Raw genomic sequence first — 56,637 nt, 5'->3', positions numbered from 1 at the left:
CGCAATTGACGGCGCTGCAAGGCGAAGCGCCGCTGGTGCCGGTGCAGGTCGATGGCAGTGTGGTGGCGGGGATTGTATCTGGCTGGACCGGTATCCCGCTGGGCAAAATGGTCAAGGATGAAATCAAGACTGTGTTGAACCTGCAGCGCGCGCTGGCGGAACGCGTGCTGGGACAGCCGCATGCGCTGGCGGCCATTGCTCAGCGGGTGCGCACGGCCCGCGCCGCGCTGGATGACCCGAACAAGCCGAAAGGTGTGTTCCTGTTCGTGGGCCCGTCCGGGGTCGGCAAGACGGAAACCGCGCTGGCGCTGGCGGACGCGCTGTATGGCGGCGAACGCAAGCTCATTACCATCAACATGAGCGAATACCAGGAAGCCCACAGCGTGTCTGGCCTGAAAGGTTCGCCGCCCGGCTACGTCGGTTATGGCGAAGGGGGCGTGCTGACGGAAGCCGTGCGGCGCAATCCGTACAGCGTGGTCTTGCTGGATGAAGTGGAAAAGGCGCACCCGGATGTGCTGGAAATGTTCTTCCAGGTGTTCGACAAGGGCGTGATGGACGATGCGGAAGGGCGGGAAATCGATTTCCGCAATACGATCATTATCCTCACGTCGAACGTGGCGTCAGGTGCGCTGATGCAGGCTTGCCTGAACAAGGCGGTGGATGAATTGCCGTCGGTGGAGGAGCTGGAAGCGCTGGTGCGTCCGCACTTGATGAAGCAATTCAAGCCGGCTTTCCTGGGGCGCCTGAAGACCGTGCCGTTTTACCCGATTCCGGATGACGTGTTGGTGGAGATCATTGCATTGAAACTGGGACGCATTGGCCAGCGTATCGCAGCGAACCACAAGGCGGAATTCACCTGGGATAACGCGCTGGTGGAAGCGGTGCTGGCGCGCTGCACGGAAGTGGATTCGGGTGCGCGCAATGTGGATCATATCCTCAATGGCACGCTGTTGCCGGAGATTGGGGAAGCGGTGCTGGCGAAGATGGCCGAAGGTGTGGCCATCGCCAAGGTCAAAGTGGGGGCGGACAAGCAGGGGCGGTTCAAGTACACGATCCGCTAACGTGTGACAGGGCCTACGCGCCGCGTTGACGCACGCATGGCGGATTTATCCGTGCTACTTTTCGCGGTTGCGGCCCTCTCGCATCAACTCGATATAACGCCTTGCGCCCAACCCCAGCGGGCGCTCGCGCGACCACACCATATCGACCCACAACCGCAGCTTGTTGCTGATGTTATCGAAATCGATTTCCACCAGCGTACCGGCTGCCATCAAAGGCTGCACCAGCGCGCGGGGCAGGTAGGCCCAGCCCAGTCCGGCCTGCACCAGACTTAGCGTCGCCTGCTGGCTGTCCGTGCGCCACACCTGGCGCGAAATCACGTAGCGGGGATCGCGGCTGCCATCGCGGCTGGCGACGACGATTTGCCGCATATCGAGCAAATCTTCCAGCCGCAGCACACCGGCCGCCGCTTGCGGATGTCCTGCGGCCAGCGCCACCACCAGCAATTCACTGGCGACTTCTTCAAACGCTTCCCGCTCATCGACGCGTTCGCGCTCATACACGAGCGCCAGATGCACATCGCCCGCATGCAGCATGCGCAGCGCATCGGCTTGCGGGACCGTCAGCACGTCCACTTCCAGCGCCGGATATTCGTCAGCCAGCACAGCCAGCGGCGCGCTCCATGGCGCCGCCATCAAGTCCGGTGCGATGGCGATGGTCAGCCGCCGCTCCAGCCCTGCATGCAGCGCCAGGGCATGGGCATCGAGTTGCCGCAACTGGCTGGCCAACTGGCGGGCGCGCGGCTCCAGTGAGCGGGCCGCATTGGTGGGGCGGGGTTCGCGCCCGATCCGGTCGAACAGCGGCAAATCCAGTTCCGCTTCCAGCTGCGCGATGGCCATGCTGACAGCGGACGGCACTTTGCCCAGCGCGCGGGCGGCGGCGGAAAACGAACCGTGGTCCAGCACGGCAAGAAAAACTGCAACGTTATCGCTGGTAAAAGCCATGATGTGTCAAATATTTTGAAAGAATCTTACTTTTTATATCAGATAAACACATATATAGTCCAGCCATTCCCACTCACCGAGGAGATTGGCAATGCAAGGACCACTGCGTAGAGTCGTATATGTGACGACGTTTGAATTGATTGCGATAGGCTGCACGACGGCGGGATTAACGCTGTTTTCCGATCATGACGCCGGCCACGCCAGTATCGCAGCCGTGGCGTCATCGACGATTGCCGTGCTGTGGAACCTGGCTTACAACACGCTGTTCGAAGCGTGGGAGTCGCGGCAAATCAAACGGGGGCGCAGTGTCGCGCGCCGCGTGGCGCACGCGGTGGGATTTGAAACGGGCATGCTGGCCATGCTGGTGCCGCTGTTTGCGTGGTGGATGGACATCACGCTGTGGCATGCCTTCCTGCTGGACTTTGGACTGGTGCTGTTTTTCCTGGCCTATACCTTCGCGTTCAGCTGGGCGTTTGATGCGGTGTTTGGTTTGCCCGCCTCTGCACAGGGATAGGCATGGTGGCATATATTCAGACGTAATGCCCCGATACCTCCTTAATTTTCCGGGCGGCCTTTCACACCCAGCAATTCTTCAATGTGCTCCATCGATGCCGGATCCTTGATCACGGAACGCAGCCAGGTATGCAAGTCCTGGTCCGCTGCATCGGCAGCCTTGTCGGCGAAATACGAAACAGGGCTGTGCGGCTCGGTCTTGCGGAAAAATTGCGCCACCGTGCGCAGCAGCGCAACGGCTTGCGTGCGGTTGGCAATCACGCCGGGCGGCGGCGCGGCAACCGGCTGGTCCCAGCCGCCTATGCTTCCCACAGCCAGCGCGCCGGCGCCCGCCGCACCGGCGAACCCTGCCAGACCGTTAAAGCCCGGCAGGGCGCCGGCGGGCATGCCATCCGCAGGCAAGCCCGTACCATCCGCGCCGGCCACGGCTTGCGCCGCACTGGGCGGCAGCACATGGATCAGGGCCTGCAGCGCTTCACGGGCCGGCGTGAAGCTGGGGCTGTCGGCGCCCAGCCTCGCATCGGCAGCCTGTTCAAAGGCGGCCAGCGCGTCCATGCAGGCGGCAGCATCGGCCGCCAGCGCTTCGCGAAACGCTGGTGAACTGTTGCGTTTCGCAGCTTCCATTTCCGCGAGTTTCGGCCCATCCGCAGGCGCGGTTCCACTGGCGGCCAGTTTGCGCGCCGCTTCAAAATCCGCCATCGAGTACGCGCTGCCCCGGCCTTCCGTCAGCGGAATCGCCCGCAGCAGCGCAGGCGTGCGGCCCAGTATCCAAGCGAGGTTGCCGATCCGTAGTTCGTGGTCGCCATCCGCTTCCGGGAACAGGCCGTCATCCCAATACTGCTCGCACAAGCCTGCCAGTACGCGCCAGCCTTCCGCCAGCCCGCGCAAATGGTATTGATACGCTGCCGCTTCGGCCAGCCATACGGCCAGGCGCAAATCCTTGCTGCGCGTTTCCAGCAGCAGCGCGCAGCGCTCGACAACGAAGCCCCAGTCGGCTTCTTTTAATTCCGTGACCCATTCGCCCTGGTCCAGCGATGGATCGTCGAATTTGCGCGCATGGGCAATGGCGTCCAGTTCAGGAGAAAACGCGAGGTCGTCACCGCCGGGCCGGTCGCCGCTGACGGGTTTCAATATCTGAGTTGCGGAAAACATAAGGTTCCTTATTGGCTTAGGCGGAATTCAATGCGGCGGTTGCGCGCGCGGCCTTCTGCGGTATCGTTGCCGGCTACCGGACGGTCCGGTCCCTGGCCGCTGGTGGACAGCAAGCTGCCATCGATGCCATGGCTGGCCAGATACGCTTTCACAGCATCGGCGCGGGCCTGGCTCAAGCCGAGGTTGGTGGCGCGCAGGCCCAGGCTGTCCGTGTGGCCGATGATGTCGACCTTGCGGCCCTTGAGCTTTTGCAGCGCGGCTGCCATTTCATCAAGAATCGCGCGGCCTGCCGGTGTCAGCGTGGCCTGGCCGCTTTCAAATTCAACGATGCGGTTGGCCAGCGCATTGTCGAGGATGCGCTGTTCGCCGGCCGAGACGCGCAGCGCATTGTTGACCGTGTACGTGGGATTAAGGGTGGAGGCTACATTACCGGCCATCTTTTGGCGCAACCCTTCATTGGCCACCTCGCCCCGCAATGTGACGGTGGTGCCATCGATTTTCAGCTGGCCACGGCTGATCTGCTTCAAGTCCGGCGTAATCAGCTTTTGCACGTAGGCGTTCCAATTGGCGGGCGCCACCACCTGGTCGACCGTGATCTGGTCGACCACCTTATCGGCGCCATACACTTCGCGCAGCTTGCCCAGCACGGCGGCTTTCGATGCTTCATCCGGCAGCGTGCCGCTGGCCAGCACCTGGCCTGGCTGGGGGGCGGAAGCCGGCGCCTGCGCATATACAGCCTGCGCCAGCAGCGCGGACAATAGAAGGGGAATGACTTTGCGCATGGTTCAAGTTCCTATGTACGCCGCGTGCAGCATGGCGAGCGCGGACTTGAGGGATAAATTCGGTTGCGACAGGTACGTAGACGTTTTCTTGCCCGCATAGTCGGAATGGACTTGCTCGTCCACCCAGTCCAGCTGGTCGAACGCGATATGGTGTTCCTGTCCCACTTGCGGATCCATGATGGCTTGCAGCGTCTGGGCGGACGCGCCGGAGAAACCCAGCACCAGAACGGGCTGCTGCGCCATGTGCGTGACAAACAGCGCCAGTTCGAAATCCGCCCGTGCGAGGAACGGCGTAATCACATGCATCCAGTACGCGGCCACGAGGCTGCGGTACATCGGGTCATGCGGCAGCGGCAGCAGCAGGCTTTTTTCCAGGCGGCTGGAGCTGCTGGCCAATACCGGCTGCAGCAGCATGCCCAGCGCCAGCAGCAACTGGCGCACGGTGCCCTGGAAACCGGCTTGCGCCAGCATGGCTTCCAGCGAGCCGACCGTCTGCATGTCCATGAAGTCGCTGAACGCGGCGTCATAGGCGGCAGGGCGCAAATCCAGTTCCACCACCTGGGCCGATGCCGCCTGCAGCGCGCCGGTCGGTTCGGCCGCGCGCACCACGTTCTCGGCCAGGAACTCAAGCCGCGTCCACAGGCGGCTCAGCACCAGCGGCGCATTCGGCACGAAGCCGGCCGGTTCCGGCGCTTCCATGCTGCTGGCCATCAGGAACGGGAAGCGGCGGCTGGACTGGTCGCTGCTGGCCACGATATGGCCGCCAATGGCATGGCGGCGGCGCGGGCCGACAAAGGCGAAGTGCAGCGGCGCCAGCGAGTCATAACTGTGCCTCCAACGGGCGTCCGTGCTGAGCAAATCCATCGCGCGCGCCAGCCAGTCATCCAGCACTTTCAACAGCGCGGGATTATCGCTGGCCTTCACAAAGTCGCCACGGCCCGGCACTTTGCCGAAATAGCCAATGCTGGCGGGAGTCATGCCACGGCTCATTGCTTCACCTCCGCCACTGCCACGTTAGCTGCTGCACCAGTGTTGGCGGGCGCCACGACCGTATCTGGCAAGCGCAGGCGCTTGAAGCCCGATGCCTGCTGCGGCACGGGCGCCGGCGGGGGCGGCGGCGCGGCTTCCACTTTCAGGTTGGCCGTCACCGTGACGCCATTGTTATTCCATGCCAGTTCAAACATGCCATCCTTGCGTTTGCGGTTCGCTGCATCGACCATTTGCTTCAAGCCAAAGTGGCCAGGTTCGTTCAGCAGCACGACCGTACGGCCTTCCGGCGTTATGGCGGTAATACGCGCGCCGGGAATGCCCTGCGGATTCGGCCACACCATCTTGACCCACGGCTGCGGCTGGCCTTTCCAGCGCAGCGCCTGGCCATCGATTTCAATCGTGAATTCCGACGCACCGGTCGCGCCCAGCGCCTGCAATTCAAAACGGGTTTGCGCTTCGCCGCCGCTGGCTGCCGCCGCATTGGCGACACCGGCTGCGCTCAGCGGCGCGACCCATGCGGGGAAGCTCGATGCCACGGCCGGCGCCAGGTTGATGCCCATATTGGCCCACGTGCGGCTGCTCAGCGTATCGCCCCGGCGCACTACCAGCGGTCCCACGGTCGCGTCAAAGAATTTCGCAATGGCGCCGGACGGACCAAAGATTTCACCGATTTCCGCATTGGTGGCTTCCTGCTTGGATTCCGTGGCAAACGGATATTTCAGCGCGAGGCTGCGGCGGAACGGTTCCAGCACCTGTGCACTCCACACTTTATTGATTTCCTCCTCGGTTGGACGAACGATGACGGCAAACGTCTGCATCAGCGGGCGCACCAGCAACGGGCGCAGCGCCTCTTTTTGCGTGTCGCTCATCCCCACCAGCATTTGTTCATCGACGTAGCGCAGCGCTTCGGCCAGTTCGGAGCCGCTGCCATCGAGCGTTTGCTGCATCAACTGCTTGGAACCGGGGCCCGCGTCGCCCTGGTTGCTGATCTGGTTGATGCGGCCGCGCAGCTTGGCCAAATGTTCCATATAGCCGCGCATCAGCGACGCATCCTTGTCCTTGGCCACCACGAGTTTCGCGACACCGGCAAATTCGCGGCCCACAGGACCCAGCGGCAGCGCCTGTGGCTGCGCGGAACTGGACGGTGAAGGCAGCGAGATATTCACTTGCGATGGCGTCTGGCGCAAGATGGTTTCGCGGAACCATGCCGCCACGCCGCGCTGCGCCTGCTGCACACCCGCATCGATCAGCGACGGGTTATCCCACGACGTTTGCTGGTACACGGCGGCGATGACTTTGTTCAATGGCGAAATCTGCGGATCGCCCAGGCGGTTCATGGCGGCAGCCGCTTGCTGGAAGCCGTCGAGGTCGCGGATTGTCACGCCCTGCATGAACTTTTGCCACTCTTTCGCGTAATCGTTTTTATACAGTTCCACCAGCGACTTCTGGATTTGTTCCGGGCTGCCTTCCAAGGTCAAATCATCTTTCGACGACGTCTTCAATACCCAGTCGGCGCTTTGCATGGCGCCGTTGGCGGCTTCGCGGAATGCATCCTTGACGTAGCCTTCCCACGCTTCGCGGGTAAAGCTGCCCGGCACGGCGTAGCTGCCCAGCAGCAGGTCCTTGTCCTGGTCGCCCACGATGCGGGCCACCGTCATCGACGGGAAACGGGTCGCGGCGCGGGCTTTGACGTCCGCGTAGACGCGTTCGCGCGCCGGCAAGCCGCGGATCACGCTGCGCAGCTTGTCGCGGCTCTGGTCAACCAGCGCCAGTTTGTTGTCGATGGTGGGCCATGACGTATCGTTGACTTGCGACAGGTAGAACGAAATCATGCGCTCGGCGCTGCGGATCATTTGTTCGCGCGGCATGGCGCCACGGTTGGCGTCCAGCCATGCGCGCCAGTAGCGCGTCAGCTGGTCATTCAAATGGCCGGCTTCCGCGCGGGTGCGGTCGCCCAGCATCAGGTAAGTTTTCAGTGCGTTGTACGCGTCTTCCGCGCTGGCGGGCGACGCATCCTTGAAGGGCTGGGCGGCAGCCGGTGTTGCCGGTGCCGCCTTGTTAGCGGCTACCGGCTGCATGTCCGTGCTGTTGGCCTCCGTGAGAAACCCTTCCAGCGCCTGCGCGACCGGTGTCAGCATCACGGCGCGCACGCCGCTGAAATATTCTTCGCGCAGTTTGCGGTCCAGCGCCTGGCCCTGGTACAGGCCCAGGCTCAAGGATAGCGGGCGGCTTTTCTTGTAATTGTCCAGCTGTTCTATCCGGTCTTGCAGTACTTCCAGCGCTTGCAGGCGCGATTGCAGATCAATGCGCTTATCCTGCAGGCGCGCCGCCTGCTGCAAGTCCGCTTCCACATTGGCCACCAGTTGGCGGTTGCTCATGTATGACCAGCTCCAGCCGCCCAGCGCCAGGCCGGCAATCGCCATCGCGGCGAAGAACGCCGCATAGCGCATGCGGGTGCGGGCCGGGCTCGCGTATTGCGCCACCAGTTGCTTGTCCGCGAAGATCACCTGGCGGAACAGGTTCAACAGGAAGTAGCCTTGCTGCTGATGCCGGGCTTCGTGGCCAGGCGATTGCAGGTTCAAGTCAAAGCGCTGCGCCACGCGCTGCGACGACGCCGACACGGTTTCACCTTCCTGCAGTGCGCTGGTGAAGTAAAAGCCCCGGAACACGGGCTTGAACTGGAACGGATTTTCTTCAAACAAGGTAGCGACGAAGGTGCGCAGCGGGCCTTTGATGGAAGCGAATTCCAGCGGGAACGTGAAGACGCCGGGCGGCATGCGTTCGCGCCATTGCAGCGCCATGCTGGCGCGGCTCATGTCTTTCAAGCCTTCGTGCAATTCGTCGAAACGCGTGTCGAACAAGTCCAGCAATTGCGCGCTGGTGGCTTGCTGGTTGTAGGGCAGGGTGGCGCCCCACACGCGGTCGCGCTCACCGAGTTCGCAATCCTGGAAGAATTCATTGAAGCCATTGATCAAGTCGGCCTTGGTGAACACGATGTACACGGGGGCATGCACGGCCAGGCGTTCCGTGACTTCCTGCACGCGCTGGCGCAAATTTTTAGCAAGGTTGACGGCAAATTCCGGGCGGTTGCCTGCCAGTTCCGCCACGCTGACGGCAATGATGACGCCATTGATGGGCGCCTTGCTGCGGTGCTTCTTCAATAAGTCGAGGAAGCCGAACCATTCGGCGCGGTCTTCATCGGCCACCGCATAGCGGCCTGCCGTATCGAGCAAGATGCCGTCCGTCGTGAAGAACCAGTCGCAATTGCGGGTGCCGCCCACGCCTTGCACGACTTTGCTGTCGGCCAGCGGGAATTGCAGGCCGGAGCTGGCAATCGCCGTGCTTTTGCCGGCTGCCGGATTGCCGATCACCATATACCACGGCAATTCGTACAGCGCATCGTTGCCGGAATACTGGCCCAGCTTGGACTGGCGGATGGTGGTAATGGCGCCAAGCATGCGCTGGCGCAGCGCATCGGTTTCCTGCTTTTGCAATGCATCGGCGCGTGGCGCGGCCTGCTTTTCCAGCATGTCGCCCAGGCTGCGCGACGCGCGCAAGCGGCGCATGCGCTGGCCCAGCCAGAATGCGGCTGCCACGGCAAACAGCGTGCCAAAGATGGTCCACGGCAGCCATGCTGGCCAGCGCAGCAGCGCCGCGCCGGCTAGCAAGACGGCGGCCAGCGCGATCCAGCCGGCCAGCAGCAAGCCATTGCGTAAAGTAAGTTGGGACCGGAGTGTAGCGATAGTCATGGGTCAGCTTCCTGGTGTTGCAGACGCTGCCGGGGCAATCAGCACCGCGCAGCGTTGTTGGGGATCTTCATTGGTCAGGCACAGCACGGGTTGATTGCGCGCCTGGGTTTCATGTACGGCGTACGCCAGCGCTGCCATCGCGCCGGCATGGCCCGCATGGCCGGTGGCAGTGCCCAAGGTGGCAATGTCTTGCGTGGGATCGAGTTCGGGCAGCAGCGCGTGCGCGGCGCCCATCACTTCCATCACGCGCTCGCTGCTGTGGCCCGTGTCGGCCACGATGCGCGCAGGCGCCGTCTGGCAAGACGATTGCGCCAGCTGGGTCAATATGTTGCGGCCGGCGCTGCCGGCGTGGATGGCTGCCAGTTGCGGCGCCGGCGCGGACAGTGCATCCATCCGGGCGGCATGCTCACTGGACGCCAGCAGCAGTCCGGCCGCGCCTTCGCCGGGCATCAAGCCTTGCGGCTGCTTTGCAGTGAACAGCACGTTCCGTTCGCTCCACCGGTTTACCGTGTGGCTGCCCACGTTCGATGCGCAGGCCAGCAACAGCGTGAAGCACGGCAGGCCGCTGCCGTGCAACATGGCCAGCAGGGTGGCAGGCGTTGATTCCGGATAGATGGTCACTGCGCTGCGCTGGCGCGGCCAGCCTATGCCGGCAAGCTGCTGTTGCAGCCATTGGCCGGCTGCTTCGCGCCACGGCGTGGGCCAATCGGCGGGCAGCAGCAGTGCCAGTTGCAGCATGGGGACGGTTTGCGCGGCGGAACCTTTGTTCGCCAGCGCTTCATGGCTGGCTGCCGTGACGGCCAGATCGCGCATCACGGGTGTCGCCAGCGCCAGTGCGCGCCAGTATTCAGGCCGTGCCGCCATGGGCGGCAGCGATTCGTCTTCGCGCCACTGGCGGATGGATTCTTCCATGGCTGCTTCGTCGATATAGGCGGCACGGGCGCACATGACGGGGAAGCCGTCGTCGTCTTCCAATGCCGGATCGAGTTCCGCGCGGGCCGTGTTCGCTGCCAGGGCTCGTTCCAGCTCCGCTGCGGATTCGCCGTGCGGTACGCATAGCGCGGCGGCAGCAATGTGCAGTGCCGCTGTGGTGGCAATGGGGGCAGCAACGGCGGTGGTATCGGCGGGTGTTGGGTTGTCCTGCACGGGTCCAGCGGGCGCCGCGGCGCTGCGTGCCTGCCACAAGGCGGCGCCTTTGGCCAGCACCCAGAATGCCAGCAGCAAGGCGACCGGCAGCGCAATCAGGTACGTCGCCAGCTCGCCAGTGGCCGGCATGCGGTTGGTGCTGCGCCAGTACCACACGGCGCCGAACCAGCTGGCGCCAAACGCCAATACCGACTGCAATAATCCTTTCAACCAGAGCTGCATGGATCAAACCTGGTCCACGGTGGTTTGCTGGGAAGCGATCAGGGTGGCGCCGCAGCTGGTCTTGTCGCCATGGCGTGCGGCGGGCTTGCCGTCGACGATCATGGTGGCGTCGCCGGTGGCGATGGTGACCGTGCCGTGCTTGGAGCAACTGGCCTTGTCGCCCACGCGGGCAATGCCCTTGCCGCCGGTGGTGCTGTGCGGCGACGCTTCCGTCACGGCGCCGCCGTGCGACAGCTTGTCGCCCAAGGTAATGAATGGCCCTGCCATGTTTGCTCTCCTGAGATTTTCCGTTGCTTAGCGTTTCATCGTGCCGGCCACACGCAATTCTGCATGGCCGTAATCGCGCATCTTCCAGTTGCCGCCCCACGTGAGGCCCAGCGACGCCGCCACTTCGCCATACAGCTGGTAGCCGCGCATGGCCCATGGGTCCTGTTCACTGATGACCAGCTTGCCGTCGCGGATGAACGCGCAATCTGCGGCAAGGCCGTACTGGTGCCAGCTTTGGAAGGCGGCCGCATTGGTGACGCCGGCGCCCAGCGCCGCCAGCGCATCTTGCCGCTGCGGGCTGCGGTAGCCTTCCAGCAGCGCCATGTCATAGCCATGGCGTTCCTTCATGATGCGGAACGCCAGCAGCAGGCGCTGGGCGAAATCCTTGTCCAGTAGCGCCCAGTCGCGGCTGGCGCTGGCTGTCATCGGGCGCACCAGTTCCACTTCGGCAGCCGTGAAGACCAGTGGCGGCAGCGGCGGTGGCGGCGCCAGCTGTTCGCCTTCCAGCAGGGCCGCCACCTGCGGGTTGACTTCCCGCGTCGATGTTTCATAGTCGCGCAGCGTGAGCCGGTTCCCTGCAAACAGTGCGACCACCAGGGGGAAGCACAGCAGCACCAGGCCACCCGCGCACAGCAGCGCGTGGCTGCGGACGAAGTGTGCGGCGTCCTGCCATTGCGCCAGGCCGGCGTTGCGGCCCTGTGCCGCGGTGCGCTGCACGCCGGTGGCGAAGGCCGACCAGCGGTTGCGGCAACGTGCGCCCGTCTTGTGCAGGGCGCCCTGCAGCAATCCCGCCACCATCGCGCGTCCCGACGGGAACAGGGCCAGCCATGCGGCCAGGCATGCGAGCAGGAAGTACATCGCCACCACCAACAAAACCACTACACCCTCCGCAAGCCTGTCAAAAGTTATTCAAAAAACATTGCCTGGAGTATATATTGCTGTCCTGATAAGGCCGCGCACGATTGAACAGGAGCATCGTTATTTGCCTGTTTCAGGTAAAGTCGCGAAAATTATCAAGGAGTCAATCTTGCAAAACGACGAACCACAGCGGCCTGCGCCTGCGCGGCCCAGCCTGTTGGCTGCCGGGCCTGAAGCCAGTGAGACTAAATCCATCCTCAGCGAACTCGATAGTGCGGGCGGAAGGGCATCGGCGCCGCGCGTGCGCACGCGGCCTGGCCGCAAAGGGCTGGTGGCGGGCGCCGTGCTGGTATTGGCTGCAATGGGCGGAACTGCAGCGCTGGTGATGGGGGATGTGAACAGTACCGCGCAATTGGCGGGCGTGGCCAAGGGCGTGGAGGGCGATGCCGCTCCGGACAGCCATGCTGCGCAGGTTGCCGTGGTCTCCGGTGGCGATGAGAATGCCGCGGCTTACGTGCGGCAACTGGCGGCGCCAGCGGCGGGGCAGCCACAGGCGGCGGAAGCTGCGCCTTCCACGCCAGCCGAGCCGCCGCTAGCGGCAGCAGCGGTGGCGGCGCCTGCGGTGGCGCTGGCTTCCGCGCTGGCCGCGCCATCGCAGGATAAACCTTCCACGGCGGCGACGATCGTCGATGCGGAACCGGCTGCGGCGGACACCAAGCCGGCCGCCAAACCCGTGCATAAAGCGGTGGCCAGGGAGCGCAAAGCCGTGCCGGCGAAGGTAAAAGAACGTCATGCGCGCATTGCCAAAGCCAAGGCGCCTGCCGAGAAAATCGCGAAAGAAAAACCGCACAAGAAAGCGCTTCAGCCGCTGCCGGCATCGTCGGACAATGATGTGGAATTGCTGGCCGCGCTGGTCGCCCATACGCGGCCGCAGCAGGCTGCGCGCACGGCTCCGTGCGCTCAAGGGGACGACAAGGCGTCAGGCGGTTGCTCTGGCGGGCAAAAGCGGTAACGGAACAATCTTCTCATTGCAACATGTCTTTAGCTTCTTTGCAGGCCCTGCCGGGCCAGGTTCTTGCCGCGCTGGCGGCCTATTCCAGCCAGTCCCGTTTATATGCGCTGGCCTTTGGCGACGGCGGCGAAGTCGAGGCGCTGCTGGTGGAAGCGTTTACGGCGGATGATGCGCTGCAGGGACTGGGGCGGCGCGACGTGATCGTGCTGTCGGCCAGCGCGCAGATCGACGTGGCGGCGCTGGTGGGCAAACCCGCCACGCTGCAAATCAGCCTCGCCGATGGTACGCGCTGCGCCTTCACGGGCGACGTTAGCGCCGTGGCGCAGCTGGGCAGCAACGGCGGGCTGGCGCGCTACCGGCTAACGTTGACGCATTGGCTGTGGCGCCTCGGCCAGGTGCGCAACAGCCGCGTATGGCAAGACAAGAGCGTGCAAGACATCGTTGACGACGTGTTTGGCGCCTACGCACCGCTGGCGCGCTGGCGCTGGAGCGAAGAAACTGCGCAATGTATGGCCGGCGGCGCGCCGCGCAGTTACTGCTGCCAGTACCGGGAAAGCGACCTGGCGTTCGTCGGGCGGCTGCTGGCCGAAGAAGGGCTGGCGTGGCGCGTTGAAGAAGATGGCGATGGCGCGCAACTGGTTTTGTTTGCCGACAGTACCCAGCGCTGCGCGGTGCCGGACGACCCATCGAGCCCGGCGCGTTTCCATGGCGCGCGGGCCGGAGAACAGGACGACACGGTGCAGGCGCTGCACGCGGGGCGGGCCGCACGCGTTGCGCTGACCAGTTTGCTCAGCTATGACTACAAGGCGGGGCGCGTGGTGGCGGCCGGCGCGGTATCGGACGCGGCGGGCAATGGCATGCTGGCGGCGCTGGAGCATTTCGATGCGCCGGGCCCTTACCACTATGCGAACAATGCCCAGGCCCAGCGTTATGCGGATTTGCAGATGCAGGGCCGCGAAGCGCGCAGCCAGTGGTGGCGCGGGCGCTCGACCTTGCGTACCTTGCGCGCCGGTGTAAGGCTGGCGATCGACGGCGCGCCGCTGGCGCAGGATAGTGAAGCCGCATTCACCGTGGTGCGGGTGCGCAGTGTCGGCATCAATAATTTGCCGCAGCCGGCCAGCGCCGCGCTGGCGGAATTGTTTGGCCCGATCCCGGAATTGCTGCAGGATTACTCGCCGCCTGAAGCGGATGCCGACTTCGCGCTGGCGGTGGCGCAGGCGCGCACCAGCGGCTATGCGAACCTGTTCGAGGCGGCGCCATCGAGCTTGCCATGGCGGCCCCAATGGCAGGACAGCGATGGACGCCACCACCACAAGCCCACGGCAAACGGCAGCCAGAGCGCCATCGTGGTGGGCGCCGATGGCGCGGAATCGCCGCAAGGCGCCGATGAATTGTATTGCGACCGGCTGGGACGGGTGCGTATCCGCTTCCACTGGCAAGACGGCGGCAATGCCACGTGCTGGGTGCGCGTCGCGCAGCGCGCCGCGGGCGGCGGCATGGGCAGCCAGTTCTTGCCGCGCATCGGGCAGGAAGTGCTGGTGCAATTCCTGGAAAACGACATCGACCGCCCCGTCATCGTTGGCGCTCTGTATAACGGCCAGGGCGAAGGCGGCGTAGCGCCGACGCCGGGAGGGCAAGCGGCACAGGACGCGGCATCGCCATTTGACCGGGCGCGCGACCATGCGGTATCCGGCCAGGGCAACGTGGCGGGCGGAAACAGCCCCGTATGGCACGGCGCGTCGGGTGACAGCGCGGGCCACCGCAATGGCGCGGCGCAGTGGGGCATCCGCAGCAAGGAATTCGGCGGCAGCGGCTACAACCAGCTGTTGTTTGACGACACGGACCAGCAGGGCCGTGTGCAGCTGAAAACCACACATGCGGCGACGGAACTGAACCTGGGCCATTTGATCCACAGCGCCGATAATTACCGTGGCAGCCTGCGCGGGCAGGGCGCGGAATTGCGCACCGATGCCTACGGCGCAGTGCGCGCCGGAGCGGGCTTGCTGGTGACCAGCTATGGCATCAGCCACAGCGCCGCCGCGCGCGAACCGGCCGGCGACAATACTGCCGGTATCGCATTGATGAAGCAGGCCGTGGCGATTGCCCAGTCGTTCAGCGGCGCTGCCACGTCCCACGCGACAGTGGCGCTGTCCAGCCATGCAGGCGCCGCCAAGGCATCGTCCAGCAGGCTCGATGACAATGCCGCGCCGCTGCCTGCGCTGTTGACGGCGCTCTCGGGCATGGTCAGCGATAGCGGAACCGATGCGGCGCTGGCCGATGCGGCGGACAAGCAGACGGCGCCTGCGGACGGCAAGCTGCCGCACTTGACGGATCCCGTCATTGCCATTGCCGCCCGGGGCGGCCTGGGCGTCGTGGCCGGCCAGGACGTGCAGCTCGCCAATGGCGAAACAGTCACCCTGATGAGCGGGGCGGATACGCAATGGCAGTCCGGCGGCAAGCTGCGCGTGCACAGCCGCCAGGCCATCGGCATGCTGGGCGGCGCCGTGGCGGCGGGCGACGGCGGTATCGGCTTGCAGGCAATTGCCGCGCAAGGCGACGTGGATGTACAGGCGCAAGCCGGCACGCTGGCGATCCAGTCGCGCGACGATTTGCAAGTGGTCAGCGCCAATGCCCATGTGGACTGGGCTGCCGCCAGGCGCATCACCTTGGCCACGGCGGGCGGCGCCAGCATCACGATTGAAGGCGGCAATATCACTGTGCAGGCGCCGGGGAAAATCACGATCCAGGCCGGGAAAAAGAGTTTTGACGGACCGGCGCAAAACGATTATCCGCTGCCGGAACTGCCGAACAGCATTTGCCTGGAATGCCTGAAGAAGTCGCTGGCAGCGGCGCCGGCGTTTACTGCGATTGGATGACGATGTGGATCGATGAATTTGCCGCAGGCTGGCTGGCGCAGCTCGACGACGCGGCCCATGCGCTCGATGACGGATGGGCGCTGTATCTGCTACTCGATGGCGTGTTTGCGCCGGGACTGCATAGGCGGTTCAGCGCCGCGCTGGGCGATGAATCGGTCGCGCTGCTGTTTGAAACGCTGCCTGGCTGCAGCGACCCGGTGCGCGATGCGTCGCCGTTTGTCGTGCGTTACGCGGCGGGTTCGCGGACCATGGACGGCTTGCTGGCGCAGTGCAGCGGGCGGCCGATGGTCAGTGCGCTGGAAACGCGCGAACCGTTGAATGCGTTGGCGGCGCGGCTGGCGGCGTGGTGCGTGGTCGAGAACGATGGCCAGCGGTTTAATTTCCGCTTTGCGGATACGCGCCGCCTGCCCGGGATCGTCCGGGCGCTGGATGCGCGCCAACTGGGCGAACTGGCCGGGCCGGCGCGGCGCTGGCATTACGTGGGGCGTAGCGGGCAATGGCAGGCATTGGCCTTGCCGGGTGACGGACATCCGGTGCAGGAGCGCCCGCAACGCTTGAGCGACCGGCAGTTCGGCGCCATGGTGGACGATAGCGCCGCCGATGAAATGCTGGTGCGGCTGGCGGATCGCGGTGTGCGGCACGAGGGGGCGCCGTCGGTGGCGCATGCGCTGGTGTCGCAGGCGCTGGCCGCGGCCGATGTGGCGCAGCTGGATGCTCGGCTGCGTGTGGACTGGTGCGTGGAGTGCGTGCGGCGTGGCGTGCGGGCGGATGAGGTGCGGATAATGGCTGCGCTGGAAACGTGGCGTATTGCCGCGGCGTGACAGGCATGAAGATGGCTCGAGAGCATGAACGTAAAGGATGGATATAAGTGAGAACAGTATTAATAGTCGGCGTGATGCTTGGATTGCTGGTTGGCTCGGCGCATGCTGGTTTGGGCAAATCAACGGTGCCCGTCAGCGTGCACGGTGTGAACTACAGCAATGAGGAATTCAGCTATACGGTTGAGGACCCGACTGACGCCAAGAACAAGGCCGGCGGCGAAACCATCAATCGCTTTGGCGCTGGCGGGACGATGTGCTGCTATGACTTGCCGAAGCAATGGAAGCCTGGCATGCAAGTTAAGGTGAACTCGACGCACTGGCTGCCCAAACAAGCTGACGGAAAAATACCAGAAGTGAAGCAGAGCTTTTTGGTTGAGATGCCGCCGTACGTGGACGGCAAACCAGGCGAGTTATGGATTCTGCGGCAGGTTGACGGCAGTGTGAAGGTGGTGTCAAGCGATTACCAACCGGATCATGAGAAATGGCCGGGGGAAGTGAAGGGGTGGCCTGTGCCATCCAATGCCTATGTTCAGGAACGCCAGCGCCTGTATTTATCACTTGCGGAATCAGATGTGACGTCTAGTAAGGCGCTATTGGTTGAGTTAGAAAAAGATCCTGTGTTGGCTACAGAGGAAGCCTGGAAAATCAGAAGCAAATATAGTCCTAAAGATTTGGCAGGCTTTGTCAATGCTTCGGATCCTAAATTTAAGGAATGGCTTAGGGATCGATATCAGCGCTCGCTACGTTTGAGCGAGGAAAGAGTCAAACGGCTAAAGGAGAGCATGCAATGAGCACGCGACTTATTGAGCAGATATCTCCGTCCTTCCGTAGTGCGGCAGATAACGATCAGTTTTTTACGTTCAGGGAGCGCGAACAGTTCAAGGAGAGGCTTGAAATCGAACACCCCCCCCTCGGCATCCCCGGCCAATCCTGCACCACCAACCTGTTCTTCGGTTTCTTCTTCGACGGCACCAAGAACAACTACGTGCAGGCCGAAACCGGCAAGAACCACTCCAACGTGGCGCGGCTGTACGACTGCTTCCCGGGACTGAGTGTAAAAGGCGTGCTGCCGGATTCCACCGAGTGGACCTACAACCCCGACCGCTATACGCATTTCTTCCGCACGTATATTCCCGGTGTCGCGTCGCCGTTCAAGGAAGTGGGCGACAGTGGCGAGGGCGTGACCCTGACCATGGGCGCCAGTACGGGCCGTGGCGGCCAGGCGCGCATTGCATGGGGGCTGCTGCAGGCGATTAACAACGTGCACCGCTATTTCATGAAGCGCCCGCTGGTCGATTCCACAGAGGCGCACACGCTGGCCAACCGCATGGATTTGAGCAAATGGCACCGGCGCCAGATGCCGCTGGACCGGCGCGGCGCCGCGCACGGGCCGAACGAGGCGCAGAACGAAATGACGCAGCAATTGCTGATGGGGGTATTGAAGCGGCTGCACAAGGCCGTGGCCCAGCATTGGCCTGGCGCCGATGGCAAACCCGCGAAATGCGACCCGGCCATCGTCAAAACCATTTATGTCTCAACGTTTGGCTTTTCGCGCGGCGCGACGCAGGCGCGGGCGTTTGCCAACTGGCTGATCTCGCTGTGCAAACTCGATGCGCAGATGTGCGGCAAGTCTGGCATGACGTTGGGCGGCTTTCCCGTGGAATTTGATTTCCTTGGCATTTATGACACGGTGGCGTCGGTCGGTGCGGGCAACAGTTTTGGCAACACGTTCTGGGGCCGCATCTTTGATGGCCACGGCGCGTGGGCCGACGCGGAAGAAAACTTGCGCATTCCGCCGGAAATCAAGCGCTGCGTGCACTTGGCGGCAGCACATGAAATCCGGCGCAGCTTCCCGCTGGATTCGGTATCGGTCAACGGCATGCTGCCGCCGAATTGCGAAGAAGTCGTGGTGCCGGGTGTGCACTCGGACGTGGGCTGCGGCTACAGTCCCACCGAACAAGGGCGCGGCGTCGATCCGGATGGCGCGGACATGCTGCCGCGTATCCCGCTGATTTATATGTACCGCGAAGCGCGCCTGTCCGGCGTGCCGTTGAAACTGGAGCTGGCTGGTGCGGCTGTGCAAAAGCGGTTCGCCATCACGCCGCAAGTGATCGAGTCCATCAACGCCTACCTGGCGCTGTGCAAGCACACGACCGGCACGCTGACGGAAATCATGCGCGAACAGACCAAGCTGCGCATCCAGTACCACCGCGGGCGCCGGGTGTCCGGCAAGACCAGTATCGATACGTCCGCCAGCTTTGGCCGCGCGACGAACTTCGACAAGAATGACTTGCACAGCGCGTACGTTGAGCTGGAGGAGGAAATCCAGGCATTTGAAACGTGGCGCAAGACGCGCAAGGTCGATGGCGTCCCCGTCAGCCAGCATCCGGGCTTTGACAATGAAAAGGAAAACGAGTGGCATGAAATCGCCGGCTGGTGGGATACCGAACCGCCGTTGCCGGAAGCGGGCTTGCGCTTCTTTGACGAATACGTCCATGATTCGCGCGCATGGTTCAAGTTGTCTCTGAGTGATCCGGACAGCGAAGAAGGCACGCTGGAAATGCTGGAAAAATGGGCCGTGAAACAGGAGCGGTTTGAAAAGACGCCGCAAGATCCTGACGCGCCCACCAGCAGCCCGTTAAACGATGAACAAATTGCTGCCGCCGCTGCGTACCGCAAGACCAAGGCCATCCCGCGCATGCGCACGGAAGGGCGGGAAAGCTGGAAGATTGCCGGGTATCTGCGCTACCGGAAAGTGTATGCGGGGGCGGACCGTCATTTGATTTCGAACCGTGGTCCGGCGGCGAACGAAGATAACGTGCAGGTGGCCTCGGCTGGGCGGACAAACAGCGGCGGCGCTGCGGGCTGACTTCAGTTGGCTGTGGGAGGATTGGCCCAGGCGGCAATGCGCTGCGCCACTTCCGGGCTGGCGTTTAACACCAGTTGCCGGCATTTGGCGCTGCCCTCGAACGCCACCAGATAGACGGGCTGCCCGGAGACGGCGCAAAAAGTCAGGTTGCTGCGTGTATCCCAAAACCAGCCGGAATAGTAGCCGAACAGCGCGGTGCCATTTTTTTTCGTCGACAGGCGCGCCGCATCCATCGATGGCAGTTCACGCACCGTGGCCGACGTGACGGCCGCGCGCTCCAGTTTCAGCGTGTACATGCTGTGTTTGACGACCAGCGTATCCGGGGTGATGTCGATGGCATGGCGCAGGGCGGAAAGGGACAGGATGGCCGTCATCATGACAACCAGCAGTGCCACGACGCCCACCGCGATCCACATATCCGCCTGCGTCTGTCCCGGCTTGGGCGGCGCCCAGCAAACCAGTGCAACAGTCAACACGACAGGGGCAAACAAAACCAGCGCCATATAAGCGAGTTGGCGGCGGGACGTCGGGAGTTTGGTCATGGCGATCCTCAGTTTATTGCTGATATGGCATCATCATACCAATTTCGATATCGTTAATGTGAAAAATTGAATTGGATTGATATGCAACTTTCTCCTACCATTGGCCGAAGGACCAAAACCAACTATGGAGACAAGCATGCATCCAACCCGCAGGACTATCCTGGCTGGCGCCGTACTGGCACTCGCTTCCGCCACCCTCCCTCACGCCATGGCCGCCAAGCCGCTGGTGATTGGTTTTTCCCAGGTCGGCGCTGAAAGCGAATGGCGCACGGCCAACACTGCCTCCATCAAGGATACCGCTAAAAAAGAAGGCGTGACCTTGAAGTTTGCCGATGCCCAGCAGCGCCAGGAAAACCAGGTCAAGGCCATCCGCTCGTTCATCGCGCAAAAAGTTGACTTGATCGCGTTTTCCCCCGTCGTGGAATCGGGCTGGGATACCGTGCTGCGTGAAGCGAAAGCCGCAAAGATCCCCGTGATCCTGACGGACCGCTCCGTCAACGTCAGCGATCCATCGCTGTACGCGACCCTGATTGGTTCCGATTTCGTGGAAGAAGGCCGCAAGGCGGGCCGCTGGCTGCTCGATTATGCGAAGAAAAACGGCGACAAGCCGCTGAACATCGTGGAGTTGCAAGGCACCGTGGGTTCCGCGCCGGCGATTGACCGCAAGGCGGGCTTTGAAGAAGTCATCAAGGGCAACCCGAAACTGAGAGTGGTGCGCACGCAGACTGGCGACTTTACCCGTGCCAAGGGCAAGGAGGTTATGGAAGCGTTCCTCAAATCGCTGGGCAAATCCATCAATGTGCTGTACGCGCACAATGACGACATGGCGATCGGCGCCATCCAGGCCATCGAAGAAGCGGGCCTGAAACCGGGCAAGGACATCATCATCGTATCCATTGATGGCGTCAAAGGCGCATTCCAGGCCATGATGGCCGGGAAGCTGAACGTCACCGTGGAGTGCAGCCCGCTGCTGGGTCCACAGCTGATCGATGCTGCGCGCAAGGTGGTGGCGGGCCAGCCGGTGGAGAAGCGCATCATCGTCAACGAGGGTGTCTTCCCGGCCGAAGTCGCGGCCAAGGAACTGCCTAATCGCAAATACTGAGCGCAAATACTAAGCAGGTATCCCTGTGGCAGACACCAAGCAGCCGGTCCTGGAACTGACCGGCATTCACAAAGAGTTCCCGGGCGTGAAAGCGCTCACCGATGCGGGCTTGCGCCTGTATCCCGGCGAAGTCCATACGCTGATGGGGCAGAATGGCGCCGGTAAATCCACGCTGATCAAGGTGCTGACCGGTGTGTACACGCCGGAGCAGGGCGAGATTTTGCTGGAGGGCCGTCCAATCGCGCCCCGTTCCACGCTGGAAGCGCAAGACCTGGGCATCAGCACCGTGTACCAGGAAGTCAACCTGTGCCCGAACTTGTCGGTCGCGGAAAACATTTTCATCGGCCGCTATCCGCGCCGCTTTGGCGCCATCCAGTGGAAGAAAATGCGGGAAGATGCGTCGCGCATGCTGCAGCAGCTGCATGTCGAGATTGACGTGTCGCAGCCGCTGTCGCGCTATCCGCTGGCGATCCAGCAAATGGTGGCGATTTCCCGCGCGCTGAATGTGCAGGCCAAAGTCTTGATCCTCGACGAACCCACGTCCAGCCTCGATGAAGCGGAAGTGCAGCTGCTGTTTTCCGTGCTGCGCAAGCTGCGCGAACAGGGCATGGCGATCTTGTTCGTCACGCACTTCCTGGACCAGACGTACGCGATTTCCGACCGCATCACCGTGATGCGCAATGGCCAGCTGGAGGGCGAGTACCGGTGCAGCGAACTGTCGCGCCTTGCGCTGGTCAACAAAATGATCGGCGCGGCGGACAATGCGGCCCCCCTGCGAACCGAGGCCGATGGCAGCGTGGCAGCGGCGGCTGCCGTGCCGGCCGATGCTCCTACGCTGCTGGAAACCCGTGAGCTAGGCCGCCGCGGCGCACTGGCGCCGACCACGCTGGCGATCCGCAAAGGCGAAGTGCTGGGCCTGTGCGGCTTGCTGGGTTCGGGCCGTACGGAACTGGCGCGCCTGCTGTTCGGCGCGGACAAGGCGGACAGCGGCTCCATCCACATCGATGGCCGCGATACGGGTTCCGTGTTTGCCAATCCGCGCGATGCGATCCAGGCCGGTATCGGCCTCTGCTCGGAAGACCGCAAGCTGGAAGGGGCGATCCTGTCGCTGTCGGTGCGGGAAAACCTGATCCTGGCCATGCAGGCGCGGGCCGGCATGTGGCGCGCGATCCCGATGCAACGCCAGCAGGAATTGGCGCACGATTACGTGCGCTGGCTGGGCATCAAGACTGCCGGCATTGAAACGCCGATCGGCACGCTGTCCGGCGGCAACCAGCAAAAGGTGCTGCTGGCGCGCTGGCTGGCGACGCAGCCGAAGCTGATGATCCTCGATGAACCGACGCGCGGCATCGATATCCGCGCCAAAGAAGAAATCATGGATTACGTGACGTCGCTATGCAAGGATGGCATGTCGGTGCTGTTTATTTCATCGGAATTGCCGGAAGTGGTGCGCACCAGCGACCGCATGGTCATCATGCGCGACCGCAAGGCGTGCGGCGAATACCGCCGTGGCGAACTCAATGACAGCACGGTGCTGCAGGCGATTGCGGGGGAGGCCGTATGAGCGCCCCCCAAAACAGCGGCGTAACCGGCATGGCTGCCGCCACCACTACCGTCATTCCCGCGCAGGCGGGAATCCATACTGAGCGTCCGGCGCCGCAAACGGCGGTTCGCCACGGAATGTCAATGCAACATTTACTCAAGCATCCCTTAATCAAACCTGCCGCCGCCTTGCTGGCGCTGCTGCTGATCGACCTGATTTTCATTCCCGGCTTTTTCCGCCTGGAGTGGAAAGAAGGGCACTTGTACGGTTCCGTGATCGACATCATCAACCGTGCAGCGCCGCTGATGCTGGCCGCGCTGGGCATGACCCTGGTGATTGCCACGCGCGGCATCGACATTTCCGTCGGCGCCGTAGTGGCCTTGTCCGGCACGGTGGCGGCCATGCTGATAGGCGGCGACATGGCGCCGGCCAATACGCTGACGTACGCGCTGTCGGCCGCCATGGGCGCCGCGCTGCTGTGCGGCGTGTGGAATGGCTTGCTGGTGTCCAGCCTGGGTTTGCAGCCGATTGTCGCGACCCTGATCCTGATGGTGGCGGGCCGCGGCCTCGCGCAATTGCTGACGGATGGCCAGATCATCACCGTGTATTACCAGCCATACTTCTTCCTCGGCGGCGGATACCTGGCGGGGCTGCCATTTTCACTGTTTGTCGTGGCGGCCGTTGCCGGTGCGCTGGCTTTCCTGATGAAGAAGACGGCGCTGGGCCTGTTCATCCAGGCGGTCGGCATCAATCCGGTCGCCGCGCGCCTGGCTGGTTTGAAAACCGCCACCTTGACCTTGTTTGTCTACGTGTTTTGCTCGGCTTGCGCCGGCGTCGCGGGCCTGATGATCAGCTCCAATATCAAGAGCGCGGACGCCAACAATGCGGGATTGCTGCTGGAACTCGATGCCATCCTTGCGGTGACCCTGGGCGGGACGTCGCTGGCCGGCGGAAAATTCAGCCTGGCGGGCAGCATCCTCGGGGCGCTGATTATCCAGACGCTGACCTATACGATTTATTCGCTGGGCGTTCCGCCTGAAGTCAACATGGTCGTGAAATCCATCGTGGTATTCCTGGTGTGCCTGTCGCAGTCCGCCGAATTCAAACAAATGATCACGCGGAGGGGCGTATGAGCGCGACAAGGTTGATGGCGGCGCCATCGTTCACGCCGCTGGTAACGGTGGGTTTGCTGGTGCTGCTGTTTGGCGCCGGCGCCGCAGCCTATCCGGGCTTCCTGTCGCTGCAGGTGGGGTTGAATCTGCTGATCGATAACGCCTTCCTGCTGGTGCTGGCGATCGGCATGAGCTTCGTGATCCTGTCCGGCGGCATTGATTTGTCGGTGGGCTCCGTGCTGGCGCTGACCACGATGATCAGTGCCGCGCTGCTGCGCGCAGGGTATCCGCCATTGCCGGTCATTATTGCCGTGCTGGCGCTGGGCGCTCTGTTTGGCGCGGCGCAGGGGGCACTGATCCACTACTTCAAGCTGCAGGCGTTCATCGTGACGCTGGCCGGCATGTTCCTGGCCCGTGGCCTGTGCTACCTGATCAGCATTGAATCCATCACCATCGATAACCCGCTGTTTGTCGCCATGTCGCAAACGCAGTTGCCTTTCTTTGGCGGCTTCCTGTCGCCGGGCGCCGTGATTGCGCTGGCGCTGCTGGCCATCGCCATCTACGTGTGCCACTGCACGCCATTTGGCCGCGCCGTGTATGCGATTGGCGGCAATGAACAGTCGGCGCACATGATGGGACTGGATGTGGGCCGTACCCGCATCGCGATTTATGCGCTGTCCGGTTTTTGTGCAGCGCTGGGCGGTGTGCTGTTTGCGTTTTATATGTTGTCGGGCTATGGCTTGCATGCGCAGGGCACGGAACTCGATGCAATTGCTGCAGTAGTCATTGGCGGCACCTTGCTGGCTGGCGGCTATGGCTATGTGGCGGGCGCGCTGTCCGGTGTGCTGATCCTTGGCGTGATCCAGACCCTGATCGCGTTTGACGGCACGCTCAGTTCGTGGTGGACCAAGATCGTCATTGGCGGCTTGCTGTTCATCTTTTGCGTGGTGCAGCGCCTGCTGTCGTTCAACCCAAAAAATAGTTAAATCGAGGAGACTCCATGCTAAAAAAGTCCGCGCTGGCTACCGCAGTAGCCGGCCTGGCGCTGTGCGCCCCTGCAACGGCGGGCAACCCGCTGTTTTCCGATATCTTCACGGCCGACCCGGCAGCGCTGGTGGACAACAACCGCGTGTATTTATACGTCGGCCACGACGAAGCGAAACCTGAAGACAAGGATTACGTGCTGAAGGAGTGGCGTGTCTATTCGTCGTGCGACATGAAGAACTGGAAGGCGCATGGCGCGCCGTTGAACGTGCAGACTTTCGCCTGGGCCAAGGCCGATGCGTGGGCTGCGGACATCACTAAGCGCAATGGCAAGTATTACTTCTATGCGACGGTCGAGCACAAGGACAAGCCGGGCAAGGCAATTGGCGTGGCCGTGTCGGACAGCCCAACGGGCCCATTCAAGGATGCGCGCGGCAGCGCCATCATTACCAATGACATGACCAAAGAGACCGATATCGCGTGGGACGACATCGATCCGGCCGTGTTCACCGACAAGAATGGCCAGGCGTACCTGTACTGGGGCAACCAGGTGCTGAAGTACGTGAAACTCAAACCCAACATGATCGAGTTTGAAGGCCCGATCCGCACGGTAGCGGTACCGCACTTCACGGAAGCGTCATACCTGCACCGCCGTGGGAACACATATTATTTATCGTGGTCGCGCCATTTCCCGGAAGAGACGGTATACTCCACCGGCCCGAGCGCAACCGGTCCCTGGACATACCGCGGCCTGATCATGGAAAAGAACGCGAACGTGAATACCATTCACCATGCGATTGTGGACTTCAATGGCAAGTCATACATCTTCTACCATAACGCCAAGTTGCCCGGCGGTGCGGAATTCCGCCGCTCCGTCGCGGTCGAAGAACTGCATTACAACGCGGATGGCACGATCCGCTTTGTTCCGCAGACTGACGAAGGTCCGGCGGGGAATCCCGCGCCTGGCTGTCAAGGGTGATATCGGCATTGCCGATATTGTGCAGGTTTGATATCGGTAATGATATGATCGCTGAATGGATACCCTGAACCCGAACTGGTTCCTGCGCGCCAGGCTCAAAACCCGCCAGCTGCTGTTATTGATCGCGCTGGACGAACACCGCAATATCCACCGTGCCGCGGAAGCGCTGCATATGACGCAGCCCGCGGCATCCAAGCAAGTCAAGGATCTCGAGGAAATGCTGGACGTGCGGCTGTTTGACCGGCTGCCGCGCGGTATGGAACCGACCATTTATGGCGAGACCATGATCCGCCATGCGCGCATGGCGCTCACCAGCCTGTCGCTGGCGCACGATGACGTGCTGGCGCTGAAGGCCGGCCTGGTCGGCCAGGTGGAAGTGGGCGTCATCATGACGCCGGCCATGGCGTTGCTGCCGCAAGCCATCGCCAAAGTCAAACAGCAGGCGCCGCTGCTGCGCATCGGCGTGCACGTGCAGCCGTCGAATGTGCTGATGGGGATGCTCCAGCACGGCAACCTGGATTTCATGATTGGCCGCATTCTTGAAAAAGAAGGTTCGGAAGGGCTGATCTATGAAGAATTGACGGAAGAACCGGCATGCGCCGTGGCCCGTCCTGCGCACCCGCTGCAGGAGCGCAAGGATTTGAAGCTGTCCGACATCTCCGGCCAGCCATGGATTTTGCCGCCGCCTGGCTCCATCATGCGCCACCGTTTCGACATGATGTTCCGCCGCGCCAGCCTGGAACCGCCTAGCAATGTGGTCGACACCACGGACATGCTGGTGGTGACGCCGCTGCTGCACCAGACTGATTCGCTGCACGTGATGCCGCTGGAAGTGGCGCGCTATTACGAATCGCTGAATATCCTGCGCATCCTGCCGATCGAGCTGCCATTCAAGATGGACGCTTTTGGCTTGATCCGCCAGCAGGACCACTTATTGTCGCCCGGCGCCGACTTGCTTTTGCGCGCCGTCCGTAACGCCGCCAAAGAAATTTACTAGTCTCCCCGCCCATCTATGCCCATTGTTTACTCCAGTTTGAACCACGCGATGCGCGTGCCGCTTGCCGCGGAAATCCACTCGCGTCCTTTCATGAAGCTCGAAGCGCCGGAGCTGATTTCCCATTTCGCGATTTACCGCAATCCTGACCTGGGTGCGGGCGCGCCCAGCGGCCATATCCACCACAAGACGCTCAATGCGCTGTGCGCGCATTTCGGCGTGTCGGCGCCGGCCAATGACGCCAAATACTTTTATCACGACTTTGGCAAGTTCCGCCTGAAGTGGGAATGCCATACGGAGTTTTCCACGTACACGTTTGCGCTGCGCCCCGATCTGGAATACACGACGGAGGAAGCGTTCGAGCATATGCCGGTGACGCACTTGCCGCAGGAATGGCTGCTGTCGTTGAAGGGCCGTGTCATGGTGGCGGCGCACGTGGCGCTGGAAAAGGGCGGTGCGGAAGTCGAATCGCTGCAGCGCATCTTTGAAGGCAATACGATGGCGGGCAGCCAGGTCATGCAGGGCGGCGAATTGTATAGCGACTTCGCGATCCAGTCGGACGGCTTTTCCCGTTTTGTCATCCGCGACGTCGGCATGCGCGCGCAGCAGGCGGGCCGCCTCGTGCAGCGTGTGCTGGAAATTGAAACGTACCGCATGTTTGCTTTGCTCGGCTTGCCGCAGGCGCAGCAAGCCGCACCGGCATTGAATGCCATCGAAGGCGAACTGGTGACGCTGGCGGCCGATATGGTGCAGACCGATGCCGCGCAAATTGAAGACGGCATGGGTGACGGCGTGGTTGAGCAAAAGCTGCTGGGTGAAATTACCCGCCTGGCGGCGCGCATAGAAAAGCTGTCGCTGGAAACCAGCTATCGCTTCTCGGCGTCGAAAGCGTACTTCCGCCTGGTGCATGCGCGTATCGATGAATTGCGCGAAATCCGGATCGAAGGGATTCCGAATGTGGCGGAATTCATGGACCGCCGTTTGACCCCTGCGATGAATACCTGCGAGGCCGTCGCGGCGCGGCAGGAAGCGCTGGCGCGGCGGGTGGCCAACACCAATGACTTGCTGCGCACCCGTGTGGGCATCATCCAGGAACAGCAAAACCGCAAGATTTTGCAATCGATGAACCGCCGCGCCGCGCAGCAATTGCGGCTGCAGCAGGCGGTGGAAGGCTTGTCAGTGGCGGCAATCTCGTACTACGTGGTCGGCTTGATCGGGTATTCGACCAAGGCGGTCAAGGCGGCGGGCATTATCGGCAATCCGGATGTGGTGATTGGATTGGCGGTGCCGGTGGTGCTGGGCGCCGTGTGGCTGTCGCTGCGGAATATGCATAAGCGCTTGCATACGGCGTAATATCTTCGCGGTTATTGAGAAGTATGCCGCTGCGTGCGGCATAATGCCGCCCTTGTGCACTCTTGCCGCTTCTCATATGACTGTTTCTTCCGACGCTTTCTCCGACGCCGAGCGCGCTGGCCTGTATCGAGCCATCCGCGAACGGCGCGATGTCCGTTCCCAATTCCTGCCCGCCCCCGTGCCGCCGGACGTGCTGGCGCGCCTGCTGCAGGCGGCGCATCACGCGCCATCGGTCGGCTTCATGCAGCCATGGGATTTCATTGTCATCGACAGCGTGGACGTGCGGCGGCAGGTGCATGCGATCTTCCAGCGGGAAAATCAGAAAGCACTGGACAACTATGAAGGCGACCAGGCTTCGCTGTACAAGCGCCTGAAGCTGGAAGGCATCCTGGAAAGCCCGCTGAACCTGTGCATCACGTGTGACCGCAGCCGTGGCGGCCCGCATGTATTGGGCCGCAACTCCATCATGGAAATGGATTTGTTCAGCGTGTGCCTGGCTGTGCAAAACCTGTGGCTGGCCGCGCGGGCCGAAGGGATCGGTGTGGGCTGGGTCAGTATTCTCGATCAGCAAGAGCTGGCGGCCACCCTGCAATTGCCGGAACACGTATATCCGGTGGCCTACCTGTGCATAGGCTATGTCAGCGAATTCCTCAGCAAGCCGGAACTGGAAGCCAAGGGCTGGCGTTCGCGCTTGCCACTGCCGCAGCTGGTGCATGGCAATGGCTGGGGGCTGGCGCTGGACAATGAGGCGCTTTTGGAAGCATTGGGAAGCGCTGTCTGACGTAATCGAGTCAGCGCGCCTGCCGGGTACGCCCTCAGGCTCCGGCTTCCTGTCTTCTCCCGCAGTTGGGGCAAACCTGTTTTCGCCGGGATGGCGATCCCTGTCTTGCCTGGCTGAACAGTATCAGCGCCTTCCCAATTCCCACCTGTTGTAGCGCGTAAAAAAATTTTCATGAACTAGTTGAATGTTCATTTTTTTACAGCTACAGTCAACGTCGCTGAATATTTATTTTCAGCGTGTAAAAATCTGAAAAGTTATTTACATTCCCTGGCTGGCCGGCATTCCGCTCGGCCGCGTCCCGCCGCACCCACGTTTCGCCCGAAGTCTTGCACATAAACGCACTGCACCCGCAGTCATAACAAATTGGAGATGACATGACGAGAAATTCGAAGTTGAAGGGGCTCCTGTTCGCAGGCGCCGCCCTGACGTGCCAGTGGTCCTTTGCGGCCTGCCTCACTGTCGAGACAGAGCCGAATAACACCGACACGCAAGCCAACACCGGGCTGTGTTCAGGCATGGCCGTCAGTGGCGCCATTTCGAGTTCTACCGATTACGACTGGTACAAGCTCGACGTGTCGGGCCCCGGGGCCATCGACATCAGCCTGACGCATGACGCCGGTATCGACCTGGACTGGTATCTGTACAAGGACACCGGTTCCTACGTTGCCTACCGCTCCACCACCAGCAATCCTGAAACCGGCAGCTACACGGCCACTGCGGCCGGCACGTATTACATTCGCGTCAAAAGCTATTCCGGCTCGGGGCGTTACACGCTGACCGCGACGTTCCCGCAAGGCGCCACACCGCCGGGCGGCGCCACGACGCCATGTACATTCCCGAACGGCGTCAACCTCGGCAAGACCGGCAATGCGACGCCGAAAGCCACCACCACCACTGGCGGTGTGGTGCTGATGGGCGGTGGTCCGGACGTGGACGAAGCCATCAAATGGATGAATGCGAAATCCGGCGGCGGCGACTTCGTCGTACTGCGTTCGACTGGCACCAATGCCTACAACGACTACATCTATGGGCTGGGCGGCGTCAATTCCGTGCAGACCTTGCTGATCACCAGCAAAGCGCAAGCCAATGACGCTTGCGTCGTGCAGACCATCAAGGCAGCCGGCGCCGTGTTCCTGGCAGGCGGCAACCAGGCTGACTACATTAATTATTTCAAGGGGCAGGGCGTGGGCGACGCGCTGAATTACCTGATCAATACCAAAAAGGCGCCGGTGGGCGGTACCAGCGCCGGCATGGCGATCCAAGGCCAGTATTACCATCCGGGCGGGGCGCCCGACGATACCACCGTGCTGCAAAAGCCGACGTCGGTGGCGATCGGCAACGCCTTCCTGTCAAATTCGCTGCTGAGCAATGTCGTCACCGACACGCACTTCGCGCAGCGCAACCGGCAGCCGCGCCTGACGTCGTTCATGGCCAGCAGCATTTATAACTTCACCGCGCCATGGTCCGGTATCCGCGGCATTTCCGCCGATGAAGGCACGGCAGCGGCCATCGACAGCGCGGGCGCCGCGCGCATTTATGGCGCCGGCAACGTCAACTTCGTGTCGGCCACGGGTGCGCCGGAAACCCTGGCGCCGAATACGCCGCTGACGTGGTACCTGAACCAGCAGGCATTGCGCGTCTACCAGGTGCCGGGCACCGCCACCGGCGCCAACACGTTTAACCTGGGCACCTGGACCGGCGCCGGCGGCAGCACGCATTACTGGTATTCCAGCAACGGCAGCTTTACGATGAACTGAACCACGGCCATCAATTTCACATCCAAAGGAAAACACTATGCAGAAATTCTCTAAGGCCGTGCTGGCGGCGCTGGTCATGGCAATGGGCGCCAGTGCCGGCGCGCAGGCTGCGGCAACCCAGGAATACGTGTATACGCCGGCCGCCGGCGTTCACGAAGTCAAATACTTCCACGCCTGCTATGACACCACTGACCCGGGTCCCCGCACCAAGGTCAACGTGGTTATGAAAGGGCTGGCCACGGGCGACGTGCGCATCGCGGCCCGCACGGTGGAAGCGGGCCAGCCGTCGACAGAAATGATTACTTTCCGGCTGAAGAACCTCGACGCCAGCCTGAGCGTGCAATTCCGCAGCAACGACGGCCCGCACTGCCAGCAGGGCGTGCAAAGCATCACATTCACTGACGCGGTGTTACGGGGCCGGGGCGAACTGAACGCGCTGCGCTAAGCGTTTTCATGCCGGGCGGGCGCTATGCACGTCCCCGCCCGGCAATGCGCATACGATCATTCCATTCAACGGAACAGTGAATTGCCGGGTGCAGTCATTCCCATATTTTCGGCAATAAAGCACACTGACGTCATTGCCCAACCACTTAAAGGAAATGACCGATGAAACTGTACTTCCACCCACTGTCCGGCCACGTACACCGCGCCCGCCTGTTCCTGTCGCTGCTGGGCTTGCAGCATGAGCTGGTGCAAGTGGATTTGCTCAAGGGCGAGCATAAGGCGCCTGAATTCCTGCGCTTGAACAGCTTTGGCCAATTGCCTGTGCTGGATGACAACGGCGTGATTGTTCCGGATTCGAATGCGATCCTGGTGTATCTCGCGCGCCGTGAAGGCCGTACCGACTGGCTGCCGCAAGGCGCGGTGGCGGAAGCGCGCGTGCAGCGCTGGCTGTCCGTGGCTGCTGGTGAAATCGCGTTCGGACCGGCAGCGGCGCGCGTCGTGCAACTGTTTGGCCGCGATGTCGACACCACGGAGATGATCGCCCGCGCGCACCGCATCCTGGCGCTGATCGATGGCGAACTGGCTGCCCGCCACTGGATCGCCGGCCTGGATACGGACAAGCCGACCATTGCCGATATCGCCCTGTACAGCTATATCGCCCGCGCGCCGGAAGGCAACGTGGACCTGTCCGAATACGGCAATGTGCGTGCGTGGCTGGCGCGGGTTGAAGCCTTGCCGGGCTTTGTGCCGATGGCTGTGACGCCAGTCGGCCTGGCTGCGTAAGGAGGCTGTCATGAACGGGACAGCCAGCAGCACTGCGCGCGAAAGCCGGGCCGGCGCCGAGCCACAATGCATGGTGGCGCCTGCGGGTGTCCCGGTTCAATCAGTACAGGATGCAGAACCGCCGTCGCCATGGCATGCGGGCGAAGTCGCCATGCAGCGCCTGGAAGGCGTGGCGGAACGGATGGACAGCGTAGGGCGCAAGGTGGTGCGGCCGTTTATGCCGGACCAGCACCGCGAGTTCTTTGCCCAGTTGCCGTTTGCCGTGCTGGGCGCGGTCGATCCGCAAGGCGATGTGTGGGCCACGTTGCGCAGCGGGACGCCAGGCTTCCTGCATTCGCCCGGCCCGCGTGTGCTCGATGCGCAATTGCCCCGCGTGCCGGACGATCCCGCCGATGCGGGCATGCAGGATGGCAGCGAGATCGCCTTGCTGGGCATAGAACTGCACACGCGCCGGCGCAACCGCATGAACGGCGTGTTGCGGCGCGGTCCGCAAGCGTCGGCACATATCGACGTCGTGCAATCGTTTGGCAATTGCCCGCAATACATCCAGCTGCGTGATTTTCAATTAACGAACACGCCAGCCGATGAACCGCAATGGCTGCCATCGCTGGATGGCGCAGCCGGGCAACTGATTGCCGCTGCCGACTCGTTTTATGTGGCGTCGTATGCCGACTTGCCGGATGGACACAGGCAAGTTGACGTGTCGCACCGGGGCGGGCTGACCGGGTTTGTACGGGTTGGCGAGGATGGAACGCTGACGGTGCCGGAATTCGCTGGCAACCTGTTTTTCAATACGCTGGGCAATTTCACCGTGAATCCGAAAGCTGGATTGGTCTTCGTGGATTTCGAAGGCGGACACTTGCTGCAAATGACGGGGACCGTGCGCATATTGGAACGCTTGCCAGGCAGCGCGGTGCAAGGGGCGCAGCGTTACTGGCAATTCACGCCGCGCCGTATCGTCTGGCGGCGCAATGCGCTGGGGATACGGTGGCAGCGGCAGGAACAGGGGATATCGCCGGCGGCGCTGCGCACGGGTACGTGGAGCCGCTGACAGTTAATTCGGCTTTTGTTCCGCCAGCGAAGCCAGCGCTTCCAGCAATACCCTGGCCCGGAACGGCTTGACAATGACCCGCGCGACTTGCCGCTCCTTCAGCTGCGTCAGCTGCTCGCCCGTGCAATTGCCTGCCATGACGGCGATCGGTATTTGAGGCGGTGAGGCGGAATCGCCGCCGCGCACCTGGTCCAGCAGCGCCAGGTCATGCGCGGCGCCGTCGTCGTCGATAGCAATGATGGCGCCGTCAAAAGGCCGCTGGCGCAGGATTTGCCGTGCCAGCGCCATGCTGGCGGCTTCGTGGATGTGCGCCAGTCCCAATGAGCGCGCCGTCAGCGCCACGGTCCGGCGCAGCATGGCTTGCGGCTCCACCAGCAGCACATTTTTATCCTGTGGCTTGCGCTCGGCCATCGGTTTTTCCTTTCGGCGACTGCAATTCCTGCATCACGAGACCGCGCAAGGTCGACAGGATCGCCATTTCTATATCGTCCAGCTGGCGCGGCTTGGTATCGATGATGCACAGCGTGCCCAGCGCATAGCCCTGCGGCGTGATCAGCGGTGCGCCGGCATAAAAGCGGATATTCGGATCGCCCGTCACCAGCGGGTTGTCGGCAAACCGGACGTCGGCTGCCGCATCGGGAATCACCATGATTTCGCCACGCATGATGGCGTGGCCGCAAAACGACACGTCGCGGCCGGTTTCGCACGCCGTCAAGCCCACATTGGATTTAAACCATTGCCGCTCGCTGTCTATCAGGGAAATCAGCGCGATCGGCACGTCGAATTCCGCCACCGCGAATTCAACGATGCGGTCGAAGCGTTCTTCGCGCGGCGTGTCAAGAATCAGCAGCGCATACAGGGCGGCGAGGCGTTCGGCTTCATTGTCCGGGGTGGGGGCGGCAATCATGGCAGGGCGGAACGGTGGCGATGTGGCCACTGTAGCAGGAAAGCGAGGCGAATTGAAGTTACAAAATTGCGGCCCCGTTCACGTTGGACTTCTGGCAATATTCCCGCTTCAACAAGATCAATTCGCAATGACGAGGGCTGGTATGCAAAAGGCGGGACTGGGGACGTGGATCAAACGCATTGTGCTGGGGGGGCTGCTGCTGGTTGCCCTGGCGGCGCTGGCAATCTGGTTCTTCCTGCGCGGCAGCCTGGCGCAGCTGGACGGCCGGCGCAATGTGCCGGGATTGTCGGCCGACGTCACGGTAGCCCGCGATGGCCAGGGCGTTCCCACGATTACCGGTAAAAACCGCCTTGATATCGCGTATGCCACCGGCTTCGTGCATGCGCAAGAACGCTACTTCCAGATGGATTTGCTGCGCCGTTCAGCGGCCGGTGAATTATCGGAATTATTTGGCCCGAAAGCGCTGCCGCTGGACAGGGACCACCGCCTGCACCGTTTCCGCGCCCGCGCCCAGCAAGCGGTTGACGCCATGCCTGCCGCTGAAAGAGCGCTGCTGGACCGCTATGTCGCGGGTGTCAATGACGGCTTGAACAACCTGGGCGCCCGTCCGTTTGAATATGGGCTGGTGGGCATGGCGCCCAAGCCTTGGGCCGCGGCCGATTCACTGCTGGTCGGCTGGGCCATGTTCTTTGATTTGCAGGGGGCGCAGGAAGCGCGCGAACTGGCGCGCGGCTGGGTCAGGGAGAACACGACGGCGGAACAATTGGCCGTACTGTTGCCGGAATCGACCAGATGGGATGCGCCGCTGGATGCGGACGACATCCCGCCTGCCAATGCGCCATTCCCGGCACAGGCGCCTGCATGGTGGGGCAAGGCTGGCGCTGCCGACTCGAAGCGGCTGGCGCTCCGTGGCGCGCAGCCGGCCGGCGAACTGTATGGCGTGGCGCAAGCCGGCAGCGGCGAGGCGGCTGGACTGGTGGGCAGCAATAACTGGGCCGTGGCGGGCAGCCGCAGCCAGGATGGCGGCGCCATCGTGTCCGACGACATGCACCTGGGCTTGCAACTGCCGCACATCTGGTACCGCGCCGTATTGATGGTGCCGCACCATGGCGAATCGCGCCGCGTGGTGGGCGTGACGTTGCCGGGCACGCCGATGATGATCGTGGGCAGCAATGGCCATGTGGCGTGGGGCTATACCAACAGCTATGGCGATTACCTGGACCTGGTGGCGCTGCAGACGGACGCTTCGCGCCCGGGCGAAGTGCGCACGCCGGGCGGCTGGGAAAAGGCCGTGGTCCATGACGAACCGATCCTCGTGAAAGGTGCGCCTGCGGACCCGTTCAAGGTCACGGAAACGTCGCTGGGCCCCGTGCGTGAAATCGGCAAGGGCCCGGATGTGCGCCGCTATGCGCTGCACTGGGTGGCGCACGCGCCGGGCGCCGTGAATTTCAACGCGATGCGGCTGGAGGGCGCAGACACGCTGGATGAAGCGCTGTCCATTGCCAACACCATGGGTATCCCCGCGCAAAACTTTGTCGCGGGGGATAACAAAGGCAATATTGGCTGGACCATTGCGGGCGCGCTGCCGAAACGCGCGCAGCCCGGCATCGCATCGACCTTCCCGCTGGTGGCGGACACCGCACAGGCAGGCTGGCAGGGCATGCTGGCGCCAGCCGGCTACCCGCAAGTGCGCAATCCGGCCAATGGCCAGCTCAGCACCGCCAACAGCCGCCAGTTGCAGGGCGCTGGCGCGCAATTGCTGGGCGATGGCGGGTTTGACCTGGGAGCGCGTACCCGCCACGTGCGCGACAGCGTGGCGGCGCTGGGCGCCAAAACGGATGAGCAGGGCGTCTACAGCGTGGCGCTGGATGACCGCGCCATCTTCATGGGCACGTGGCGCGACCGCGCGCTGGCGGTGCTCGACGCGCAAGCCGTTGCCGGCCATCCCGCGCGCCAGGAAGCCCGCGCGCTGCTGGAAAAGAGCTGGAGCGGCCGGGCCAGCGTGGATTCCGTCGGCTACCGGATTGCCCGCACCTTCATGTGGTCGCTGTATGAAAACCTGTATGGCGGCGCCAATGTGGAACTGGCCAAGCTCAATGAAAAATCCGATATGGTGGCGGCATCGACCCGCTGGCCTGCCGTCGTGGCGCGCCTGCTGGACGAACAGCCGGCAGGCTGGCTGCCGCAGCAATATGCAAGCTGGCAAGCGCTGCAATTGGCGGCGCTGGACCGCGCCGTGGCGGAATTGACCAAGGATGGCAAGAAGCTGGCCGACGCCACGTGGGGCGCGCGCAACCAGCAAAACATCGTGCACCCGATTGCCAATGCCGTACCGGCGCTGCGCCCTTGGCTGTCGGCGCCAGCCGATCCGATGCCGGGCGATTCCAACATGCCGCGCGTGGCTGCGCCGAAATTCGGCCAGTCGGAGCGCATGGTGGTGTCGCCGGGCCATGAAGAACGGGCGATTTTCAACATGCCGGGCGGCCAGAGCGGGCATCCGCTGTCGCCTTATTTCCTGGCAGGCCACGCCGACTGGGTGGCAGGAAAAACCACGCCATTGTTGCCGGGCGAAACCAAACACCTGCTTACTTTTGTCAAATAGCGGTGCATAATGACGAAATACTAAGCAGTGGATGCCGGCCTGCATGTCCGGCGCCCGTTGATTAAGATTGCCGGAGGGTAGCCGTCATGATCAATGATTTCGCCAGCGCGTCGAAGGCGTGCATGGAATTCCTCCATGCACGGCTGGGTTTCCAACTGTGGATGGTGACGCGGACTGAAGGGGATGACTGGATAGTGCTGTCAGCCGACGACCACGGCTACGGCGTCAAGCCTGGCCAGGTGTTCCGCTGGAGCGACTCGTTTTGCTACCGCATGATGCTGGGACAGGGCCCGCATATGGCGCCCGATGTGCGGCGGGTGGAAGCATACGCCAGTGCGCCCATTGCCCGGCAACAGGATATCGGCGCGTACGTCGGCTTGCCGCTGATGCGCGCGGATGGCTCGCTGTTCGGCACACTGTGCGCCATCGACCCCCGCCCGCAGCCGGTCGACATCGTCAAGGAACTGCCGATGCTGCAATTGATGGTGGAAATGCTGAACGGCCTGCTGAATGCGGAACTGGCTGCCGCCGATGCGCGCCGCCGCGCTGAACGGGCAGAACTGGAAGCCACCCGCGACGAATTGACGGGGCTGTACAACCGGCGCGGCTGGAGCATGCTGTTGTCGCGCGAAGAAGAACGCTGCGCCCGGTATGGCCATCCGGCCTGCGTCGTGTCGATCGACCTCGATGAACTCAAACTCACCAATGATACGCAGGGCCATGGCGCGGGCGACGCGCTGCTGGTGCGTGCCGCCCAGGTATTGACGTCGCTGACGCGCAGTTCCGACGTCATTGCCCGGCTGGGCGGCGATGAATTTGCCATGCTGCTGGTGGAATGCGATTACTACGATGCGCAAATACTGTTGCAGCGCATGCAGGCGAAAATGGCGCTGCATGATGTGAAGGCTTCGACGGGCATGGCGATGCGCAAGCCGGGCTACGATTTGCACGAAGCATTTGCGCTGGCTGACGCGGAAATGTACCGCGCCAAGCGCTCGCGCAAGTTGCTCAATTAAGCCGCGGCCTGGGTTGCCGCTGGCACGGCCTGGACTGGCCGTGCCGCGCGTCCCAGTCCAAACAGGGGGCGCAGCAGCGGTATCCGCCGCACTACTTCAAAGATGCCGAAACTGGCGGACAAGGTCATGACGATCAGCAGCACGGCTTCCAGCACGGGACCGTGGTGGGCCGGCTTGATGAGCTGGGAAAACACGATGATCAGGGTCTGGTGCAGGATATAGACGGGGAACACGGCTTCCGTCAGGTAGCGCCGCTTCGCGCTGTCGAATTGCAGGTGGCGGTGGCCGAAGCCGCACACGGCCAGGATGGCGCTCCACTGCACCAGCGCATACAGCACGCGCTGCGCATCCTGCCACAACCCAATCTGGCCCGGCGGCATCTGGTCGGTAATGGCGTAATAAGACATCAGGAACGCCCAGCCGCCCAGCGCCGTGCCCAGCGCGCCAAAGCGGATGTTTTCCATGCGCTGCCACAGCGCGCCATGGAACGCCACCATCGCGCCCAGCATGAAGATGGGGAAATACGTGGCATGGTTGTGCCAGTCCCACACCAGGTTATTCGTATGGGGAAATTTGTTCAGCAGCGCCAGGCGGCCGATGGCCAGGATGGCGACCGGCAATACCACCAATTTCCAACCGGACATAGCGTTGGCAACGGACGTCCCCAGCTGTTGCCAGCGTGGCCGTCCCAGTACGGCGGCCAGCGCGGCCAGCAACAGGCAATACACCCACAGGTAAGGCAAGAACCACAGGTGGTTCCAGGTCGGCAAGGTCAGGCAATCGGTACCCCGGCAAAAACCGTGATACGCGTTGACGTATAGCTTCATAAAGTCCAGGTAGCTGCCCTGGTAGGCGACTTTTTCCACCACTTCGAAGTACGGCTGCGGCGGCACGATGACAAGCATGCCGAACACCAGTGGCACCAGCAGGCGCACACTGCGCTGGCGGGCAAACGCGCCTGCGCCGGCTTTGTTCAGCAGGAACGCGGCCGCCACGCCGGACACGAGGAATAGCAGCGACATGCGCCATGGCGACGACAGCATCATGAAAGCCTCGATGGTGTCGCTGGCGTGCGGGCTTTTCACGTGCCAGTCCCAGTTCACGTAATACATGCCCGTGTGATACAGCACCAGCAGGAAAAAGGCGGCGATGCGGATCCAGTCCAGGAAATACAGGCGTTGCTGTGAAGAGTGCATGGTGGTTATCCAGTTCAGGGTTGCAATACCGGCAGCGTAGCGGGCCGGGCGGGCTGCCGCGAGCGGAATGGGGCGAAGCGGGGGCGGGCAGGGGCGAGCCGGGGAATGGCGATGCCGGCAGGCACGCTAGCGCCACCGTCCGCCTGCATTGCTTACCATCGTCGCGTGCCCATTTCACAAAGGAGGACAATATGGCTCAGCAATCAGCCCAGGCGGCGCTGCGTGGCAAACGGGTGGCCGTGCTGATGACGGACGGTGTCGAACAGGTGGAATACACGAGTCCCCGCGAATTCCTGGAACAGCATGGCGTGCAAGTCACGCTGGTGTCGCCCAAGCCGAAAGGCGACGAAGTGCAGGGGTTCAACCACTTCGAGCCGGGTGACAAATTCCAGGTGGAACTCGACGTGCGCGACGCGCGTCCGGTGGAGTTCGATGCGCTGCTGTTGCCGGGTGGTGTCGCGAACCCCGACCAATTGCGGCTGAACATGGAAGCGATTACGTTCATCCGCGAATTCGCGCGGGAAAACAAGCCGATCGCCGCCATTTGCCACGGCCCGTGGACGCTGATCGATGCCGGTATTGCCAAAGACAAGCAATTGACCAGCTGGCCCAGCTTGCAGGAAGACTTGCGCAATGCGGGGGCGCACTGGCGTGACCAGGAGGTGGTGGTCGATGGCAAGCTGGTGACCAGCCGCAAACCCGACGATTTACCGGCGTTTAATGAAGCCTTGCTGGCGGAATTGCAGGGCGGGGCGCGGCATTAAGCAGTAATAGGCGGTTTTAAGGGGCCGTAGCGGCAAGCAGCGCTGGTCCGTGCCGCATCCGGTGCGCGGTCGCCAGGGTGCTCAGCCGGCAAGGGCTGCCATGACGGCCGCGCGGTGCTGGCGGCTGAGAGGCGCGCGCATGCCGCCGGCCAGGATTAATTCGCCGTCCCCCTTGTCATCGACTGCCATGCTTTCCACCGCCGCAATGCGCACGGCGGCGCGGCGGTGGCAGCGGATAAATGCGGAGCCCAGGCTGTCCAGCAGCGCGGACAAGGTTTGCCGCAGCAGCGGGCTGCCGGACGCCGTGTGCAGCGCCACGTAATTGTCCGCCGTCTCCAGCCACCGGATGTCGTCGGTCCGGACGATGCGGGTGACGCCCCGTTCCGTGACCAGCAATTGCCTGACGGGCTGTCCCGCCAGCGCGGGCGCCTGCTGCGCGCTGCGCGCGGACAGGCGCTCACGGACCCGCTGCACGGCGCGCTGCAAGCGTTCTGCGTCGTAGGGCTTCAGCAGGTAATCGACCGCGCACGCATCGAAGGCGCGCACGGCATATTCATCGAAGGCCGTGACAAACACCACCAGCGGTGCGGGTGAGGGCAGCGAAGCGGCCACGTCGAAGCCGCCCACTTCCGGCATCTGGATATCGAGGAACAGCACGTCCGGCGCGAAGGCGACGGCCAACTGCAATGCTTCCACGCCGTCGCGGGCTTCTTCGATGGCGGTGATGTCCGTTTCCTGCACCAGCAGGCGGCGCAGCTTGTCCCGTGCGGGACGTTCGTCGTCAACGATCAGCACACGCATGGCAATCGCATCTCTGCCCGCACGCCGGCGGGCTCCAGTTGCAGCAGTTTTAACGTAGCGGCGTCGCCATGCAGTGCGGACAGGCGCGCTCGCAGGTTGCGCAAGCCAACGCCGCTGCCGGACGCTTGCGCGTGAGCCCCCTGGCCGGCCGGTTCTGCGCCGTGCGCCGCCGGCGCATGCCGTGCGTCCGCACCCAGCCGGCCGCAATTGTCTTCGATGCGCAGCACCAGTTCGCCTTCATCGCGCAGCGCGGCAACCGTGATGCAGACTGGCTGCCGCAGCTTTTCCACCGTGTGCTTGAACACATTTTCCAGCAATGGCTGCATGCTCATGGGCGGCACTTGGCATGCCAGCACGGCGTCATCGACGTGCCACGCGATTTGCACGCGGTCGGCAAAGCGCTCGGCCATCAATTGCGCATAGCCCCGCAACAGCTTGAGTTCTTCCGCCAGCGGCGCCTGCTGGCGGTCGCCGTGGTCCAGCGATGCACGCAGCATGTCGGACAGGCGCACCAGCAGCATGTCGGCGCGGTCCGCATCGGAATGGATCAGCGACGAGATCGTGTTCAGTGCATTGAACAGGAAATGCGGCTGCATTTGCTGCGTCAGTTGCTGCAATTGCGCCTGGCGCAGCAGGGTTGCTGCCTGTTCGGCGCGGATTTTTTCTTCCATCAGCGCGCGGTAAGACAGCAAGCCAAACTGGATCACGACGAAAATCCCGAAGAAGATGGAAATCTTGATGTCTTCATACAGGAAGGTTTCCGGCCAGCCCGCATGTTGATACGTGTCGCCCGCCAGCGCATAGACGCCGTGACGGATGGAAAAGGCGATCGGCACGAACAGCGTCCAGTACGCCAGCGCCCACGGCAGCTGGCGCGCGAACCAGCGCAGTGGCTGGCCAAGCAAATGGTCGTAACGCCGTGTGTAGCGGCGCTGCAAGACCAGCAGCGTGGTGGCGGTCAGTGCGGACGAGCCTTCCCACAGCACGGGCTTCCATAAGCCGGACTCGCCATCGCGCACCATGTCGAATACGGCCGTGATGATCATCAGCGCCCAGAACAGCACCCAGGCGGCCGTCACGGTGTAGGTGGTGCGGCGGCTGTTCATGCCGGTCAGCGGAAACGGGCTTCAGACAAGTCGACTTCGCGCACCAGCTTGCGGGAAATCTCGTCTGAAATGTGGCCGTGGCGGGCCAGGTTGTAAATGGCTTTGCGCTCGGCGGCCAGCGCCGCCATCCGCAATTCTTTTTCCGCATTGTCCATCTTGCGGTAGCGGCGGCCTTCATCGTGTTCCGCATATTCGACCAGCCGGTGTTTGTACAGTGCGATGACGCGCGATGCTGCTTGCGGATACACGTCGGGTTCGAGGCTGGTGGACATCAGGTCGATCTGCGCCCGTTCAATGGCGGCAATGGCGGCATTGGCCGCCACTTCGCGGGCGCGGTCTTCTTCCTGCTGTTCGTGCGGCTCTTCGGGGAAATCCATGCCGTTCAGCAGCCGGGGCAGGCCGATGCTGGCCACTGCCAGTGAAATCAGGATCACGGCGCTGGCCAGGAAGATCGTCAAATCGCGAGCCGGGAATTCCTGGCCATTGTCCAGCACCAGCGGCAGCGTCATGACGCCGGCCAGTGTGATGGCGCCCCGCACGCCGGCCAGCGACGTGGCCAGCAGCAGGCGCCAGTGCGGGCGTTCGGCGGCTTCCCCTGCGCGGCTTTTCTTATACAGCGTCAGGCGTAGCGTTGCCCACACCCAGATGAAGCGCAGCGCCATCAAGCCCAAGCTGATGGCAAACGCATACAGCACCAGCCACCAGGAATTCACGTGGCCGACGTCTTCCAGCGATGCTTTGGCGCCTTTCAAAATGTGCGGCAACTGTTCGCCCAACAGCACGAACATGACGCCGTTCAGCGAAAACTGCACGGTATCCCACACGGCGGAGCGCTGGATGCGGGTGGCGGCGTGCGCGTGGCCGCTCAATTCCACGTAGCTCATGGCGACACCGGCTGCGACGGCAGCCAGGATGCCGGAAGCGTGCACGTGTTCCGCCGCCAGGTAGGCGCCAAACGGCATCAGCAAGTTGACGAGGATGGGGGATCCGGGCGGTTCGCCAAAATGGCGCGTCAGCCAGCGCTGGGTCCACGTGATGGCGGCCGTAACGGTGACGCCCATGGAAATGCCGCCCACCACCAGCCACACGAATGTCAGCGTGGCGGAGGTCAGCGAAAATTTGCCGGTCACTGCGGCCAGCACGGCAAAGCGGAAGCATACGAGGCCGCTGGCATCGTTCAGCAACGATTCGCCTTCGAGGATGTGCATCAGGCGCTTGGGGATGGGCGTGCGGGACGCGATGGCGGACACGGCAATCGGGTCCGTGGGCGACACGATGGCGGCCAGCGCAAACGCAACAGCCAGCGGCATGGCGGGGATCAGCAAATGAATCAGCAAGCCGGCGCCGATTACGGTGAAGATGACGAGGCCAAACGCCAGTTCCAGAATCACGGCCTTGTCGCGTAACAGCCCGGTTTTGGGGATGCGCCAGCCATCGAGGAACAGCAGCGGAGGCAGGAACAGCAGGAAAAAGAATTCAGGATCGAGCGCAATGCCGTGCGTTGACAGGGCGGCAATCAGGAAGCCCAGGCCGATCTGCACCAGCGGCAGCGGTACGCCGACAGGCAGCAGGCGGACCAGGTAAGCGCTGGCCACCACGGCCAGCAGCATGGCCAAGACTGTTTCAATTGCATCCATTCTGAATTCGTTGTATTCGCTGTATTCGTTGTTTAAAGGCAAGCTTGCATTATAAAGGCAGCAAGCTTGCTTCGCCGCCAAACCATGTGGGTCACTTGCATTTGAATTGCGTTTGCTTCATAATGCGGCCTCCCAAGCGGGAGTAGCTCAGTTGGTAGAGCGCAACCTTGCCAAGGTTGAGGTCGAGAGTTCGAGACTCTTCTCCCGCTCCAGAATTTCACAAAAGGCAGCCTTTGCGGCTGCCTTTTTGCTATTCAGTCACGCCGGTGTTGTGCGGGCGCTTCTCATCCATGGTGCCCGGGGGCAAAATGTTCCGTTACTTGTGGCAATCTCGTTATACTGGAGCCCAGCCGGTATCAGTACATCAGAAGCCCCGACGGAGAAAATGACCCATGAATTCAGTTCAACAAGAAATTGACGAACGCAGTAATTTAACCAATTCCAACAAGTTTGAACTGTTGCTGTTCCGCCTGGGCTGCGACGCCAATGGCGAACATTCGGAGCTATACGGCATTAACGTCTTCAAGATCCGTGAAATTGTCGCCATGCCGGAAGTCACGGCGGTGGCGGGCTCGCAGCCGCACATGCTGGGTGTGGTCAACTTGCGCGGCCAGATCATTTCCGTGATGGATTTGCCATCGATTGTCGGCGTGACGCCGAAGACGGGCTTGAACATCATGCTGGTGACGGAATTTGCCCGCACCACGCAAGCGTTTGCCGTAGAGTCCGTGGATGAAATCGTACGGCTGGACTGGGGCCAGGTGTTGTCGGCCGAGGGCAGCAATGCCGGCGGCATGGTGACGTCGATTGCCCGCCTGGATGGCGATGTCAACAACACCCGCCTGGCGCAGGTGCTGGACGTGGAAACCATCTTGCGCAAGATGATTCCTTCCGAAGGCAAGGATGTGGATCCGGAGACCATTGGTCCGAAACTGTTGCTGAAGCCGGGCACGATTATTTTGGCGGCGGATGACTCGGTGGTGGCGCGCAGCCTGATCGAGCAGGGCTTGAATGCGATGGGCGCGCCGTACGTGATGACCAAGTCTGGCAAGGAAGCGTGGGACAAGCTGCAGCACATTGCCGATGGCTGCAAGGCGGAGGGGATCAGCATCGATGACCGCGTGGCGATGATCCTGACCGACCTGGAAATGCCGGAGATGGATGGCTTCACCTTGACCCGCCTGGTGAAGCAGGATGCGCGCTTTGCGAAGATCCCGGTGGTGATTCACTCGTCGCTGTCCGGCAAAACCAATGAAGACCACGTGCGCGGCGTAGGCGCGGATGCCTACGTGGCGAAATTCGTTGCGGAAGACTTGGCGGAGACTATCCGTAAAGTGCTGCACAAATAAAGTCGTTACATCTCAGTAAAAAAGGCGGCAGGGCGCAAGCCCGCCGCCTTTTTTTACCCCCCGTGGGGTCAGACGTGCATTGATGCATTCCGCCGCTGGGGTCAGACGTGCGTTCGTGCATCCATTTTTGCCATAAGCCCTGCCAGTTCAGGCGTTATGCAAAATTGCATAAGCCGCAGCTCTGGTTGAGTCCGTCAGCATTTCGAGCAAAAAGTGCTGGCTCTCAGGGTGAAAAGTCTGCATCAATGCACGTCTGACCCCACCGGGGAAACGCATGAATGCACGTCTGACCCCATTGTGATGTAATTTATGCATGGTTTTTACGGGCGGGCTATGATGGGGGCTGTTGTTCAACCCTGAGAGGAGATGGCCGTGGCAGCGAAGAAGATCCTGTTATTGACCGGCGACTTTGCCGAGGATTACGAGACGATGGTGCCGTTCCAGGCACTGCTGATGGTGGGGCATACCGTGCATGCCGTGTGCCCGGGCAAGAAGAGTGGCGACAAGGTCAAGACTGCCATTCATGATTTCGAAGGCGACCAGACGTACACGGAAAAGCCGGGCCACCAGTTTGCACTGAATGCAGATTTCGACCAGGTCAGCGTGAACGCCTACGATGCGCTGGTAGTCGCCGGCGGCCGCGCGCCGGAATACTTGCGGCTCAATGGCAAAGTCATTGAACTGGTGCAGGGCTTTGCGCAGGCAGGCAAGCCGATTGCCGCGATCTGCCATGGCGCCCAGTTGCTGGCTGCCGCCGACGTCATCCGCGGCAAAAAAATCTCCGCCTATCCCGCGTGCGCTCCGGAAGTCAAGATGGCCGGCGCCGACTATGCCGATATCGCCATCGATGGCGCCATCACGGATGGCCAGTTCGTCACGGCGCCCGCCTGGCCCGCGCATCCGCAATGGCTGGCCCAGCTGCTGCAAAAGCTGGGCACGGAAATCAAGCTGTGAACGACAAATTCAGCGCATGGAAGCGCAGGTGGTCTTCCATGTACGTTGAAATGAAATAGTAGCCGTGGTCATAGCCCGCATGCCGCCGCAATTGCAGCGGCTGCGCGGCAGCCCGGCACGCTTCTTCAAAGGCTTCCGGGTGCAATTGCCCGGCCAGGAATTTGTCGCTTAATCCCTGGTCGATCAAGATCCCGTGCGGGAACGGCGTCTGCATCGCCGCCATCAGTGCTGACGCATCATGCTTCAGCCATGCACTTTCATCCGTACCCAGGTAGCCGGTGAACGCCTTGCGTCCCCACGGGCAGCGCGCCGGCGCGGCAATCGGTGCAAACGCAGAAACAGAGCGGAATAAATCCGGCCGTTTCAATGCAATCGTCAGCGCACCATGGCCGCCCATCGAGTGCCCAAAGATGCCAACCCGCTCGCCATCGACCGGTAGCGCTTGCACCACCAGTTCCCGCAATTCCAGGATATGGCTGTACATGCGGTAGTGCGTGTTCCACGGCGCTTGCACCGCGTCGATATAAAACCCCGCACCCACGCCGAAATCCCACGCATCCGTTTCTCCGGCCACGCCGGCGCCGCGCGGGCTGGTATCCGGCGCAATCAGCACGACACCCAGTTCCGCGGCCAGCCGCTGCGCGCCCGCTTTGATAACAAAGGTCTCCTCAGTGCACGTCAAGCCCGCCAGGTAAAACAGCGCCGGCAGCCGCGCGCCGTCCGCATGCGGCGGGAGGTACGCGGCAAAGCGCATCGGCAAGCCAATGGCCGCGCTGGCGGTCTGGTAAAAGCGCTGGACACCGCCAAAACACGCGTGTTCGCCAAGCAGCTGAAGCATGATGTTCCCTTCATGTTGAATGCAGTTGGCAGCGATTGTACTGGCTTACGCGTTTCAACGGTGCGACACGATTGCCTTCGATCACCTACAGTTCAGTCAAATTTTTGCAAGGAGCGAACATGCCGGATATCCTGGTCTTGTCCGCCGAGCTTGCATGGCCGTTTGCTATCGCGCTGGCCTGGCTTGCCGGCGAAATCATCCACCGCTGGATTAACGTCCCCCGTATCAGTGTCTATGGCGTCGTCGGATTCGCCGTCGCACAAGCGTTCCCCGACCTGTACGTCAGCGACAGCTCCAGCCCGGTCACGTTGCTGGCCAACGTGGCATTCGGCCTGATCTTGTTCGAGTTCGGCTACCGTATCAACCTGCACTGGCTGCGCATCAATCCGTGGATTGCCCTGACAGGCATCGCGGAATCCGCCGCCACTTTTGCCGTGGTCTATGCCATCGGCCATGCCGCCGGCATGCCGCCGCTGACGTGCGCCTTGCTGGCGTCGCTGGCCATGTCCACGTCGCCTGCCGGCGTCCTGCGCGTCATCAACGAGCAAAACAGCGCCGGCCAGGTGACGGAACGGGTGCTGCACCTGGTCGCCATCAATTGCGTGCTGGCCGTGTTTGTCTTCAAGGTCGTGGTGGGCGTGTGGGTGTTCCGCACGTCGGGCAGCCTGGCGCAAGCCGTGTCGCACAGCGCCTTTGAATTGCTGGCGTCCGCCGCCATGGGCGCCGTGTTTGGCGTCATCGTGCCGGCCATCCTGCGCCAACTGGGGCAAGTGGGCCGCGAAGGATCCGTCGCGTTTGCACTGGCCGTCGTGTCGCTGGTGGCGATTGCCCATGCAGCAAACCTGTCGCCCGTGCTGGCCACGCTGACGTTTGGCCTGATGGCGCGGCACCGCCGCGTCGTCATCACGCGCACCGAGCGCAATTTCGGCGCCATCGGCGAATTGCTGACCGTGCTGCTGTTCGTGTTTGCCGTTACCACGCTGGACTGGGAACGGGTCGTCACCGGCGCGGCACTGGCGCTGGCGCTGCTGGCCGCGCGCTTTATCGTGAAGATCGCGTCGGTGGCCGTGTTTGCGCATCCCGGCGGCGTGTCGTGGCGCAAAGGCGCGCTGACGGGCGTGGCGCTGGCGCCGATGTCCGTGTTCGTCATCCTGCTGCTGGAACAGACCAAATACATGGGCATCGTGCTGGTCGATGAACTGGCCGCGCTGGCCGCCATGACCTTGTTCATGGAAGTGCTGGGCCCCGTCATCACGCAATATGCGCTGGTGTGGGCCAGGGAAGTTTCCAGCAAAGACTAGGAGAGCCACCATGCCACTCGAACCTTTTACGCTGTCCAAGCCGCTGACCATGGGCGTCGAACTGGAATTGCAATTGATCGGCAATTCGGATTTCGACCTCACGGCCTCCAGCCCGGACCTGCTGCACCTGCTGTCCCGCAAGCCCTTCCCCGGCAATGTGACGCCGGAAATCACGGAGAGCATGATTGAAATTAACTCGGACGTGCACACGAACTTCACGGAACTGGCCGCGCAACTGCGGCTGATCCGCGATACGCTGGTGCAGGCGTGCGAACAGCTCAACATCGGCATTTGCGGCGGCGGCACGCACCCGTTCCAGCGCTGGTCGGAGCGGCGTATTTTCAGCAAGCCGCGTTTCCGCGAGGTGTCCGCGCTGTATGGCTACCTGGCCAAGCAATTCACGATTTTCGGCCAGCACGTGCACATCGGCTGCGGCAATGGCGACGATGCACTGTTCCTGCTGCATTCGCTGTCGCGCTACGTGCCGCACTTCATTGCGCTGTCCGCGTCATCGCCGTTCGTGCAGGGCAACGACACGCTGTTCAATTCGGCCCGGCTGAATTCCGTGTTTGCCTTCCCCATGAGCGGGCGCGCACCATTCCTGCTGTCGTGGGATGAATTCGAGCACAGTTATTTCTCGAAGATGGAGCACACGGGCGTCATCAAGAGCATGAAAGACTTTTATTGGGACATCCGCCCCAAGCCCGAATACGGCACCATTGAATTGCGCGTGTGCGATACGCCGCTGACGGTGGAGCGGGCCGCCGCGCTGGCGTGCTACCTGCAGGCGCTGTGCCGCTACCTGCTGGAGCGCCACGAACCGATGCCGGCCGAAGACGATTACCTGGTCTACAACTACAACCGCTTCCAGGCGTGCCGCTTCGGCCTCGATGGCGCCATCGTGCACCCGAAGACATATGAAAACCTGTCGCTGCGTGAAGATATCCTGACGACGCTGCGCAAGATGGCGCCCCATGCGGAAGCGCTGGGCGGCATGGCGGGGCTCGATCATTTGACTGCTGTTACGCACATGGGCAGCGATGCGCACTGGCTGCGCGACCAGTACGCGGCCACCGGCAGCGTGGAAGGCGTGGTGGACGCGGCCATCCGCCGCTTCAGGGATTAAACTAAAACCGGGTTTCCCGTGCCACCCGCAGGAAGCTGTCGAGGATAGGCGTGCAATCGAGCAGTTCCACGCCGCCCGCCCGGTGGAATTCCGGGTGCCACTGCAAACCCATGACAAACGGCGCTTTCGTGTAGCGGATGGCTTCCACCATATTGTCCGGATACGAGCGCGCTTCCACCGTCATGTCGCGCCCCAGGTCCTTGACGGCCTGGTGGTGGATGGAATTGACCAGCGCCTGGCCCGACGGCGCTTTCAGCATGCGCGCCAGCGACGACCCTTCGGGAAAACTGATCTGGTGGCGGTGGCGGTCGTAATCATCGTGCACGTGCGCCATCGCATCCGGCACGTCGGTGGCGATATCCTGGTACAGCGTGCCGCCAAACGCCACGTTCAATAACTGGCACCCGCGGCAGATGCCCAGCACCGGCTTGCCCGCATGGACAAATTCACGCAGCAATTCCAGTTCATAGCGGTCGCGTGCGGGATCGCCGCTCCATTCCGGGCGGGTCGGCGTTTCCGCATAGCTTTGCGGCGACACGTCTGCGCCCCCTTGCAGCACCAGGCCATCCAGATGTTCCGCATAATCGCTGAGCCGGATATTCGACGGGTGGATCAACCCTTCCGTATTGACGGTGGGGACCATGAAGACCAGCACGTCGCGCGTCATGACCCAGTGCGCAATCGACTCTTCCAGGTATTGCAGGTTCTTGCTGCGCAAGCCCTTGGCGCCGGCCTCCGGGTGAAAAATGCGCGCGGAAATGCCGATACGCAGCGGCCTTTGCATCACCTTGCTGGCCAGCGAGGCGGCAACCCGGCGGTAGCGCGCGGCGATCACGCGGCCCCACAGGCTGAAGATGGTTTCACCGGGATCCAGATAGCGGGGATTGCCGTGGCGGTCGCGCTGGCGGCGGTCCGTGCGGCGTTTTTCCTCATCAGTCATGCGTGCTCCTGCAATGCTTCAATTGGGAGCGTTGTAGCATAGCGGGCAGTTTCCGGTCGCCCCGGTGACGTCTGGAAAGTTCAAGCCAGGCCGAAATACTGTTCATGCAGTTCAGGCAAACGGACGTCCTTTGCCCGCTGCGACAGCACGACTTTCCCGCTCTGCATCAGGTGCACGTGGTCGGCAATGGCCACGGCCCGTTCCGTATGCTGTTCCACCAGCACGATGGTTAGCCCTTCCTGCCGCAACCGGGCAAGGACGCCGAACAATTCATCAACGACCACTGGCGCCAGGCCCAGCGAAGGTTCGTCGACCAGCAGCACTTTCGGATCCGCCATCAAGCCCCGCGCCAGCACCAGCATTTGCGCTTCGCCGCCGGACAGGGAACCGGCCAGCTGCCGGCGCCGCTCGCGCAATTTCGGGAACATCGCATACGCGGCCTCCAGCCGGCGTGCCGCATATGCACGCTGGGCGCTGGGAAAGGCGCCAATCAGTAAATTATCTTCCACGGTCATGCCGTCAAACAGCATGCGCCCTTCCGGAATCAGCGCCACCCCCATTTGCGCCAGCTGCCACACCGGTACGCGATCGAGGCGCTGCGCCCCCAGCGTAACGCTGCCGCCATTCAGCGGCAGCAAGCCCATGATGGCGCGCAGCAGCGTAGTCTTGCCGGCGCCATTGGGACCGATGATGGCTGTCAGTTCGCCCGGCGCGGCAGCCAGCGACACGTCCCACAGCACGTTGATGGCGCCGTAGCCGGCGCGTACTTGCGTCACCTGCAGCGCATCAGCCATGGACAGCGTTCCCCGTATAGCACGCAATGACGGCCGGTTCGCGCAGCACCAGATCGGGCGGCCCTTGCGCAATCAGGCGGCCCGAATCGAGCACGGCAACGCGCGGACACAGCGTGCGGATGGCGGCAATATCATGCTCGATGACGATGATGGCGACACCGAAGTGCTGGTGCAAGCCTTGCAGCATCGTGATGAAACGCAGGCGTCCCGCCGTCTCCAGGCCAGCCAGCACTTCATCGAGCAGCAGCAGGCGGGGATTGGTGGCCAATGCTTTCGCCACTTCGAGCGCCTTCAATTCGGCCAGCGGCAGGCTGGAAGCGGCGTCCTGGTCCGCTTTGGCAGCCAGGCCCGTGATGCGCAGGATGGCGTCGAGCCGCGCGTCATTGCGTTCGCCCGCGCCATAGTGCTGCGCCACGACCAGGTTTTCCCGCACCGTCAAGCCGTGCAGCGGTTGCGGCGCCTGGAACGTGCGGCCTATGCCGAGGCGTGCGCGCTGGTGCATGGGCATGTGCGTCATGTCTTGCCCTTGCAGCCGCACTTTGCCATCGGCCGTGCGCACCAGGCCGGAGATCGCATTGAACAGCGTGGTCTTGCCGGCGCCGTTCGGACCGATCAAGCCCAGTATTTCGCCTTTGTGGATGGATAAGGTCACGCCTTCCAGCGCGGCCAGGCCGCCGAAGCGCACGCGCACGCGGTCCAGTTCAAGCATGGGTATCCCCCTGGCTGGATGGGCGCAGGCGGCGCAGCATCTTATCGGCCAGCGGCAGCAAGCCGCCGGGGCTGGCCAGTATCATGGCCACCAGCAGCACGCCCAGCAAGAACTGGTGGCCGGTCGGCAGCCATTCCTTGAACAGCAGCTGGTCCGCCAGCGACACGGCCAATGCGCCGATGACGGGACCGGCCAAGGTGCGGTAGCCGCCGAAGATGGCCGCCACGATGGGCAGCGTGACCCACGTGGCGCCAAACGCATAATCCGGCTCCAGGAAGCCGATATAGTGCACATTGAACGCGCCGGCGGCGCCCGCCATCGCGGCGGACACCAGCAGCATCATGCCCTTCAACAGTGTGCTGTTCACGCCAAGTACGCGCGTGGCGTCTTCGCTGGCATGCATGGCGCGCAAAGCCAGGCCGGCATGGCTGGCGCGGATGAACTGGTAGACCAGGGCAAACGCCAGCACCAGCAGGCCGGCCAGCAGGCACGCGGAGGCTTTGGCATCGAGTCCCGGCAGCACGGGCAGCGGTGGAATGCCGGACAGCCCGGCGGCGCCCCGCGTGACGGATGTCCATTCCGTCGCAATGATCTTGAATATATGTGCATAAGCGAGGATGGCCAGTGCAAAGTAGGGGCCGCGCAAGCGCAGCGCCGGCAGCATCGCCAGCGCGCTGATGGCCGCGCCCAGCGCGCCCAGCACAATGCCTGCGGGGACAGGAACGCCGAGGCGCAGCGTGCACAGCGCCGACACGTAGGCGCCCGCCCCGGCAAAGGCCGCGTGTCCGAAACTCACCATGCCGCCCAGGTTGCCCAGCAGCGCCCACGCCAGCGCAACGCCGCCCGTCACCAGTGCAGCGATGGTAATGCTCATGACATAAGGGTTGCCGCCCCATGCCAGCACCACGGCGGCCAACAGCAGCAGCGCGGCGGCAGTTCCCTTGTGTGCGCGTAGTGCGTGCAGCCGGTTCATCCGCGCCTCCGCGCCGTGCCAAACAAGCCATTCGGCAAGACGAACAGCACCAGCAGGAACAGCACCATGCCCGTCAATTCCTGCAGCGCGGAACTGGCCAGCGTGACGGTCAGCGCTTCGCAGATGCCCAGCAAGACAGCGGCGGCCAGCACGCCGGGGATCGAACCCAGCCCCGCCAGCACGGTAATGATGAAAGCCTTGACCGTCAGCGCACTGCCATACGCAGGCTGGATCACGCCATAGCAATACAGCGCCACGCCGGCGAACGCCGCCAGTGCGCCTGCCAGCACGAACGACAGCAATTCCGTGCGCCCAGGTGCAATGCCCATCAACATGGCGGCATCGCGGTTGGCCGCCACGGCGCGCAGCGCGCGGCCGTGCCAGCTGCGCGACAGCCACCACCACAACAGCGCCAGCAGCAACAGGCTGGCGGCAAACGACAGCGCTTCGCTGTGCATGCTGTACAGGGGGCCCAGCACCAGCGCATCCTGCAGCCAGGCCGACGCGGTGCTATGCACGTCCGCCTTCCACAGCAGCAGGAAGCCGTTGGCCAGCATGACGGAAAAGCCGAACGTCAGCAGCAGGGAATTGATTTCGCGGTCGGCGCGGATGCGCGATACGGTCCAGTGCATGCCGGCAGCCGTCATGCAGGTGGCGGGCAGCGCCAGCGCGATGGCGGCCAGCGGGTGCCAGCCCAGCGCCGATTCCGCCGTATAAGCCACGTAAGCGGCCATCAGCACCAGTTCACCGTGCGCCAGGTTGATCACTTTCATGGCGCCGAACACCAGCGCCAGCCCCAGCGCGATCAACGCATACGAGCCGCCCTGCAGCAAGCCGGAATACAGCGCCTGAAGGAGCAGTTCAAGCATGGGCCGCCACTACCACGGCACGCCGGGATAGACTTTGGCGCCGGTCGCGTGCTGTTTGGGCCACACAATGACGACTTTCTTGTCCTGGTGCTGGCCCATGCGGTGCACGAAATGCGGGTTGTCGCCGTTGGCGGCAAATTGCACGCGGCCGATCAAGGTTTCGCGGTCGGTCTTGCGCAATTCATCGGCAATGCCGCCTTTGGCCAGCGTGCCTTTGTCGGCAGCGCGGGCAATGGCTTCGAACAGCAGCATGCCCTGCACGTAGCCGAACTGGCCCAGGTAATCCGGTTCCTTGTGGTACAGGTGGCGGTAGGCGTCGGAAAATGCCTTGCCATCGGCCGTGTCAAACGTGGCAGGGAAGGGCAGCAGCGCCGTGCCATACACGTACGGCATCAGGTCGGGAAACTCCGCCGCCATTTTCGGCGTGGCCAGCGACCATACGCCCACCATGGCCTTCACTTGTGGCTTGAGCACGCGGGCCGCGCGCAAGATGCCGACGTAATCATTTTCATAGCCCGCCATCAGGATCACGTCGGGCCGGTCTTGCAGGCGGATCTTGTTGATGATGGGTTTAAAGTCGGTCATGGCGGGGTCGAATGAATGCACTTCCGCAGTGACGCCGGAAGCCTTCAGCGCCTTTTGCACGGCCATGGCGAGATCCGTGGTGGCGTCCTTGGTCGAATACACGATGGACACGGATTTGGCGCCCATGTCGCCGATCAGCCCCAGCACGGCGCGCTCATAGCCGGCCGTATTATTGATGCGGAAAAAATTCTTGCGCCCTGCGCTGACCAGGCTGTCATCGACGCCGCCGGACGTCATGTACACGAGGTTCAAGCGGTTGGCCGCTTCCGCGGCCGGCGCGATATTGTTGGAGCCATAGCCGCCCGTGACGGCGACGACGCCCTGGCTGGCGAGTTTTTCCACGGCAGCGATGGCTTTGGCTGGCGTGGATTCATCATCCATGCTGACCAGCCGGATTTTGTGTTTGCTACTGGTTTTGTTGAACACTTCAGCCGCCACATTGACGCCTTCATGCATGCCGTTGCCTACGCGGGCCAGCGCGCCCGTCAGCGGCAATTCCGCGCCGACGAGGAATTCAGCAGACAGGGCAGGGAATGACGCGAAGCTGCTGGCGGCCAGCAGGCAAGAGAACAGGGTACGATGCAGTACGTGACGCTTGATCATGGGTTCCTTTTTAATTTTCCCGGCCCAGGTTGCAATTGATTTGCCGTACCAGCCGCACCAGCCGGGGACCGAGGTCTTCCTCCAGCCGCTCGCGCGGCAGCAGGTAAGACGGCCCGCCGCAATTGAACGACATGATTTGTTCGCCGCCGATGCCCGCCACCGGCACGCCGACCGCATGCACGTCGCCCTGCCATTCGCCGGCTGACATGCAAAAGCCCCGTTCCTGGTAATCGCGCTGCGCCTGTTCGACACCGGCCCGCACCAGCGGCCAGCTGTTCGGGTCGCGCTGGCGCACGCTGTCGAGTATGTGGTTGCGTTCCGCTTCCGGCAGCACGCACAGCAGCGCCTTGCCCATGGCGGTGGTGGCCAGTGGAATGCGCGCGCCCACGTCGAGCCGCAGCGTAATGTGCGAGCTGCTGCGGCATGTTTCCACGTACACCATCGACAGGCGGTCGCGCGTGCCCAGCGAGACGGTCGCTTGCGCGTGCTCCGCCAATTCCTGCATCAGCGGCCGGGCCATCGTGCGCATGTCCAGCGACGACAGCATGCGGTAGCCCAGCGCCAGCACGCCCGCACCCAGCTGGTATTTGCCATCGGAGTAGTTCAGGTAGCCAAGGCGGGTCAGCGTATACGTGAGGCGCGTGATCGTGGGTTTGGGCAAGCCGGTACGGCGCGCCAGGTCGGCATTGCTGAGGGAAAGGTCGGCCGGGCCAAAACAGCGCAGCAATTCCAGCCCGCGCGCCAGTGCATTGACAAACTGGCGGTCTTTGCCGTCGTCCTCGATCACCTGGACATCTTCCTGCATGGCGCGCCTCCCGGAGTTGTCGAGGGAAGTTTGACGATTTGCTTACTTTCTGTCAATGATCGGATAGACCACCGGTGCACGGTGTTGCGTGATCGCCGGGCTGGCGCGAGCGCACCATGCGAACGGCCTCGTTTTCATCGACTTGCGGGAAGGCGCGGTAAAACTGGCCGACCGCCCGGAAGTCTGGCGGTGCATGCAGACACACCACGCGGTCTGCCAGCGGGCCGATCAACTCCAGCGCTTCCGGTGATGCAACCGGTACGGCGGCAATCAAGGCTAGCGGCATTTCCGTACGGGTAGCACGCAGCGCGGCAGCCATTGTGGAACCGGTGGCCAGGCCGTCATCGACCACGATGACTGAGCGGCCCAGCGGATCAAGCGCTTCCCGTCCGGCGCTGAACAGGGCGCGCCGCTGCTTCAGCACGGCCAGCTGGCGGGCGCTTTCTTCGCGTACCCATGGGGAGCCGGGATCCGCGTCCGGTCCCAGTTGCACGTTGCCGAACTCGTCGATGGCGCCGATTGCATATTCGGGATTAAATGGAGCGCCCAGCTTGTGCACGAGCACTACGTCAAGGTCGCCGTGCAGTGCATCGGCAATGATGGCGCCGATGGGAATGGCGCCACGGGGGATGGCCAGCACCAGCGGGCAACGGAGCTGCAACGGCAATAATTGCCGGGCTAATTGCCGGCCCGCGTCAAGCCGGTCGTCGAAGCAGACGGATGAAGACATGGCAGCCTCCTGATAGCGAGACCCTATACCAGCATAGCGCAGCGGAACGAGGACGTCAGGCTTGAATGTCGATCAGTGTGCCGATCCGTTCATTTTCAAACTGGATGGCTTTGACATTGAGCACAGCGCTTTGTTTATAAGTCAGCGCATTCGTGATATCCGTTGCCAAGTCTTCACTGCTGAGTCCTTCGGCACGGGCCAGGCCACGCCCTTCGACCGACAGCGTGACACCGCTGCCAGCCGGCTGCGCTTCGTGGAAGTGTGCTTGCTGTGGCTGGAAATTTTGCGTATTGGCATTGGCAATGTTGTGCGCCGACACACCCAGTGCTTGCTGGTTCGCATTTAGGCCGGACAATCCCGCAGCGATGCTCATGATCTTTCCTTGAGGTAACGTCGGCAGTTTACTATGGAACGCTGTCGCATGGACGCCACTGTTGCATTCTGTACTGTTGTTCTTGCTTCAACATTGCTTGCTGCGCTAACCTTTGCACACGAGGAGGCGCCATGCCAGATGATATGCAAACCGATCCGATGAAGCTGGGCGCGCTGCTGCTGGCAACAGCGGGACACGATGCGCAAGCGTTCCGGACGCTATACGACACGGCGTCGCCGAAACTGTTCGGCTACGCGCTGCGTATATTGCACAAACGGGAGCTGGCGGAAGAAGCCCTGCAGGAAGGTTTTGTGGCGATCTGGCACAACGCTGCCGGTTACAACAGTCAATTAGCCGCCCCGATGACGTGGATGGCGACGGTCGTGCGCAACAAGGCGCTCGATATCGTGCGCCGGGCCAACGCGGCTGCCGACGGTGCGGCAGTTCCTTTTGACGGTGATGTCATGGATACGATACAGGAAGCCGCCGCAAATCCGGCAGACCAGTTGCAATGGAGCAGTGACGCGCAGGCGCTGGCGCGCTGCATGGCGCGGCTGGAAGGCTTGCCGAGGCAAGCGGTGGGCCTGGCGTTTTTCCATGATTTGTCGCACAGCGAAGTGGCGCAGCAACTGGCGCTGCCGGTCGGCACCGTCAAGACGTGGATACGGCGCAGCCTGGAAAAGCTCAAGAGCTGCCTGGCGCGCGAAGGGCTGGCATGAATATCCGCGACAATGCGCCGCTATGCGAGCGGCTGGCTGCCGAATACGTGCTGGGCACGCTGAAAGGCGGCGCGCGCCGCCGCTTTGAGGGGTGGATGCAGCGCGACGCGGCATTGCGCCGCATTGTCGGCCAGTGGGAGGGACGCCTGATTCCCATGGCGGAATTCGCGGCGCCGGCCACGCCGCCGCCCGCCGTCTGGCATGCCATTGAACGGCGCCTGCACTTGATTCCCGCCGATGACGGGCAAGCGCTGT

General features: G+C 62.7%; 53 protein-coding genes and 1 tRNA gene (2 of these 54 running past the window's edge). 29 read left to right on the top strand and 25 right to left on the bottom strand.

The features are described 5' to 3' along the window. Positions 1-1,061 carry the 3' end of a type VI secretion system ATPase TssH gene (gene tssH / locus GM668_RS05235; RefSeq protein WP_155437892.1) on the top strand. It extends 1,579 nt beyond the left edge of the window, so only the last 1,061 of its 2,640 coding nucleotides appear in the window; the start codon falls outside the window, past its left edge; its stop codon occupies positions 1,059-1,061. Positions 1,062-1,115: 54 nt separating this feature from the next. Here tssH and GM668_RS05230 read toward each other — a convergent pair whose 3' ends face one another. After that, the gene (locus tag GM668_RS05230; RefSeq protein ID WP_155437891.1) at positions 1,116-2,003 is read right to left on the bottom strand and encodes a LysR family transcriptional regulator; all 888 of its coding nucleotides are present in this window, start codon (positions 2,001-2,003) and stop codon (positions 1,116-1,118) included. A 91-nt stretch (positions 2,004-2,094) separates the two neighbouring features. On the opposite strand from GM668_RS05230, the gene GM668_RS05225 reads away from it, so the two are divergent. Further along, positions 2,095-2,517: a PACE efflux transporter gene (locus GM668_RS05225; protein ID WP_155437890.1), complete on the top strand. Its 423-nt coding sequence runs from the start codon at positions 2,095-2,097 to the stop codon at positions 2,515-2,517. 41 nt (positions 2,518-2,558) lie between these two features. On the opposite strand, the gene tssA is transcribed toward GM668_RS05225, so the two are convergent. Genes tssA through GM668_RS05190 form a run of 7 tightly spaced genes read right to left on the bottom strand, consistent with a single transcriptional unit; the run spans position 2,559 to position 11,703 of the window. Continuing rightward, a complete protein-coding gene (gene tssA / locus GM668_RS05220; protein WP_155437889.1) occupies positions 2,559-3,668 on the bottom strand; it encodes a type VI secretion system protein TssA in 1,110 nt (369 codons plus the stop codon). Positions 3,669-3,676: 8 nt separating this feature from the next. After that, positions 3,677-4,450 (bottom strand): OmpA family protein, encoded by a 774-nt coding sequence (locus tag GM668_RS05215; protein ID WP_155437888.1) that lies wholly within the window; start codon positions 4,448-4,450, stop codon positions 3,677-3,679. A gap of 3 nt (positions 4,451-4,453) precedes the next feature. Further along, positions 4,454-5,440 carry a type VI secretion system-associated protein TagF gene (tagF, locus tag GM668_RS05210; RefSeq protein WP_155437887.1) on the bottom strand — a complete coding sequence of 329 codons (987 nt, stop codon included), beginning with the start codon at positions 5,438-5,440 and terminating at the stop codon, positions 4,454-4,456. Then, entirely contained in the window at positions 5,437-9,189 is a 3,753-nt protein-coding gene (gene tssM / locus GM668_RS05205; RefSeq protein ID WP_155437886.1) for a type VI secretion system membrane subunit TssM, read from the bottom strand. Before tssM ends, tagF begins: the two co-directional genes overlap by 4 nt. A 3-nt stretch (positions 9,190-9,192) precedes the next feature. Then, positions 9,193-10,557, bottom strand: a complete 1,365-nt coding sequence (locus GM668_RS05200) for a hypothetical protein (RefSeq protein ID WP_155437885.1) — start codon at positions 10,555-10,557, stop codon at positions 9,193-9,195. Between the two features lie 3 nt (positions 10,558-10,560). Then, on the bottom strand, positions 10,561-10,824 hold the full coding sequence (locus GM668_RS05195; RefSeq protein WP_155437884.1) for a PAAR domain-containing protein: 264 nt from the start codon (positions 10,822-10,824) through the stop codon (positions 10,561-10,563). Positions 10,825-10,851: 27 nt separating this feature from the next. Then, positions 10,852-11,703, bottom strand: coding sequence for a M15 family metallopeptidase (locus GM668_RS05190; protein WP_170305497.1), 852 nt, complete (start codon positions 11,701-11,703; stop codon positions 10,852-10,854). A 148-nt stretch (positions 11,704-11,851) separates the two neighbouring features. On the opposite strand from GM668_RS05190, the gene GM668_RS05185 reads away from it, so the two are divergent. The 5 genes from GM668_RS05185 to GM668_RS05165 are packed head-to-tail and all read left to right on the top strand — an operon-like array spanning position 11,852 to position 19,260. After that, complete coding sequence (locus GM668_RS05185) at positions 11,852-12,694, top strand: hypothetical protein (protein WP_155437883.1); 843 nt, start codon at positions 11,852-11,854, stop codon at positions 12,692-12,694. 23 nt (positions 12,695-12,717) lie between these two features. Then, on the top strand, positions 12,718-15,570 hold the full coding sequence (locus tag GM668_RS05180) for a type VI secretion system Vgr family protein (protein ID WP_155437882.1): 2,853 nt from the start codon (positions 12,718-12,720) through the stop codon (positions 15,568-15,570). Continuing rightward, positions 15,519-16,391, top strand: coding sequence for a DUF4123 domain-containing protein (locus GM668_RS05175; RefSeq protein ID WP_155437881.1), 873 nt, complete (start codon positions 15,519-15,521; stop codon positions 16,389-16,391). The genes GM668_RS05180 and GM668_RS05175 overlap by 52 nt, the downstream gene beginning before the upstream one ends. A gap of 47 nt (positions 16,392-16,438) precedes the next feature. Next, positions 16,439-17,182, top strand: a complete 744-nt coding sequence (locus tag GM668_RS05170; RefSeq protein WP_155437880.1) for a DUF3304 domain-containing protein — start codon at positions 16,439-16,441, stop codon at positions 17,180-17,182. Continuing rightward, entirely contained in the window at positions 17,179-19,260 is a 2,082-nt protein-coding gene (locus GM668_RS05165; RefSeq protein WP_155437879.1) for a T6SS phospholipase effector Tle1-like catalytic domain-containing protein, read from the top strand. The genes GM668_RS05170 and GM668_RS05165 overlap by 4 nt, the downstream gene beginning before the upstream one ends. A gap of 2 nt (positions 19,261-19,262) precedes the next feature. Here the strand turns inward: GM668_RS05165 and GM668_RS05160 are convergent, their stop codons facing one another. Then, positions 19,263-19,802, bottom strand: coding sequence for a hypothetical protein (locus tag GM668_RS05160; protein WP_155437878.1), 540 nt, complete (start codon positions 19,800-19,802; stop codon positions 19,263-19,265). A 136-nt stretch (positions 19,803-19,938) separates the two neighbouring features. On the opposite strand from GM668_RS05160, the gene GM668_RS05155 reads away from it, so the two are divergent. From GM668_RS05155 to GM668_RS05100, 12 genes are all read left to right on the top strand, one after another. Further along, the gene (locus GM668_RS05155; protein ID WP_155437877.1) at positions 19,939-20,904 is read left to right on the top strand and encodes an ABC transporter substrate-binding protein; all 966 of its coding nucleotides are present in this window, start codon (positions 19,939-19,941) and stop codon (positions 20,902-20,904) included. A gap of 19 nt (positions 20,905-20,923) precedes the next feature. Continuing rightward, positions 20,924-22,468 carry a sugar ABC transporter ATP-binding protein gene (locus tag GM668_RS05150; RefSeq protein WP_170305514.1) on the top strand — a complete coding sequence of 515 codons (1,545 nt, stop codon included), beginning with the start codon at positions 20,924-20,926 and terminating at the stop codon, positions 22,466-22,468. A gap of 116 nt (positions 22,469-22,584) precedes the next feature. Beyond that, the gene (locus tag GM668_RS05145; protein ID WP_155438126.1) at positions 22,585-23,580 is read left to right on the top strand and encodes an ABC transporter permease; all 996 of its coding nucleotides are present in this window, start codon (positions 22,585-22,587) and stop codon (positions 23,578-23,580) included. Continuing rightward, positions 23,577-24,545: a galactofuranose ABC transporter, permease protein YjfF gene (gene yjfF, locus GM668_RS05140; RefSeq protein WP_229498950.1), complete on the top strand. Its 969-nt coding sequence runs from the start codon at positions 23,577-23,579 to the stop codon at positions 24,543-24,545. Before GM668_RS05145 ends, yjfF begins: the two co-directional genes overlap by 4 nt. A gap of 14 nt (positions 24,546-24,559) precedes the next feature. After that, positions 24,560-25,522, top strand: a complete 963-nt coding sequence (locus tag GM668_RS05135) for a glycoside hydrolase family 43 protein (protein ID WP_155437876.1) — start codon at positions 24,560-24,562, stop codon at positions 25,520-25,522. Between the two features lie 55 nt (positions 25,523-25,577). Then, entirely contained in the window at positions 25,578-26,519 is a 942-nt protein-coding gene (locus GM668_RS05130) for a LysR family transcriptional regulator (protein ID WP_155437875.1), read from the top strand. Between the two features lie 15 nt (positions 26,520-26,534). Continuing rightward, the gene (locus tag GM668_RS05125; RefSeq protein WP_155437874.1) at positions 26,535-27,869 is read left to right on the top strand and encodes a DUF3422 family protein; all 1,335 of its coding nucleotides are present in this window, start codon (positions 26,535-26,537) and stop codon (positions 27,867-27,869) included. Between the two features lie 76 nt (positions 27,870-27,945). Then, positions 27,946-28,650 (top strand): 5,6-dimethylbenzimidazole synthase, encoded by a 705-nt coding sequence (gene bluB / locus GM668_RS05120; RefSeq protein WP_155437873.1) that lies wholly within the window; start codon positions 27,946-27,948, stop codon positions 28,648-28,650. A gap of 374 nt (positions 28,651-29,024) precedes the next feature. Continuing rightward, complete coding sequence (locus GM668_RS05115; RefSeq protein WP_155437872.1) at positions 29,025-30,407, top strand: pre-peptidase C-terminal domain-containing protein; 1,383 nt, start codon at positions 29,025-29,027, stop codon at positions 30,405-30,407. A gap of 37 nt (positions 30,408-30,444) precedes the next feature. Beyond that, positions 30,445-30,852: a hypothetical protein gene (locus tag GM668_RS05110; RefSeq protein WP_155437871.1), complete on the top strand. Its 408-nt coding sequence runs from the start codon at positions 30,445-30,447 to the stop codon at positions 30,850-30,852. Positions 30,853-31,013: 161 nt separating this feature from the next. Continuing rightward, a complete protein-coding gene (locus GM668_RS05105; RefSeq protein ID WP_155437870.1) occupies positions 31,014-31,634 on the top strand; it encodes a glutathione S-transferase family protein in 621 nt (206 codons plus the stop codon). Between the two features lie 10 nt (positions 31,635-31,644). After that, positions 31,645-32,685, top strand: coding sequence for a pyridoxamine 5'-phosphate oxidase family protein (locus GM668_RS05100; RefSeq protein ID WP_229498948.1), 1,041 nt, complete (start codon positions 31,645-31,647; stop codon positions 32,683-32,685). A 3-nt stretch (positions 32,686-32,688) separates the two neighbouring features. Here GM668_RS05100 and GM668_RS05095 read toward each other — a convergent pair whose 3' ends face one another. Both GM668_RS05095 and GM668_RS05090 read right to left on the bottom strand, forming a co-directional pair. Continuing rightward, entirely contained in the window at positions 32,689-33,096 is a 408-nt protein-coding gene (locus tag GM668_RS05095; protein ID WP_155437869.1) for a DNA-binding transcriptional response regulator, read from the bottom strand. Continuing rightward, positions 33,071-33,592: a GAF domain-containing protein gene (locus tag GM668_RS05090; protein WP_155437868.1), complete on the bottom strand. Its 522-nt coding sequence runs from the start codon at positions 33,590-33,592 to the stop codon at positions 33,071-33,073. Before GM668_RS05090 ends, GM668_RS05095 begins: the two co-directional genes overlap by 26 nt. 142 nt (positions 33,593-33,734) lie before the next feature. Between GM668_RS05090 and GM668_RS05085 the strand changes: the two genes are divergently transcribed. Next, positions 33,735-36,194, top strand: a complete 2,460-nt coding sequence (locus tag GM668_RS05085; RefSeq protein ID WP_155437867.1) for a penicillin acylase family protein — start codon at positions 33,735-33,737, stop codon at positions 36,192-36,194. An 86-nt stretch (positions 36,195-36,280) separates the two neighbouring features. Next, on the top strand, positions 36,281-37,210 hold the full coding sequence (locus GM668_RS05080) for a sensor domain-containing diguanylate cyclase (RefSeq protein ID WP_155437866.1): 930 nt from the start codon (positions 36,281-36,283) through the stop codon (positions 37,208-37,210). Here the strand turns inward: GM668_RS05080 and GM668_RS05075 are convergent. Further along, positions 37,207-38,406, bottom strand: a complete 1,200-nt coding sequence (locus tag GM668_RS05075) for an acyltransferase family protein (RefSeq protein ID WP_155437865.1) — start codon at positions 38,404-38,406, stop codon at positions 37,207-37,209. The genes GM668_RS05080 and GM668_RS05075 overlap by 4 nt on opposite strands. Positions 38,407-38,597: 191 nt before the next feature. On the opposite strand from GM668_RS05075, the gene GM668_RS05070 reads away from it, so the two are divergent. Further along, the gene (locus GM668_RS05070) at positions 38,598-39,170 is read left to right on the top strand and encodes a type 1 glutamine amidotransferase domain-containing protein (RefSeq protein WP_155437864.1); all 573 of its coding nucleotides are present in this window, start codon (positions 38,598-38,600) and stop codon (positions 39,168-39,170) included. An 81-nt stretch (positions 39,171-39,251) separates the two neighbouring features. On the opposite strand, the gene GM668_RS05065 is transcribed toward GM668_RS05070, so the two are convergent. From GM668_RS05065 to GM668_RS05055, 3 genes are read right to left on the bottom strand one after another with little or no spacing between them, the layout of a single operon-like run. Continuing rightward, positions 39,252-39,971 (bottom strand): LytR/AlgR family response regulator transcription factor, encoded by a 720-nt coding sequence (locus GM668_RS05065; protein ID WP_155437863.1) that lies wholly within the window; start codon positions 39,969-39,971, stop codon positions 39,252-39,254. Further along, the gene (locus GM668_RS05060) at positions 39,959-41,077 is read right to left on the bottom strand and encodes a sensor histidine kinase (protein ID WP_155437862.1); all 1,119 of its coding nucleotides are present in this window, start codon (positions 41,075-41,077) and stop codon (positions 39,959-39,961) included. Before GM668_RS05060 ends, GM668_RS05065 begins: the two co-directional genes overlap by 13 nt. Positions 41,078-41,082: 5 nt before the next feature. Further along, on the bottom strand, positions 41,083-42,714 hold the full coding sequence (locus GM668_RS05055) for a Na+/H+ antiporter (protein WP_155437861.1): 1,632 nt from the start codon (positions 42,712-42,714) through the stop codon (positions 41,083-41,085). Between the two features lie 136 nt (positions 42,715-42,850). On the opposite strand from GM668_RS05055, the gene GM668_RS05050 reads away from it, so the two are divergent. From GM668_RS05050 to GM668_RS05040, 3 genes are all read left to right on the top strand, one after another. Next, a tRNA-Gly gene (locus tag GM668_RS05050) sits at positions 42,851-42,926 on the top strand. 180 nt (positions 42,927-43,106) lie between these two features. Further along, positions 43,107-44,063 carry a chemotaxis protein gene (locus GM668_RS05045; RefSeq protein WP_155437860.1) on the top strand — a complete coding sequence of 319 codons (957 nt, stop codon included), beginning with the start codon at positions 43,107-43,109 and terminating at the stop codon, positions 44,061-44,063. 372 nt (positions 44,064-44,435) lie between these two features. Continuing rightward, on the top strand, positions 44,436-45,017 hold the full coding sequence (locus GM668_RS05040; RefSeq protein WP_170305496.1) for a DJ-1/PfpI family protein: 582 nt from the start codon (positions 44,436-44,438) through the stop codon (positions 45,015-45,017). Here the strand turns inward: GM668_RS05040 and fghA are convergent. Next, complete coding sequence (gene fghA / locus GM668_RS05035) at positions 45,007-45,855, bottom strand: S-formylglutathione hydrolase (RefSeq protein ID WP_155437858.1); 849 nt, start codon at positions 45,853-45,855, stop codon at positions 45,007-45,009. The two genes, GM668_RS05040 and fghA, sit on opposite strands and share 11 nt — an antisense overlap. Before the next feature lie 119 nt (positions 45,856-45,974). Between fghA and GM668_RS05030 the strand changes: the two genes are divergently transcribed. Together GM668_RS05030 and GM668_RS05025 are read left to right on the top strand one after the other, a co-directional pair. After that, positions 45,975-47,156 carry a cation:proton antiporter gene (locus GM668_RS05030; RefSeq protein WP_155437857.1) on the top strand — a complete coding sequence of 394 codons (1,182 nt, stop codon included), beginning with the start codon at positions 45,975-45,977 and terminating at the stop codon, positions 47,154-47,156. A 10-nt stretch (positions 47,157-47,166) separates the two neighbouring features. Further along, positions 47,167-48,282, top strand: coding sequence for a YbdK family carboxylate-amine ligase (locus GM668_RS05025; RefSeq protein ID WP_155437856.1), 1,116 nt, complete (start codon positions 47,167-47,169; stop codon positions 48,280-48,282). Position 48,283: 1 nt separating this feature from the next. On the opposite strand, the gene GM668_RS05020 is transcribed toward GM668_RS05025, so the two are convergent. The 9 genes from GM668_RS05020 to GM668_RS04980 form a co-directional block, all read right to left on the bottom strand. Next, on the bottom strand, positions 48,284-49,222 hold the full coding sequence (locus GM668_RS05020) for a gamma-glutamyl-gamma-aminobutyrate hydrolase family protein (protein ID WP_155437855.1): 939 nt from the start codon (positions 49,220-49,222) through the stop codon (positions 48,284-48,286). Between the two features lie 80 nt (positions 49,223-49,302). After that, on the bottom strand, positions 49,303-50,016 hold the full coding sequence (locus tag GM668_RS05015; protein ID WP_155437854.1) for an ABC transporter ATP-binding protein: 714 nt from the start codon (positions 50,014-50,016) through the stop codon (positions 49,303-49,305). Beyond that, complete coding sequence (locus GM668_RS05010) at positions 50,009-50,725, bottom strand: ABC transporter ATP-binding protein (protein WP_155437853.1); 717 nt, start codon at positions 50,723-50,725, stop codon at positions 50,009-50,011. The genes GM668_RS05015 and GM668_RS05010 overlap by 8 nt, the downstream gene beginning before the upstream one ends. After that, positions 50,718-51,698: a branched-chain amino acid ABC transporter permease gene (locus tag GM668_RS05005; RefSeq protein WP_155437852.1), complete on the bottom strand. Its 981-nt coding sequence runs from the start codon at positions 51,696-51,698 to the stop codon at positions 50,718-50,720. Before GM668_RS05005 ends, GM668_RS05010 begins: the two co-directional genes overlap by 8 nt. After that, entirely contained in the window at positions 51,695-52,567 is an 873-nt protein-coding gene (locus GM668_RS05000; protein ID WP_155437851.1) for a branched-chain amino acid ABC transporter permease, read from the bottom strand. Before GM668_RS05000 ends, GM668_RS05005 begins: the two co-directional genes overlap by 4 nt. Before the next feature lie 9 nt (positions 52,568-52,576). Next, complete coding sequence (locus GM668_RS04995) at positions 52,577-53,755, bottom strand: ABC transporter substrate-binding protein (RefSeq protein ID WP_155437850.1); 1,179 nt, start codon at positions 53,753-53,755, stop codon at positions 52,577-52,579. A gap of 10 nt (positions 53,756-53,765) precedes the next feature. Beyond that, positions 53,766-54,560 carry an IclR family transcriptional regulator gene (locus tag GM668_RS04990; RefSeq protein ID WP_155437849.1) on the bottom strand — a complete coding sequence of 265 codons (795 nt, stop codon included), beginning with the start codon at positions 54,558-54,560 and terminating at the stop codon, positions 53,766-53,768. A 52-nt stretch (positions 54,561-54,612) separates the two neighbouring features. Next, on the bottom strand, positions 54,613-55,290 hold the full coding sequence (locus GM668_RS04985; protein WP_155437848.1) for a phosphoribosyltransferase: 678 nt from the start codon (positions 55,288-55,290) through the stop codon (positions 54,613-54,615). 55 nt (positions 55,291-55,345) lie between these two features. Beyond that, positions 55,346-55,663: a flagellar basal body protein gene (locus GM668_RS04980; RefSeq protein ID WP_229498946.1), complete on the bottom strand. Its 318-nt coding sequence runs from the start codon at positions 55,661-55,663 to the stop codon at positions 55,346-55,348. A gap of 131 nt (positions 55,664-55,794) precedes the next feature. Here GM668_RS04980 and GM668_RS04975 point away from each other — a divergent pair, with 131 nt between their 5' ends. Next, entirely contained in the window at positions 55,795-56,382 is a 588-nt protein-coding gene (locus GM668_RS04975) for a sigma-70 family RNA polymerase sigma factor (RefSeq protein WP_371868633.1), read from the top strand. Further along, on the top strand, positions 56,379-56,637 hold the start of the coding sequence (locus tag GM668_RS04970) for an anti-sigma factor (RefSeq protein ID WP_155437847.1). It continues 464 nt past the right edge of the window; only the first 259 of its 723 coding nucleotides appear in the window; it begins with the start codon at positions 56,379-56,381; its stop codon lies beyond the right edge, outside the window. The genes GM668_RS04975 and GM668_RS04970 overlap by 4 nt, the downstream gene beginning before the upstream one ends.

The organism is Pseudoduganella ginsengisoli (genome assembly GCF_009720865.1).
Lineage (GTDB): Bacteria > Pseudomonadota > Gammaproteobacteria > Burkholderiales > Burkholderiaceae_D > Rugamonas > Rugamonas ginsengisoli.
The sequence above is the reverse complement of the archived record's forward strand: the minus strand, read 5'-3'. Positions and strand labels throughout refer to the sequence as shown.

What these genes read in the sequence shown, in the direction of transcription:
- GM668_RS05090 (WP_155437868.1), bottom strand. Translation starts at nt 33,592, where the DNA reads ATGATTGCCGCCCCCACCCCGGACAATGAAGCCGAACGCCTCGCCGCC.
- GM668_RS05105 (WP_155437870.1), top strand. Translation starts at nt 31,014, where the DNA reads ATGAAACTGTACTTCCACCCACTGTCCGGCCACGTACACCGCGCCCGC.
- tssA (WP_155437889.1), bottom strand. Translation starts at nt 3,668, where the DNA reads ATGTTTTCCGCAACTCAGATATTGAAACCCGTCAGCGGCGACCGGCCC.
- tssM (WP_155437886.1), bottom strand. Translation starts at nt 9,189, where the DNA reads ATGACTATCGCTACACTCCGGTCCCAACTTACTTTACGCAATGGCTTG.
- GM668_RS05000 (WP_155437851.1), bottom strand. Translation starts at nt 52,567, where the DNA reads ATGCTTGAACTGCTCCTTCAGGCGCTGTATTCCGGCTTGCTGCAGGGC.
- GM668_RS05085 (WP_155437867.1), top strand. Translation starts at nt 33,735, where the DNA reads ATGCAAAAGGCGGGACTGGGGACGTGGATCAAACGCATTGTGCTGGGG.
- GM668_RS05200 (WP_155437885.1), bottom strand. Translation starts at nt 10,557, where the DNA reads ATGCAGCTCTGGTTGAAAGGATTATTGCAGTCGGTATTGGCGTTTGGC.
- GM668_RS05195 (WP_155437884.1), bottom strand. Translation starts at nt 10,824, where the DNA reads ATGGCAGGGCCATTCATTACCTTGGGCGACAAGCTGTCGCACGGCGGC.
- GM668_RS05060 (WP_155437862.1), bottom strand. Translation starts at nt 41,077, where the DNA reads ATGAACAGCCGCCGCACCACCTACACCGTGACGGCCGCCTGGGTGCTG.
- GM668_RS05225 (WP_155437890.1), top strand. Translation starts at nt 2,095, where the DNA reads ATGCAAGGACCACTGCGTAGAGTCGTATATGTGACGACGTTTGAATTG.
- GM668_RS05135 (WP_155437876.1), top strand. Translation starts at nt 24,560, where the DNA reads ATGCTAAAAAAGTCCGCGCTGGCTACCGCAGTAGCCGGCCTGGCGCTG.
- GM668_RS05215 (WP_155437888.1), bottom strand. Translation starts at nt 4,450, where the DNA reads ATGCGCAAAGTCATTCCCCTTCTATTGTCCGCGCTGCTGGCGCAGGCT.
- GM668_RS04980 (WP_229498946.1), bottom strand. Translation starts at nt 55,663, where the DNA reads ATGAGCATCGCTGCGGGATTGTCCGGCCTAAATGCGAACCAGCAAGCA.
- GM668_RS04995 (WP_155437850.1), bottom strand. Translation starts at nt 53,755, where the DNA reads ATGATCAAGCGTCACGTACTGCATCGTACCCTGTTCTCTTGCCTGCTG.
- GM668_RS05165 (WP_155437879.1), top strand. Translation starts at nt 17,179, where the DNA reads ATGAGCACGCGACTTATTGAGCAGATATCTCCGTCCTTCCGTAGTGCG.
- GM668_RS05010 (WP_155437853.1), bottom strand. Translation starts at nt 50,725, where the DNA reads ATGCTTGAACTGGACCGCGTGCGCGTGCGCTTCGGCGGCCTGGCCGCG.
- GM668_RS05095 (WP_155437869.1), bottom strand. Translation starts at nt 33,096, where the DNA reads ATGGCCGAGCGCAAGCCACAGGATAAAAATGTGCTGCTGGTGGAGCCG.
- GM668_RS04990 (WP_155437849.1), bottom strand. Translation starts at nt 54,560, where the DNA reads ATGCAGGAAGATGTCCAGGTGATCGAGGACGACGGCAAAGACCGCCAG.
- GM668_RS05070 (WP_155437864.1), top strand. Translation starts at nt 38,598, where the DNA reads ATGGCTCAGCAATCAGCCCAGGCGGCGCTGCGTGGCAAACGGGTGGCC.
- tagF (WP_155437887.1), bottom strand. Translation starts at nt 5,440, where the DNA reads ATGAGCCGTGGCATGACTCCCGCCAGCATTGGCTATTTCGGCAAAGTG.
- GM668_RS05115 (WP_155437872.1), top strand. Translation starts at nt 29,025, where the DNA reads ATGACGAGAAATTCGAAGTTGAAGGGGCTCCTGTTCGCAGGCGCCGCC.
- GM668_RS05160 (WP_155437878.1), bottom strand. Translation starts at nt 19,802, where the DNA reads ATGACCAAACTCCCGACGTCCCGCCGCCAACTCGCTTATATGGCGCTG.
- GM668_RS05145 (WP_155438126.1), top strand. Translation starts at nt 22,585, where the DNA reads ATGTCAATGCAACATTTACTCAAGCATCCCTTAATCAAACCTGCCGCC.
- fghA (WP_155437858.1), bottom strand. Translation starts at nt 45,855, where the DNA reads ATGCTTCAGCTGCTTGGCGAACACGCGTGTTTTGGCGGTGTCCAGCGC.
- GM668_RS05130 (WP_155437875.1), top strand. Translation starts at nt 25,578, where the DNA reads ATGGATACCCTGAACCCGAACTGGTTCCTGCGCGCCAGGCTCAAAACC.
- bluB (WP_155437873.1), top strand. Translation starts at nt 27,946, where the DNA reads ATGACTGTTTCTTCCGACGCTTTCTCCGACGCCGAGCGCGCTGGCCTG.
- GM668_RS05075 (WP_155437865.1), bottom strand. Translation starts at nt 38,406, where the DNA reads ATGCACTCTTCACAGCAACGCCTGTATTTCCTGGACTGGATCCGCATC.
- GM668_RS05175 (WP_155437881.1), top strand. Translation starts at nt 15,519, where the DNA reads ATGCCTGAAGAAGTCGCTGGCAGCGGCGCCGGCGTTTACTGCGATTGG.
- GM668_RS05005 (WP_155437852.1), bottom strand. Translation starts at nt 51,698, where the DNA reads ATGAACCGGCTGCACGCACTACGCGCACACAAGGGAACTGCCGCCGCG.
- GM668_RS05180 (WP_155437882.1), top strand. Translation starts at nt 12,718, where the DNA reads ATGTCTTTAGCTTCTTTGCAGGCCCTGCCGGGCCAGGTTCTTGCCGCG.
- yjfF (WP_229498950.1), top strand. Translation starts at nt 23,577, where the DNA reads ATGAGCGCGACAAGGTTGATGGCGGCGCCATCGTTCACGCCGCTGGTA.
- GM668_RS04975 (WP_371868633.1), top strand. Translation starts at nt 55,795, where the DNA reads ATGCCAGATGATATGCAAACCGATCCGATGAAGCTGGGCGCGCTGCTG.
- GM668_RS05025 (WP_155437856.1), top strand. Translation starts at nt 47,167, where the DNA reads ATGCCACTCGAACCTTTTACGCTGTCCAAGCCGCTGACCATGGGCGTC.
- GM668_RS05080 (WP_155437866.1), top strand. Translation starts at nt 36,281, where the DNA reads ATGATCAATGATTTCGCCAGCGCGTCGAAGGCGTGCATGGAATTCCTC.
- GM668_RS05230 (WP_155437891.1), bottom strand. Translation starts at nt 2,003, where the DNA reads ATGGCTTTTACCAGCGATAACGTTGCAGTTTTTCTTGCCGTGCTGGAC.
- GM668_RS05110 (WP_155437871.1), top strand. Translation starts at nt 30,445, where the DNA reads ATGCAGAAATTCTCTAAGGCCGTGCTGGCGGCGCTGGTCATGGCAATG.
- GM668_RS05045 (WP_155437860.1), top strand. Translation starts at nt 43,107, where the DNA reads ATGAATTCAGTTCAACAAGAAATTGACGAACGCAGTAATTTAACCAAT.
- GM668_RS05030 (WP_155437857.1), top strand. Translation starts at nt 45,975, where the DNA reads ATGCCGGATATCCTGGTCTTGTCCGCCGAGCTTGCATGGCCGTTTGCT.
- GM668_RS05065 (WP_155437863.1), bottom strand. Translation starts at nt 39,971, where the DNA reads ATGCGTGTGCTGATCGTTGACGACGAACGTCCCGCACGGGACAAGCTG.
- GM668_RS05055 (WP_155437861.1), bottom strand. Translation starts at nt 42,714, where the DNA reads ATGGATGCAATTGAAACAGTCTTGGCCATGCTGCTGGCCGTGGTGGCC.
- GM668_RS05015 (WP_155437854.1), bottom strand. Translation starts at nt 50,016, where the DNA reads ATGGCTGATGCGCTGCAGGTGACGCAAGTACGCGCCGGCTACGGCGCC.
- GM668_RS05100 (WP_229498948.1), top strand. Translation starts at nt 31,645, where the DNA reads ATGAACGGGACAGCCAGCAGCACTGCGCGCGAAAGCCGGGCCGGCGCC.
- GM668_RS05155 (WP_155437877.1), top strand. Translation starts at nt 19,939, where the DNA reads ATGCATCCAACCCGCAGGACTATCCTGGCTGGCGCCGTACTGGCACTC.
- GM668_RS05125 (WP_155437874.1), top strand. Translation starts at nt 26,535, where the DNA reads ATGCCCATTGTTTACTCCAGTTTGAACCACGCGATGCGCGTGCCGCTT.
- GM668_RS05020 (WP_155437855.1), bottom strand. Translation starts at nt 49,222, where the DNA reads ATGACTGATGAGGAAAAACGCCGCACGGACCGCCGCCAGCGCGACCGC.
- GM668_RS04985 (WP_155437848.1), bottom strand. Translation starts at nt 55,290, where the DNA reads ATGTCTTCATCCGTCTGCTTCGACGACCGGCTTGACGCGGGCCGGCAA.